This is a genomic window from Brevundimonas sp. (genome assembly GCF_032055285.1).
Lineage (GTDB): Bacteria > Pseudomonadota > Alphaproteobacteria > Caulobacterales > Caulobacteraceae > Brevundimonas.
This window is the reverse complement of sequence record NZ_DAMBRE010000010.1, coordinates 1-55,621: the sequence shown is the minus strand read 5'-3', so window position 1 is coordinate 55,621 and position 55,621 is coordinate 1. Positions and strand designations below refer to the sequence as shown.

The 55,621-nt window shown below is 67.2% G+C and carries 51 protein-coding genes (1 of these 51 cut by a window edge); 29 read left to right on the top strand and 22 right to left on the bottom strand.

Features of this window, described 5'->3' with window-relative positions:
• Positions 1 to 258: the 3' end of an SDR family NAD(P)-dependent oxidoreductase gene (locus tag RTY13_RS16330; RefSeq protein ID WP_312785064.1), read on the top strand. Its footprint begins 411 nt before the window's first position; the window shows 258 of its 669 coding nt (coding positions 412-669); the start codon falls outside the window, past its left edge; it ends in the stop codon at positions 256 to 258.
• Between the two features lie 61 nt (positions 259 to 319).
• Here the strand turns inward: RTY13_RS16330 and RTY13_RS16325 are convergent, their stop codons facing one another.
• From RTY13_RS16325 to RTY13_RS16295, 7 genes are read right to left on the bottom strand one after another with little or no spacing between them, the layout of a single operon-like run.
• A complete protein-coding gene (locus RTY13_RS16325) occupies positions 320 to 1,249 on the bottom strand; it encodes a DMT family transporter (protein WP_312785062.1) in 930 nt (309 codons plus the stop codon).
• Positions 1,246 to 1,767, bottom strand: coding sequence for a carboxymuconolactone decarboxylase family protein (locus tag RTY13_RS16320; RefSeq protein ID WP_312785060.1), 522 nt, complete (start codon positions 1,765 to 1,767; stop codon positions 1,246 to 1,248). Before RTY13_RS16320 ends, RTY13_RS16325 begins: the two co-directional genes overlap by 4 nt.
• Before the next feature lie 3 nt (positions 1,768 to 1,770).
• The gene (locus RTY13_RS16315; protein ID WP_312785059.1) at positions 1,771 to 2,739 is read right to left on the bottom strand and encodes a lactoylglutathione lyase; all 969 of its coding nucleotides are present in this window, start codon (positions 2,737 to 2,739) and stop codon (positions 1,771 to 1,773) included.
• A gap of 49 nt (positions 2,740 to 2,788) precedes the next feature.
• On the bottom strand, positions 2,789 to 3,982 hold the full coding sequence (locus RTY13_RS16310) for a thiolase family protein (protein ID WP_312785058.1): 1,194 nt from the start codon (positions 3,980 to 3,982) through the stop codon (positions 2,789 to 2,791).
• Positions 3,979 to 4,377: an OB-fold domain-containing protein gene (locus tag RTY13_RS16305; RefSeq protein ID WP_312785056.1), complete on the bottom strand. Its 399-nt coding sequence runs from the start codon at positions 4,375 to 4,377 to the stop codon at positions 3,979 to 3,981. The genes RTY13_RS16310 and RTY13_RS16305 overlap by 4 nt, the downstream gene beginning before the upstream one ends.
• A 35-nt stretch (positions 4,378 to 4,412) precedes the next feature.
• Positions 4,413 to 5,207, bottom strand: a complete 795-nt coding sequence (locus RTY13_RS16300) for an enoyl-CoA hydratase/isomerase family protein (protein ID WP_312785054.1) — start codon at positions 5,205 to 5,207, stop codon at positions 4,413 to 4,415.
• 46 nt (positions 5,208 to 5,253) lie between these two features.
• Complete coding sequence (locus tag RTY13_RS16295) at positions 5,254 to 6,534, bottom strand: MFS transporter (protein WP_312785052.1); 1,281 nt, start codon at positions 6,532 to 6,534, stop codon at positions 5,254 to 5,256.
• 241 nt (positions 6,535 to 6,775) lie between these two features.
• On the opposite strand from RTY13_RS16295, the gene RTY13_RS16290 reads away from it, so the two are divergent.
• From RTY13_RS16290 to RTY13_RS16280, 3 genes are all read left to right on the top strand, one after another.
• Positions 6,776 to 7,795, top strand: coding sequence for an NADPH:quinone oxidoreductase family protein (locus RTY13_RS16290; protein ID WP_312785050.1), 1,020 nt, complete (start codon positions 6,776 to 6,778; stop codon positions 7,793 to 7,795).
• 176 nt (positions 7,796 to 7,971) lie between these two features.
• Complete coding sequence (locus RTY13_RS16285) at positions 7,972 to 9,603, top strand: AMP-binding protein (RefSeq protein WP_312785048.1); 1,632 nt, start codon at positions 7,972 to 7,974, stop codon at positions 9,601 to 9,603.
• Between the two features lie 121 nt (positions 9,604 to 9,724).
• Complete coding sequence (locus RTY13_RS16280) at positions 9,725 to 10,621, top strand: fumarylacetoacetate hydrolase family protein (protein WP_312785046.1); 897 nt, start codon at positions 9,725 to 9,727, stop codon at positions 10,619 to 10,621.
• Here the strand turns inward: RTY13_RS16280 and RTY13_RS16275 are convergent.
• On the bottom strand, positions 10,618 to 11,391 hold the full coding sequence (locus RTY13_RS16275) for an SDR family oxidoreductase (RefSeq protein WP_312785044.1): 774 nt from the start codon (positions 11,389 to 11,391) through the stop codon (positions 10,618 to 10,620). The genes RTY13_RS16280 and RTY13_RS16275 overlap by 4 nt on opposite strands.
• Positions 11,392 to 11,640: 249 nt before the next feature.
• Here RTY13_RS16275 and RTY13_RS16270 point away from each other — a divergent pair, with 249 nt between their 5' ends.
• Positions 11,641 to 14,100, top strand: coding sequence for a TonB-dependent receptor domain-containing protein (locus RTY13_RS16270; protein WP_312785042.1), 2,460 nt, complete (start codon positions 11,641 to 11,643; stop codon positions 14,098 to 14,100).
• Between the two features lie 249 nt (positions 14,101 to 14,349).
• Here the strand turns inward: RTY13_RS16270 and RTY13_RS16265 are convergent, their stop codons facing one another.
• Positions 14,350 to 15,627 carry a cytochrome P450 gene (locus RTY13_RS16265; RefSeq protein WP_312785040.1) on the bottom strand — a complete coding sequence of 426 codons (1,278 nt, stop codon included), beginning with the start codon at positions 15,625 to 15,627 and terminating at the stop codon, positions 14,350 to 14,352.
• A gap of 88 nt (positions 15,628 to 15,715) precedes the next feature.
• Complete coding sequence (locus RTY13_RS16260; protein WP_312785038.1) at positions 15,716 to 16,147, bottom strand: limonene-1,2-epoxide hydrolase family protein; 432 nt, start codon at positions 16,145 to 16,147, stop codon at positions 15,716 to 15,718.
• A 119-nt stretch (positions 16,148 to 16,266) separates the two neighbouring features.
• Here RTY13_RS16260 and RTY13_RS16255 point away from each other — a divergent pair, with 119 nt between their 5' ends.
• Positions 16,267 to 16,815: a glutathione peroxidase gene (locus tag RTY13_RS16255; protein WP_312785036.1), complete on the top strand. Its 549-nt coding sequence runs from the start codon at positions 16,267 to 16,269 to the stop codon at positions 16,813 to 16,815.
• Between the two features lie 53 nt (positions 16,816 to 16,868).
• Here the strand turns inward: RTY13_RS16255 and RTY13_RS16250 are convergent, their stop codons facing one another.
• The 3 genes from RTY13_RS16250 to RTY13_RS16240 all read right to left on the bottom strand — a co-directional run bounded on the left by RTY13_RS16250 (position 16,869) and on the right by RTY13_RS16240 (position 19,871).
• Positions 16,869 to 17,795: a zinc-binding alcohol dehydrogenase family protein gene (locus RTY13_RS16250; protein WP_312785034.1), complete on the bottom strand. Its 927-nt coding sequence runs from the start codon at positions 17,793 to 17,795 to the stop codon at positions 16,869 to 16,871.
• 80 nt (positions 17,796 to 17,875) lie between these two features.
• Complete coding sequence (locus tag RTY13_RS16245; RefSeq protein ID WP_312785032.1) at positions 17,876 to 18,457, bottom strand: 3-phenylpropionate/cinnamic acid dioxygenase subunit beta; 582 nt, start codon at positions 18,455 to 18,457, stop codon at positions 17,876 to 17,878.
• 37 nt (positions 18,458 to 18,494) lie between these two features.
• Positions 18,495 to 19,871, bottom strand: coding sequence for an aromatic ring-hydroxylating dioxygenase subunit alpha (locus RTY13_RS16240; protein WP_312785030.1), 1,377 nt, complete (start codon positions 19,869 to 19,871; stop codon positions 18,495 to 18,497).
• Positions 19,872 to 20,019: 148 nt separating this feature from the next.
• On the opposite strand from RTY13_RS16240, the gene RTY13_RS16235 reads away from it, so the two are divergent.
• Genes RTY13_RS16235 through RTY13_RS16205 form a run of 7 tightly spaced genes read left to right on the top strand, consistent with a single transcriptional unit; the run spans position 20,020 to position 25,697 of the window.
• Entirely contained in the window at positions 20,020 to 20,238 is a 219-nt protein-coding gene (locus tag RTY13_RS16235) for a ferredoxin (RefSeq protein WP_312785028.1), read from the top strand.
• The gene (locus RTY13_RS16230; RefSeq protein WP_312785026.1) at positions 20,235 to 21,629 is read left to right on the top strand and encodes an MFS transporter; all 1,395 of its coding nucleotides are present in this window, start codon (positions 20,235 to 20,237) and stop codon (positions 21,627 to 21,629) included. Before RTY13_RS16235 ends, RTY13_RS16230 begins: the two co-directional genes overlap by 4 nt.
• Positions 21,626 to 22,384, top strand: a complete 759-nt coding sequence (locus tag RTY13_RS16225) for an SDR family NAD(P)-dependent oxidoreductase (protein ID WP_312785024.1) — start codon at positions 21,626 to 21,628, stop codon at positions 22,382 to 22,384. The genes RTY13_RS16230 and RTY13_RS16225 overlap by 4 nt, the downstream gene beginning before the upstream one ends.
• A gap of 27 nt (positions 22,385 to 22,411) precedes the next feature.
• A complete protein-coding gene (locus RTY13_RS16220; protein ID WP_312785022.1) occupies positions 22,412 to 23,326 on the top strand; it encodes a VOC family protein in 915 nt (304 codons plus the stop codon).
• Positions 23,326 to 24,138: an SDR family oxidoreductase gene (locus RTY13_RS16215; RefSeq protein ID WP_312785020.1), complete on the top strand. Its 813-nt coding sequence runs from the start codon at positions 23,326 to 23,328 to the stop codon at positions 24,136 to 24,138. The genes RTY13_RS16220 and RTY13_RS16215 overlap by 1 nt, the downstream gene beginning before the upstream one ends.
• 27 nt (positions 24,139 to 24,165) lie before the next feature.
• Entirely contained in the window at positions 24,166 to 24,993 is an 828-nt protein-coding gene (locus tag RTY13_RS16210; protein ID WP_312785018.1) for an SDR family NAD(P)-dependent oxidoreductase, read from the top strand.
• Positions 24,984 to 25,697 (top strand): SDR family oxidoreductase, encoded by a 714-nt coding sequence (locus RTY13_RS16205; RefSeq protein ID WP_312785017.1) that lies wholly within the window; start codon positions 24,984 to 24,986, stop codon positions 25,695 to 25,697. Before RTY13_RS16210 ends, RTY13_RS16205 begins: the two co-directional genes overlap by 10 nt.
• A gap of 1 nt (position 25,698) precedes the next feature.
• Here RTY13_RS16205 and RTY13_RS16200 read toward each other — a convergent pair whose 3' ends face one another.
• On the bottom strand, positions 25,699 to 26,553 hold the full coding sequence (locus tag RTY13_RS16200) for an SDR family oxidoreductase (RefSeq protein WP_312785016.1): 855 nt from the start codon (positions 26,551 to 26,553) through the stop codon (positions 25,699 to 25,701).
• Between the two features lie 162 nt (positions 26,554 to 26,715).
• On the opposite strand from RTY13_RS16200, the gene RTY13_RS16195 reads away from it, so the two are divergent.
• A complete protein-coding gene (locus RTY13_RS16195; protein WP_312785015.1) occupies positions 26,716 to 27,387 on the top strand; it encodes a TetR/AcrR family transcriptional regulator in 672 nt (223 codons plus the stop codon).
• Between the two features lie 37 nt (positions 27,388 to 27,424).
• Here the strand turns inward: RTY13_RS16195 and RTY13_RS16190 are convergent, their stop codons facing one another.
• From RTY13_RS16190 to RTY13_RS16175, 4 genes are all read right to left on the bottom strand, one after another.
• Positions 27,425 to 28,273: a fumarylacetoacetate hydrolase family protein gene (locus tag RTY13_RS16190; protein WP_312785014.1), complete on the bottom strand. Its 849-nt coding sequence runs from the start codon at positions 28,271 to 28,273 to the stop codon at positions 27,425 to 27,427.
• Positions 28,270 to 28,701, bottom strand: a complete 432-nt coding sequence (locus RTY13_RS16185; protein WP_312785013.1) for a hypothetical protein — start codon at positions 28,699 to 28,701, stop codon at positions 28,270 to 28,272. Before RTY13_RS16185 ends, RTY13_RS16190 begins: the two co-directional genes overlap by 4 nt.
• A gap of 84 nt (positions 28,702 to 28,785) precedes the next feature.
• Complete coding sequence (locus tag RTY13_RS16180) at positions 28,786 to 29,862, bottom strand: amidohydrolase family protein (protein ID WP_312785012.1); 1,077 nt, start codon at positions 29,860 to 29,862, stop codon at positions 28,786 to 28,788.
• A 188-nt stretch (positions 29,863 to 30,050) separates the two neighbouring features.
• Complete coding sequence (locus RTY13_RS16175) at positions 30,051 to 31,079, bottom strand: amidohydrolase family protein (RefSeq protein ID WP_312785011.1); 1,029 nt, start codon at positions 31,077 to 31,079, stop codon at positions 30,051 to 30,053.
• A gap of 107 nt (positions 31,080 to 31,186) precedes the next feature.
• Here RTY13_RS16175 and RTY13_RS16170 point away from each other — a divergent pair, with 107 nt between their 5' ends.
• The 3 genes from RTY13_RS16170 to RTY13_RS16160 all read left to right on the top strand — a co-directional run bounded on the left by RTY13_RS16170 (position 31,187) and on the right by RTY13_RS16160 (position 33,579).
• Positions 31,187 to 32,392 (top strand): MFS transporter, encoded by a 1,206-nt coding sequence (locus RTY13_RS16170; protein ID WP_312785010.1) that lies wholly within the window; start codon positions 31,187 to 31,189, stop codon positions 32,390 to 32,392.
• A gap of 13 nt (positions 32,393 to 32,405) precedes the next feature.
• Positions 32,406 to 33,206, top strand: coding sequence for an SDR family NAD(P)-dependent oxidoreductase (locus tag RTY13_RS16165; protein WP_312785008.1), 801 nt, complete (start codon positions 32,406 to 32,408; stop codon positions 33,204 to 33,206).
• Between the two features lie 184 nt (positions 33,207 to 33,390).
• Positions 33,391 to 33,579: a hypothetical protein gene (locus tag RTY13_RS16160; protein ID WP_312785006.1), complete on the top strand. Its 189-nt coding sequence runs from the start codon at positions 33,391 to 33,393 to the stop codon at positions 33,577 to 33,579.
• 64 nt (positions 33,580 to 33,643) lie between these two features.
• Here the strand turns inward: RTY13_RS16160 and RTY13_RS16155 are convergent, their stop codons facing one another.
• Positions 33,644 to 35,299, bottom strand: coding sequence for a tannase/feruloyl esterase family alpha/beta hydrolase (locus RTY13_RS16155; RefSeq protein WP_312785004.1), 1,656 nt, complete (start codon positions 35,297 to 35,299; stop codon positions 33,644 to 33,646).
• 87 nt (positions 35,300 to 35,386) lie between these two features.
• Positions 35,387 to 37,480, bottom strand: coding sequence for a hypothetical protein (locus RTY13_RS16150; protein WP_312785002.1), 2,094 nt, complete (start codon positions 37,478 to 37,480; stop codon positions 35,387 to 35,389).
• Positions 37,481 to 37,657: 177 nt separating this feature from the next.
• Here RTY13_RS16150 and RTY13_RS16145 point away from each other — a divergent pair, with 177 nt between their 5' ends.
• The 3 genes from RTY13_RS16145 (at position 37,658) to RTY13_RS16135 (ending at position 43,257) form a co-directional block, all read left to right on the top strand.
• Positions 37,658 to 40,084 (top strand): TonB-dependent receptor domain-containing protein, encoded by a 2,427-nt coding sequence (locus RTY13_RS16145; RefSeq protein WP_312785000.1) that lies wholly within the window; start codon positions 37,658 to 37,660, stop codon positions 40,082 to 40,084.
• A gap of 183 nt (positions 40,085 to 40,267) precedes the next feature.
• Positions 40,268 to 41,602, top strand: a complete 1,335-nt coding sequence (locus RTY13_RS16140; protein WP_312784998.1) for a GntR family transcriptional regulator — start codon at positions 40,268 to 40,270, stop codon at positions 41,600 to 41,602.
• Positions 41,599 to 43,257 (top strand): MFS transporter, encoded by a 1,659-nt coding sequence (locus tag RTY13_RS16135; protein WP_312784996.1) that lies wholly within the window; start codon positions 41,599 to 41,601, stop codon positions 43,255 to 43,257. The genes RTY13_RS16140 and RTY13_RS16135 overlap by 4 nt, the downstream gene beginning before the upstream one ends.
• Before the next feature lie 69 nt (positions 43,258 to 43,326).
• Here the strand turns inward: RTY13_RS16135 and RTY13_RS16130 are convergent, their stop codons facing one another.
• Positions 43,327 to 43,797: an Lrp/AsnC family transcriptional regulator gene (locus tag RTY13_RS16130; RefSeq protein WP_312784994.1), complete on the bottom strand. Its 471-nt coding sequence runs from the start codon at positions 43,795 to 43,797 to the stop codon at positions 43,327 to 43,329.
• 120 nt (positions 43,798 to 43,917) lie between these two features.
• Between RTY13_RS16130 and RTY13_RS16125 the strand changes: the two genes are divergently transcribed.
• Genes RTY13_RS16125 through RTY13_RS16090 form a run of 8 tightly spaced genes read left to right on the top strand, consistent with a single transcriptional unit; the run spans position 43,918 to position 53,791 of the window.
• Complete coding sequence (locus tag RTY13_RS16125; RefSeq protein ID WP_312784992.1) at positions 43,918 to 45,183, top strand: thiamine pyrophosphate-dependent enzyme; 1,266 nt, start codon at positions 43,918 to 43,920, stop codon at positions 45,181 to 45,183.
• 3 nt (positions 45,184 to 45,186) lie between these two features.
• Entirely contained in the window at positions 45,187 to 46,200 is a 1,014-nt protein-coding gene (locus RTY13_RS16120; RefSeq protein ID WP_178828596.1) for an alpha-ketoacid dehydrogenase subunit beta, read from the top strand.
• 3 nt (positions 46,201 to 46,203) lie between these two features.
• Positions 46,204 to 47,478 (top strand): dihydrolipoamide acetyltransferase family protein, encoded by a 1,275-nt coding sequence (locus tag RTY13_RS16115; RefSeq protein ID WP_312784988.1) that lies wholly within the window; start codon positions 46,204 to 46,206, stop codon positions 47,476 to 47,478.
• A gap of 4 nt (positions 47,479 to 47,482) precedes the next feature.
• Positions 47,483 to 48,886 (top strand): dihydrolipoyl dehydrogenase, encoded by a 1,404-nt coding sequence (gene lpdA / locus RTY13_RS16110; RefSeq protein WP_312784986.1) that lies wholly within the window; start codon positions 47,483 to 47,485, stop codon positions 48,884 to 48,886.
• Positions 48,887 to 48,901: 15 nt separating this feature from the next.
• Entirely contained in the window at positions 48,902 to 50,071 is a 1,170-nt protein-coding gene (locus RTY13_RS16105; protein ID WP_312784984.1) for an isovaleryl-CoA dehydrogenase, read from the top strand.
• On the top strand, positions 50,068 to 51,681 hold the full coding sequence (locus RTY13_RS16100) for a carboxyl transferase domain-containing protein (RefSeq protein ID WP_312784982.1): 1,614 nt from the start codon (positions 50,068 to 50,070) through the stop codon (positions 51,679 to 51,681). The genes RTY13_RS16105 and RTY13_RS16100 overlap by 4 nt, the downstream gene beginning before the upstream one ends.
• An 8-nt stretch (positions 51,682 to 51,689) precedes the next feature.
• A complete protein-coding gene (locus RTY13_RS16095) occupies positions 51,690 to 51,923 on the top strand; it encodes a hypothetical protein (RefSeq protein WP_312784980.1) in 234 nt (77 codons plus the stop codon).
• Positions 51,923 to 53,791 carry an acetyl/propionyl/methylcrotonyl-CoA carboxylase subunit alpha gene (locus tag RTY13_RS16090; RefSeq protein WP_312784978.1) on the top strand — a complete coding sequence of 623 codons (1,869 nt, stop codon included), beginning with the start codon at positions 51,923 to 51,925 and terminating at the stop codon, positions 53,789 to 53,791. Before RTY13_RS16095 ends, RTY13_RS16090 begins: the two co-directional genes overlap by 1 nt.
• Positions 53,792 to 53,849: 58 nt before the next feature.
• Here the strand turns inward: RTY13_RS16090 and RTY13_RS16085 are convergent, their stop codons facing one another.
• Positions 53,850 to 54,302, bottom strand: coding sequence for a PaaI family thioesterase (locus RTY13_RS16085; RefSeq protein WP_312784976.1), 453 nt, complete (start codon positions 54,300 to 54,302; stop codon positions 53,850 to 53,852).
• 164 nt (positions 54,303 to 54,466) lie between these two features.
• Here RTY13_RS16085 and RTY13_RS16080 point away from each other — a divergent pair, with 164 nt between their 5' ends.
• Positions 54,467 to 55,300: an IclR family transcriptional regulator gene (locus RTY13_RS16080; protein WP_312784974.1), complete on the top strand. Its 834-nt coding sequence runs from the start codon at positions 54,467 to 54,469 to the stop codon at positions 55,298 to 55,300.
• Positions 55,301 to 55,621: the final 321 nt, after the last annotated feature.

Below are 55,621 nucleotides of genomic sequence, written 5' to 3'. Positions count from 1 at the left end.
ATGGCGCCCTATGCGGCCTCCAAGGCAGGCGTGATGGCGTTGACCCGCAGTCTCGCGAATGAACTGTGCGGGCAAGGGGTGCGCGTCAACGCGGTCCTTCCGACCATCCTGGATACGCCGGCGAACCGTCGGGACATGCCTGACGTCAATCCCGCCGGCTGGGTCCGGCCGGAGCACGCCGCCGAGACCATCGCCTTCCTGTTGTCGGACGCCGCCATGGCGGTCAACGGCGCAGGCCTCACGCTCGCAGCCTCCTGAGGCGATTCAGCGCCTCGCCGTCCGGTCGCGTGTCCGCGCCTTCCGCTTTCACCTGCGAGGGCTAGGCGGCTTCTGGCGGAGAGGCTTCGACGGCGCGCATCCTGGCGCGCCTGATCTGGATCTCCCGGTTCGTGATGTAGAGGGTCGAGGCCACGATCACGCCCGCCCCCAGATAGGTGTAGGCGTCCGGCAGTTCGCCGAACACGACCAATCCCGCGATGATCGACAAGACCAGCCTGGCATAGTCGATGGGGGCCAGGACGGCCGCCTCGCCGACGGCCATGCCCTTGATGAACAAGACCTGGTTGGCGGCGCTGAGCAGGCCTATCAGGAAGAGGGGAATCAGGTCGCCGACACTGGGCCAGCGCCAGTCGGCCAGGGCGAACGGCAGGCATAGGATCTCCCCTATGATGCTCGACCAGACCAGGATGGAGCTCGCCGACAGATCCTTGGTGAGGGACTTCACGCCTGTGATCGTGCCGGCCAGGCAAAGGGCCGAGACGAGGGCCGCGACATGCGGCCAGCCAAGCGCGACGCCCGCGCCCCAGGGACGCATGATGATCAGGACGCCGACAAAGCCGACCGCCACCGCCGCGATGCGGCTGGGGCCGATGCTTTCACGAAGGAAGACCGCAGCCAGCAGCACGACCCAGAGCGGGCGCGTGAAGGATAGGGCGTTCGCCTCGGCCATGGGCACGGCCTCGTAGGTGTAGAGCAACAGGATCATGCCGGCGGTCGCGAGCAAGGCGCGTACGAACAAGGGCGGCATCGTCGCCAGCGGCACCAACAGCACCTGCCGCGGGCTGCGCAGCATGAAGGGGATCGCGACGATCAAGGAGCCGGTCTGGCGATAGAAGTTCTGGACGTGGGAGGGATAGTCGCCGGCAAGGTGCTTCACCAGGACGGTCATGGTGACGAAGGTTGCGCCGGACAGCAGCACCCAGATCGCGCCCTGGGCGTTGGGCGGCAGCCGTGAGAACAGGGTCTTCAAGCCGAAGCGTCCTCATAGCCCTTGAGGACATAGGTCATGCGGCCGCCAGCCAGCATCAGGCCGCTGAACAGGTGAAGCTCGACGATCTGTTCTTCGGTGAAATGCGTCCGCAGGTGCTCGTAGACCTCGTCTCCGAGCGAGAAGTAATCCCCGGCGAACAGTTCCGCAAAGCGCAGGGCGGCCTGTTCGGGCGGGCTGAACCGGGGATCCGACCAGTCGCTGCAGGCGACGATGTCAGCCTCGCTGACGTCGTCTGACTTGCGGGCGATCTGACACACGGGGCAGGTGGTGATTGAGGCGATCTTGAGCCGCACCAGTTCGCGCAACCGCTCGGGCAGCACCCCCCGTTCGTGGATTTCAGCCATCACGCCCAACCAGGCGGCGGCCGCCGCCGGTCGTCTCGCCCAGATCTGGACCGGCAGGGTGTTGGACAGCATCCGCGTCGCCGTCCCCTGGGCGATCGCAGCGCGCAAGGGATCGGGCAGGCTGTCGAGCGGCAGAGGGGCGACGCGGGCCATCGGTCAGCCCCGGTCTTCGCAGAACTCGAAGATCGCGCCGTCGAACTCGGCGGGGTCGACGCGAAGCAGGGCGCCGTCGACCGCCTCGCTGTGCTCGATCCTTTCGAACTTCACGCCCAGGGCGCGCAGGCGCTCCGCCTTGGCGTCCAGACCGTTGACCGAGATGCGGATGTAGTGCGGGCCCGGCCCCCAGTTGTGCAGATAGCGTCCTGAAGGGCTGTCCCACTGGGTCGGCTGGATGACGTCCAGCGTCGCGCTGGTCCCCAGGTTGAAGCCGATGCGGGCGACCTTGTAGCCTTCGCCCTTCAGTTGTTCGACGGCGCCGGCGGGCCGGAGGTCCAGGTTGTGGTCGAGACGGCGAAGGACGTCGTCCAGGTCGCGGACGAGGAAGCCGCGGCCGACCACCCGGACCATGTCGCCAGGCTGGGGGTCGCGCGGGCGGGGCGGGGGCGTGGTGAAGGCTTCGGCCGGCATCTGGATCGCGGCCAGGGGAATGACCTCGATGCACAGCCCGCCGTCGACCGAGGGCTCATAGACCGGATTTTCGGGGGTGCAGCCGACCCACAACCGGTCAAACGGCATCTCGGGGGTTAATTGGGCCAGACGGAAGGGCTGACCCTTGCTGAGCAAATGCTCGACGACGCCGCCGATGTTGTCCGACACCAGGACGGTGGCGTGGGTCTTGATGGGGCGGAACGGACCCTGGAAGTCCTCGAGGCTCTTGAGGAAACCCGGGAACATGGGGTCGCCATGGTTGGGGAAGTCCAGGTGGCCCTGGGGCTCGACGCGGGTCGGCGAGACCGCGAGGGATTTGTGCACCCTCAGGAAGTGGGCGACATAGGGGTGGCCCGGAAAGGCCTGGCGCCAGTTGGCGTGGCCGTGGATGTCCAGCTTGCTGACAATCTGTTCGGCGGTGTGGTCAGCGTCGTGGACCATCAGGTCGCCGCTCAGCAGCAGGTCGTACAGGCTCATGTCTTTCTCCTTGCGTCGGCGGCGCGCGGGCGCTCGCGGGTCGTGATCTTCAGTCTTTGACGAGAAGCAGGCTGCCGGCGAGAGGGCCGCCGCCGGAGGCGCAGACCGCGACGCGAGGGTCGCGAATCTGGCGGTCGCCGCCGCGTCCCCACAACTGGCTGCAGGCCTCGTGAACATAGCCCATGCCATGGGTGCGTCCGCCGGACAGCTGGCCGCCGTTGGTGTTGAGCGGCAGTTCGCCGTCCAGGGCGATCCGGCGGCCGCCCTCGACGAAGGCGCCGCTCTCTCCTCTGGGGCAGAGGCCCAGGCCCTCGAGCCACATCATCGTCAGGATGCTGAAGCCGTCGTACAACTGGGCGGTGTCCACATCGGACGGCGTGAAGTCGGTGCGCGCCCACATGGCGTTTCCGGCGTCCGCGGTGGCGTTGGCGGTCAGGTCGATCTGGTCCCACAGATAGGGCTGGTTCATCGCCGCGCCGATGGCTTCGATACGGACCGGCGGATTGCGCAGGTCCCTGGCCCGGTCACGGCGTGTCAGCACGATGGCGGTGGAGGCGTCGCAATGGACGTCGCAGTCGAACATGCGCAGCGGCGTCGAGATCATCTTCGAGTTGAAATAGTCGTCCATCGTCATGGGCTTGCGCATGACGGCCTTGGGATTGAGCAGGGCGTTGCGACGCGCATTGAGCGCGATCTGCGCCAGCTGCTCCGGCGTCGTGCCGTACCTGTCCATGTGGGCCGCGGCGTACATGGCGGTGATGTTGACCACCGACAGGACATTAAACGGGGTGCACCACTGCCACATGAAATTCCCGTCGCGCGGACCGGACTTGGCGGCGAGGCTCTGATCCTTGCTGCCGCTCGTGCGGTTGCTGGATTCCGTGATCGTGCGGAAGACCAGGACATTGTTCGCCATACCCGAGGCGATGGCCATGGCCCCGTTCATCACGCCCGCCAGCGGCCCGGCCGCCTCATAGCCTCCGCTGAACCAGTTGCAGTCGAGGCCGAACATGCTCAGCACCGCCAGGGGACCGACGGGAGAGAAGCTGCTTCCGTTGGAATTGTCCCCCGGCCAGGAGCAGACGCCGTCGATATCCTTGGGCTGAAGGCCGGCGTCGGCGATGGCTTCCAGCGCCGCGTCCACGGTGAGCTGCATCGCCGAGCGGGAGGAGGGGCGGCCGACCTCGGACTGGCCGATGCCGACGATGGCGACGTTCTTTTCGAGGAACCGCGCTCCGGTCATGACGTCGCCCTTTCGAACAGAGGGATCCAGACGTCCTCGACCCTTTCGAAGACCACGCTCACGGGCATGCCGATCGCCACGGCCTCGGCCGGGCAGTTCACGATGTTGGTCAGGAAGCGCAGGCCTTCCTGCTCCTCCAGTTCGACGATCGCGACGACATAGGGATCCGCGAGTTCGGGCGTCCAGGCCTGGCGGTTGATGGTGAAGGTCAGTACGCGGCCGCGTCCGGAAACGGGGACTGGGCCGACTTTCAGGCTGGTGCAGTCGCGGCAGACCGGGGCGGGCGGATGGAAGTAGCGGCGGCAATCGTCGCACCGATGCATGCGAAGCTCGCCGACCTCTCCGCCGGTCCAGAACGGTCGCGTCTCCGCGTTGAGCAGGGGGAGCTTTCTCACAGACAGGCCTCCGCAGCGGGGTGTTGAGAATCCATCTAGCGCCCCGTGAAGGCGGGCGGACGCTTTTCCCGGAAGGCGGCGGCGGCCTCCCGGCGATCCTCGGTCGACATCAGCAGGACGAAAAGGTCCTTTTCGAGCTTGAGGCCTGCGCGCAGATCCATCTCCAACCCGTCACGCGCGGCCTCCTTGACATAGGCGCTGGCCGCGGCCGGCCTGGCGGCGATGCGTTCCGCCAGGGCCTGGGCCTCATCGATCAGGCTGTCGCCCGAAGCGGACATTCGCGACACCAGGCCGATGCGGAAGGCTTCGGCCGCATCGATCCGGTCGCCGGACAGCAGAAGATCCAGCGCCGGGCCCAGGCCGACGATCCGCGGCAGGCGCTGCGTGCCGCCGCCGCCCGGAATGAGCCCCAGTCCGGTCTCGGGCAGGCCGAAGACGGCGTCGGGCGCAGCCATCCGGATATCGCAGGCCATGGCGACCTCGAGGCCGCCGCCGAGGCAATAGCCGTGGATGGCGGCGATCACCGGCTTGCGGACCTGGTCCAGGACCTCGATCCAGCCCGGCGTCAAGTCTGCGCGAAGCGCGGGAAGGGAGGCGGCGTCGTTCTGGGACTTGATGTCGGCGCCGGCGCAGAAGCCGCGCTCGCCAGCCCCGCGGATGACGATGGCGCCGACATCGGGATTCTTGTCCAGGCGCACGAGCGCTTCGGCCGCCTCGCGACGGAGCGCCGGGTTGATCGCGTTGATCTGACCCGGCCGATTGAGGATGATCCAGCCCACACGATTGACGTGTTCGATCTGGACGGCGGGGGCGTAGGCCTCGTCTGCCATGGTCGTCATGCTCCGACGAAAATGTGGGGCGCGCGGGAGCGGCCGATCATGCCGCCGCCTCGCCCGCGAAACGTTGCGAGCGCCGCGCGGCGAACCAGGCGGCGAGGAAGTGAAGGCCGGACCACAGGCTGAAGATCATCACAGCGGCGATGCCGAACTTGAGGGAATGGGGCCCGCCGACCCGGTCGCTGACCACGCCGACGACCAGGGGGCCGACGCCGTAGCCGATGAGATTGGTCACAGCCTGGACCGAGGAGACGACCACGCCGCGCATGCGGGGTTCTACGCCCGTGACAAGAATGGCGTAAGCTGGAGCGGTGAAGGCGCGCGAGACGATTTCGAACACGATGAAGGCCAGAGCCACGACCAGCAGCGAGCCGCTCAGGGCGAAGACCAGGCCGGAGGCGCAAGCGAGGACGCAGGCCGTCATCGGCACCGCCGGCAGGGTCTGGACCCCCCAGCGCCTGACGACGCGGTCGCCGATCGGTCCGCCCAGGAGCGATCCCAGTGCGCCGAACAGGCCGACGCCGAGGCCGGCCATCAGACCCGCCTGCGGCAGGGTGAAGCCCTGGGTCCGCACCAGGAAGGACGCCGCCCAGACCGGGACGCCCGACATGGCCAGTGAGGCCAGGCCGACGCCGATGAAGGCGTGAAACACAGTGGGATTGGCGCAGACGAAGCGCAGCGTCTGCAAGGGGGAGGGGGCGGGCTCATCGGCCCGTCCGCCGAGGTCTCGCTCGCGGGCCGGCTCGCGCACGGTCAAGAAGATCAGCACCGCCAGGATCAGGCCCGGCACGCCGGCGACGAAGAAGGCGGCCCTCCAGCCGTAGTTGGCGGCGATGACGCCGCCGAGCAGGAGACTGGTGGCCGTGCCAAAGGCCGTGCTGGTCCAGAAGATCCCCATGGCGGTCGATCGACGCTCCTTGGGAAACAGGTCGGCGATCATCGACATGGCCGTCGGCGCGGCCGCAGACTCCGAGGCTCCGACCGCCAGGCGCGCCATGACGAGCGCCGGGTAGCTCTGGGCGAAACCGCAGATCGAGGTGCAGACGCTCCAGATCGTCACGACGGCGGCCAGCAGCTTCGTCCGATTGACCCTGTCGATCAGCCAACCCATGGGCAGGCCGGCCAGGGCGTAGGTCAGGCCGAAAGCCAGTCCTGTCAGCACGCCGAGCTGGCTGTCGGAGAGCTGGAACTCGGCCTTGACCGGTTCGATCAGGATCGACATCACCGTGCGGTCGATGGAGTTCGACACATAGACCAGCGTCAGGATGATCAGCGTATACCAGGCGCCCTTGGCGAGCGGCGCGGGCTTGGCGTTCGACATGGTCAGGTCCCGACCTGGCGGGCGGAATGCGATGTCGCCCAAAGGCTGAAGATGACGGACACCAGATATCCTCCGCGCGCCTGAAACGGCGTCTCTTTCGGCGAAGCTAGATCAGCGTTTGTAATTCGGCAAGCGGAACAGATTTCTCGTATCAGAATTTATTCATTGTCAGCCACGTGGGGGTTGCTTAGGGGGGAATGGCGGGCCGGCCGGCGCCCGCGGATTTTTCCCGGAGCGTGTCGTGCGAACCCTTCAGAGCCTCAAGCCGGGCGGTCCGGACACGCTGGAGATTTGCGACGTCGACGCCCCGGTTCCGGGGCCGGGCCAGGTCGCGGTCGCCGTCCACACCTGCGGCGTCAACTTCCCCGACAGCCTGGTGATCGAGGACCGCTACCAGCTGCGGCCGACGCGGCCCTTTTCGCCCGGCAGCGAACTGGCGGGCGTGGTGAGCGCGACGGGGGAGGGGGTGACCTCTCCGGCGATCGGCCAGAGGGTCTCGGCCTCCCTGCCGTTCGGCGCCATGGCCGAGACAGTGGTGGTGTCGGCGGATCGTTGCATCGTCATTCCCGATTCCATGCCGTTTGACGAGGCGGCCGCGCTCCAGGTCACCTACGGCACCGTCTATTACGCCCTGCGCGGTCGCGCGGCCCTGCGTCCCGGGGAGACTCTGCTCGTTCTCGGCGCGGGCGGCGGCATTGGCCTTGCGGCGGTCGAACTGGGCAAGGCCCTGGGCGCGCGGGTCGTCGCGGCGGCGTCCTCGGCGGAAAAGCTTGAGGCGGCGACCGCCCTGGGGGCGGACGTCGGCCTGGTCTATCCGCGCGAGATGGGCGCGACGGACTCCCGGGCCTTCGCCGAGGCGATCCGGGCGGCTTGCGGCGGGACCGGTCCTGACGTCGTCGTTGATCCGGTCGGCGGCGCCTACGCCGAGCCGGCCTTCCGCTCCATCGCATGGGAGGGCCGCTATCTGGTGGTCGGCTTTGCGGCCGGCATACCCTCCATGCCCTTGAACCTGACCCTGCTGAAGGGTGCGCAGATCATCGGCGTCTTCTGGGGGGCCTATATGGCGCGCGATCCCCAGGCCGGAGCGGCCGACATGCGCGCATTGATGGATCTGTACGTCGCTGGCAGGATCAGGCCGCAGGTCTGGGAGCGCTTTCCCCTCGAAGAGGGTGGTCGGGCGATTTCGCGCCTGGCGTCGCGTCAGGCGCGCGGGAAGATCGTGGTTGAGGTGGTTTGTTCTGGAAATAGAATGAAGGCCTGATATCAGAATTCTTCTGGACCGAGCCGAACGGCGCGGCTAGTTTCCGCCCTGGTCCGGCGATGCCCGGTCAGGGCCTCTGCGAGGCGCCGCGGCTGCTGGAACGGAACAGGCGGACTGTCGTCGAGAGGCAGGCTCCGCAGGCGGCGGCCAAGCGCGTCTGCATCGAGGATGAACGGATGAATGCGATGATCGGCACGATGGAACAGGGATGGCGAACCGGCCTCCGCGACACCCCGATCGCGGCCCTGAGGCGGGCGGTCGCCGCGCACCCCGACAAGGTCTTCCTGGACTTCAGCGGCGAGACCCATACCTATGCGGCGTTCGACCGGACGAGCAACCGCTTCGCTCACGTGCTCGAGGATCTGGGCCTGACGGCGGGGATGCCGATCGTGTCCATGCTCGACAACAATGTCGATGCGGTCACGACCTGGATCGCCGCCAACAAGATCTCCCTGATCAGCGTGCCGCTGAACACCGCCCTGATCGGCCAGTTCCTGCGTCACCAGATCGAGGACGCCGGGGCCAGTCTGATGGTGTGCGAAGCCCGCTATCTGCCCCGCCTCCTCGAGATCGAAAGCCAGCTCACGACCTTGAAGACGGTGCTGGTCCGCGGGACCTGGGAGGCTGCGCCGGATTCAGGCCTGAACATCCAGCCTCTGGACGCCTATCGTGGAACCGACGACAGCGCCTTCGAGGTCCTGCCTGACCCCGGCGCCCTGAACGCCCTGATCTACACCTCGGGCACGACGGGTCCGTCCAAGGGCTGCATGATCACCGGCAACCAGATGTGCCATTTCGCGCGGATGCTGACGCGGTCTGCGCCCTTCGGTCCGGACGATATCTACTGGACGCCTCTGCCGCTCTTTCACATGAACGCCATCGCCACAGGCGTCGTCTCGGTGATGCTGGTCGGCGCGACCATCTCCTTTGCGCCCAAGTTCTCCGTGTCCGGCTTCTGGCCGGCGATTGAAAAATCCGGGGCTACGGTGGTGTCGATCCTGGGCTCGCTGGGCACGCTGCTGGCGCGCGCTGACGATCATGAAGCCATGGCGCGCTGCTTCGGGCAGGTCCACACGGTCAAGGGCAATCCCTTCCCTGAGGAGATCAAGGCGATCTGGCGCACCCGTTTCGGCGCCCGAAAGATCGGTTCGAACGTCTATGGGCTCACCGAAGGCCTGCTGACCTCCATGCCCGCTGACGGCGCCTATGCCGAGGGCTCCTCGGGCAAGGCGGCGCCCGAGCTCGACGTCCGCATCTTCGACGACCAGGACAATGAGGTGCCCATCGGCGTCGCCGGAGAAGTCGTGTGCCGGCCGTTGATGCCGGACATCATTTTCAAGGGCTACTGGCGGCGCCCCGAAGACACCCTGAAGGTCATGGGGAACCTGTGGTTCCACACGGGCGATATCGGCAAGTTCGACGAGAACGGCTTCTTCTACTTCGTCGACCGCAAGAAGGACTACCTGCGCCGGCGGGGCGAGAACATCTCCAGCTTCGAGATGGAGAGCTCGATCCTGACCCATCCGGCGATCGAACAGGTCGCGGTTCACGCGGTGCCGTCGAATCTGCAGGAGGACGACCTCAAGGTGACGGCCAAGCTGAAGCCGGGCGCCGCGCTCTCCGAAGCGGAGCTGTGTCGCTGGTTGATCGAGCGGGTGCCCTATTATGCCGTTCCTCGCTACATCGAGTTCCGACCGGAACTACCGGTCAACCCGCAAGGGCGGGTGCTCAAGTTCCAGCTCCGCGACGAGGGCGCGACCGCGACGACCTGGGATATCGAAACGACGGACATCAAGCCGGCCCGCTAGCGGCCGGCGAATGGCCACGCGCCATGCGGCGCGCGACCGGAGAGATGCTGCGGGCGCTCCGCGGGCATGCGTTCCAAATCCCCGGCGCGTCCTGGCGGCGGCCGGTCCTCAGGAGGCTGAGATGCGGCTCTTGTCGTTTGAACTGAATGGTGAAGCGACCGTGGGCGTGCGGGTCGGCGAAGAGGTGGTGGACCTGTCGATCGCCGCGCCGCAACTTCCGCGGGACATCCGTTCTCTGCTGGCCGCCGGGCCGGAGGCGCTCGCCGTCGCCGAGGCGGCGGCCGCGTCGGCGAATGCGACGGCGCGCCGCCCTCTCGAGGGTCTGCGCCATCTGACGCCGATCCCTCGCCCGGACAAGATCATCGGCCTGGGCAAGAACTACATGAAGCATGTCGAGGAGATGGGGGCGGAGGTCCCATCCTTCCCCGGGATGTTTCTTCGCACGCCGGATTCACTGGTCGCCCACAACCAGGCTCTCTGGCGGCCCGAGGCGTCCGACACCCTCGACTACGAGGGAGAGCTGATGGTCGTCATCGGCCGGGGAGGGCGGATGATCTCGCGCGAGGAGGCCCTCTCCCATGTCGCCGGCTACGCCTGCCACAACGACGGCAGCGTCCGGGCCTACAACTACATTCCCTCCGCCGTAACCGCCGGCAAGAACTTCCTCAGGACCGGAGGGTTCGGACCCGAGATCGTCACGGCGGATGAACTGCCGCCGGGCTGCAAGGGGCTGCGGCTGTCAACTTCCGTCAACGGCGAACTGCGCCAGAGCGCCGACATCGCCGAGATGCGCTGGGATGTAGCCCATCTCGTCCATCTGATGTCGACGATCTTCACTCTTTATCCCGGCGACCTGATCGCCACCGGGACGCCGTCGGGCTGCGCCGCCGGCTCGCCGGATCCGCAGTGGCTGACGCCCGGCGATGTCGTCAGGGTCGAGATCGAGGGGGTCGGCGCCCTGATCAATCCCATCGAGGACGCCCCCAGGGTCAGGACCGACCTCGACGTGCGGCTCTAGCGCACCATCATCAGGCCGCCGTCCACCGCCAGGGTCTGGCCGGTGATGAAGCGCGAGGCGTCGCTGGCGAGGAAGACCAGGACGGGCGCCATGTCTGCGTCAGGATCGCCGAGCCGCCCGCCGAGGGGGATCATCATCGCCATGCCCCGGTCGTGCGCCTCCAGCTGTTCGGGCGTCATTCCCGCCCGGGTGGCGTCGTACATGGGGGTCCACATGCCGGGGGCGATCGCATTGACAGAGATTCCGTAGGGGCCCCACTCCTGGGCGATCGTGCGGGTCCAGGCCAGGACAGCGCCCTTCGAGGCGGCGTAGTGGGCGCAGCCGCGAAGGCCGAGCGCGCCGGCGGCCGAGGCGAAGTTGAGGATGCGGCCGCCCCGGTCCTTCAGGTGAGGAAAGACCGCCTGGTTGGCGATCATGGTGCCCCGGGCGTTGACCCCGACGACCAGCTCCCATTCCTCGTCGGTGATCGCCTCTGCGGGGGTGTAGCGCTGCACGCCCGCCGCGTGGATCAGGACGTCCAGCCCCCCCATGGCCGCGACCGCACGGTCGACCGCCGCGCGCGTCGACACGCGTGAGGACACGTCGCAGGTCTCGTAGGCGAAGACGCTTGAGGGCGGGCTTTGGGCGGTATCCGCCGGCGGCCCCGAGAGGTCGAGGCCCGTGACCATGGCGCCGGCCGCCGCCAGGGCGCGGGTTGCACTGGCGCCTATGCCGCGTGCAGCGCCGGTGACGATGATTTTCTTGTTCGCCAGGGTGGAGGTCTCGTCCATGGTTCTCTTCCTGCGGGCGGCGCCCGATAAGTATTTAAAGTCAGATAGCTGAGGCGGTTACTTCCGCCGGTTCAGGCTTCGAGGCTCTGCGCTCGGCCCTCCGGTCCGTTCTGGATTGTGAAGGCGCCATTCTTATCTGAGACATTTATTCTTGCGACAGATTTTAAATTCTGTTTAGTTTTTCCTCAACGCGACGCCTTCAGGCAGTCGTGAAACACGGGGCGATAGACCCCACCGGGGAGGTTAAAGATGTCGATCACCAACGGCCGACGTGTGTCCAGATCTCTACACCGCAGCGCTCTGGGGCTGCTGGCCTGTACGGCCCTTACCGCGCCTGCCTATGCGCAAGACGCCGCGCCCCAATCCGGCGCCACCCAGCTTGACGAAATCGTGGTCACGGCGCGCCGCACGGAAGAGAATCTGCAATCCACCCCCGTGGCGGTCACCGCCGTCGGCGCGGAAGCGCTGGAGCGGAACCAGGTGGCAGACGTCACCGACCTGCAGCGCACCGCGCCAAGCCTGAGCGTGGCGACCGGCGCTCCAAGCGCCTCCGGGTTCGCCTTTGTCGCCGTGCGCGGGCAGGGCAACCTGCAGGCCCTCGTCTCCAACGATCCGGCCGTGGCCATCTATGTGGACGGGGTCTATATCCCCCGCCCTTCGCAGGGACTGACCGATCTGCTCGACCTGCAGCGCGTTGAAGTCCTGCGCGGACCCCAGGGCACGCTTTTCGGCCGGAACACCGTCGGCGGAGCGCTGAACATCATCAGCGCCGATCCGACCGGCGAGCTCGGCGGAATGATCCGCATCGAAGCCGGAAGCTATGACCAGATGGGCGCGAGCCTGGTGCTCAACGCTCCCATCACCGAGCGCCTGTCGGGACGGTTCGTGGCCAGCACCAGGGAGCGCGACGGATACGGCAAGAGCATCCCCCTCGGCCGGGACGTCTGGGATCAGAGCAGCAGCTTCTTCAGGGGCAAGCTCAAGTATGAGGATGATCGCGCCCGGGTGGTGTTGTCGGGCGACTACAACAAGATCGAGGACAATGGCCAGTTCACGGCCCTTCTCGCCTATGCGCCCCAGGTCTTCGGGCCGACCGGATCCTTTGGTCCGTTCGGACTGGCGCCGCTCCTTGACGCCTCTCTTCACCGCGACGGCAGCTTCTACACCAGCTACGCCACCGGCTATTTCAAGCCTGTGAACAACCCGAACTTCGCAACCCTGCCTGCTGAGGTGCGAGCCCTGTACGACAAGCCGCTGGGCAACCAGGTCGAGGCCTACGGGTTCGGGCTGGATGCGTCGATCGACATCGGCCCGGTGACGCTGAAATCGATCACCGGCTACAGGTTCAGCGACTCGGACGGGGTCATCGACACCGACGGAACGCCGGCTCCGATCCTGACCACCTGGGCCGGCTATTCCTCGGAGCAGTGGTCGCAGGAATTCCAGATCAGCGGCGCGCTGGGCGAACGCTTCAACTATATCGCGGGCGTCTACTATTCCGACGAGACGGGCGCCGAATTCAGCCGGTCGCAGAACTTCGGCTTCCTGCCCTACAACGCCGCGACGCGTCCCTATGCCGGACTGGCCGGCCAGAACTACGCAGATGTCACCAACACCTCCCTCGGGGTCTTCGGCCAGGGCTACTACCAACTGACCGATACCCTGCGCATGGCCGCCGGCCTGCGCTGGACCTGGGACAGCCGCGACACCGTCCTCCACAACTACAGCACCTGGGGCGTGCCGGGCACCTGCAGCGTGGCCAAGCCCGACGTCGCCGGCGTCTGCGCCCAGACCCAGGAAGTCGAGTTCGACTATCCCGCCTGGACCCTGGGTCTCGACTGGCAGATGACCCCCGATGTCTTCGCCTATATCCAGACGCGCGGCGCCTCGAAGTCGGGAGGATGGAACACCCGGGCCGGCAGTCTGCCGGCGTTCGAGCCCGAAAACGTGCGCGACGTGGAAGGGGGACTCAAGGCGACCTGGTTTGATCGACGCCTTCGCACCAACCTGGCCGTCTTCCATGCATGGCAGTCGGATGTGCAACGCCAGGCTGCGGCCCTGACTCCGGCGGGGGCGAGCACCCAGTATGTCGTCAACGCGGGCGACGCGCGCGTCTACGGGGTGGAGCTGGAAGGCGCCTATCGTCCCTGGGCGGGCATGGAGCTGGCCGGCAATATCAGCCTGATGGACGGCGAGTACGAAAGCGGCACCTTTGTGGAGCAGCAGTCCGTGCCTGGCGCCAACCAGCCGGGCTGCGTCACGGCGCCGAGCGGCGCCTCGTCGATCTGCCCTGTTGATCGGAGCGGCGAAGAACTGCCGCAGTTGCCGAAGCTTCAGTTCAGCGTGGGGGCCACCCAGGTCCTTCCCACGACGTTCGGCAGCGTGACCCTGCACATGGGCTACGCCTACCTCGGCGAGCAATACTACGGGCCGGTCACCGCCTCGCCGCTGCAGCCTGCGGCGACGCAGGCCCTCTACGCCGAGACGAACAAGCTGAATCGCACGCCTGGATACGGACTGTTGAACGCCCGCTTCTCCATGCAGTTCGACGCGCAGGACGTCGAGTTCGCGATCTACGGGAAGAACATCCTGGGCGAGCAGTACAACGTGCGCCAGCTGTCTGACCTCTACTCGTCCGGCCTCGGCTTCGCCACAAGCTTCATCGGCGAGCCGACCACCTACGGCGCCTCCCTGACCAAGCGCTTCTAGCTCTCTCTCTCTCGAAACTGTCGCCGCCGACCGGAAGCCCGGTCGGCGGTTTTTTCATGAACGGGCTGAGGGAGGGGCTCTTTGCACCGGCCGGGCAGGGATCGGGCGGGGACCGCGGCGGGCTGGGGCCCGCGCCGCGCCCGTGCCCGGAGGCGGCCCTGTCGGCGAACCCCAGCGCAAGAAAAGGGGCCTTCACCCTGAGGTGAAGGCCCCTGCGGAGCGGTTCGCGGTGTCGCGGGTCTGGAGGCCCTAGGGGGCGTCCCAGACCACATGGACCGCGTCGGGTCCGCGCAGCGATACGCCGCGGACGACCGGACGGGGGAAGGCGGGGTCCAGCCTCAGGTTCGGCAGCAGGTCGAGCAGGAGGCCCACGGCCTCCTCGATCTCCACCTTGGCCAGCCACATGCCCACGCACATATGGGCGCCGAAGCCGAAGCCGAAGGCCGCCATCTGCTTGCGGTCGATGTCGAAGACGTCGGGGTTTTCGAACACCGTCTCGTCCCGATTGGCCGAGCCGACGCAGGCGGAGATGATGGAGCCCTTGGGAATGACTACGTCCTGCAGCGTCACGTCGGCCTGGCATTCACGCACCTTGAAGGTGGCGACGGCGTCGTGGCGGACGCTCTCGTCCAACACCTTGCGCATCAGGGTCCGGTCGGCGCGAAGACGTTCGAGCACCTCGGGATGGTCGAAGAGGTGGGTCATCATGATCGCGAAGGTGCGCGAGGTGGTCTCGGAGGCTGCGGGCAGCATCATGCGGACGAAGTTGGTGATCTGATGATCGTCGAGCGTGCGGCCCTCGAATTCAGCCCGGATCAGGCGGCTGATGAGATCCGGACCTTCGGCGCCCGAGGCCCGCCGCGCCTGGACGGCCAGGAGGGTGGGGTCGTACAATTCCTGGAAGGCTTGGAAGGCTGCGCGCTTCGCTTCGGGATCATTGGCCATGCCGCCCAGCACCTTGAGGGCCTTGGTGGCGAAGGTCTCGAGGGCGGCCGGGTCGTTGTCCGGGAAGCCCAGGACGGCGTAGACGACGTGAATCGGGAACATGACGCCGACCGTGCTCACGAGCTCGGCCTTGCCGAGCGGGATGAGCGGCTCGATGAAGGAGCGCTGGATCAGGGGGCGGATATAGGTTTCGCGCCACTCCTCCATCACCGCGGGGGTGAAGGAGGGCTGCAGAATGCCGCGCAGCTGGCGGTGCTCGTCGCCGTCCAGGCCCGTGATCATCAGGCCGTCGAGGAAGGGGCCGAGGCCTGTTTCCATCAGGATGCCGCTGGTGAAGGTCTTGGTGTCGCGCAGCACCTTCATGACGTCGGCGTGCTTGAAGATGGTGTAGATCGGCCGGCCCGTATGGCCCGCGAAGGAGGCGGACCCGAGTTCGGCGCAGATGTCGCCTTGCATGACGGGCTTGTTGGCGCGGTGGTCGCGATAGATTTTGTCGAGATCGCCGTCGTCTCCGGCGAACAGGGCGCCGACCTGGGCGAAGCCTTCGGCGAGGGAGGCGTTGGGTGCAGGCTGGGTGTTCATCGATAGTCCTTCCCGGGGTTCGGCCCGCCTCGCGAATGCGAGCGCGCTCTGTTTTGGATAGAGAATAATATTCTGAGGGACTTGTCCATCAGGCGATCGGCGTTCTTCGGTCCTTGTCGGGCTCGTGGCCGTGAATGGCGGCGATCGCGGATGGGTCCGTGTAGTCGCGCCAGCGAACAAGCTTGCCGTCGTCGTCCAGTTCAAAGACGCCCGCGATGGAAAAGGCGGCGATCTCCCGACCGTCCGCGGCGACGAGGCGGTCGATCCGCTCGGTCAGGACGATGTTGCCGCAGGCGGCGATATGGACGGTGTCGACCAGGATCTTCGCATAGCCCATGGCCGCTTCGAAGCGCGCGCCCAGGGCGAGGGCCTCTTCGACGCCTATGGTTTCGGACAGACCCATATTGGTCCATCGCGTGTCGGGCCGGAACAGGGCGCGCAAGGCCTTTTCGAGGGGCTCCGGACCTTCGGACCAGGCGTCGAGGAAGGCGCTGACGATATCGACGGGCGTGCGGTTCACGGGGCGGTCGCTCCTTGTTTTCGGCCAGTGGAACGGCGTTTGCGGCAGCGGCGTCCGGAGGAATGGGCTAGGCTTGCCGGTGCGAGCCATGATCCTCGCGCGACAAGGATTGCCCCCCGATGAGCCCTGCGATCTCCGCCATTCCCCTGACCCGCATCGATGGACAGACCGACAGCCTGGCGGACCACGCCGGCCGGGTCCTGCTGATCGTCAACGTCGCCTCGAAGTGCGGCCTGACGCCTCAATATGAAGGCCTGGAAGACCTCTACCGCGTCCATCAGGCGGCCGGTTTCGAGGTGCTGGCCTTTCCCGCCAACAACTTCAACGGCCAGGAGCCGGGCGCTGACGACGAGATCGCCGGCTTCTGCCGGACCAGCTACGACGTCACCTTTCCCCTCTATTCCAAGATCAGCGTGAAGGGCGACGACATCCATCCGCTCTACGCCGCGCTGACGGCGCTGCGACCCGAGACGGTGGGCGACGGCCCGATGCGCGAACGCCTGGCCGGATATGGCGTCCCCGTCGGCGGACCGGGCGAGGTCGTGTGGAATTTCGAAAAATTCCTGATCGGCCGCGACGGTCAGGTCCTCGCGCGGTTCGCGCCGGACGTCGAGGCCGCCGATCCGCGGCTGACCGCGGCTGTCGAGGGCGCGCTGGCGGCCGGCTGAGGCCGCAGGGGCTTGCGGGTCGCGGAGGCGTTCACTGTCCTCCGCGACCCGCATCAACCCACCCGGGCCGTGATCTTGGCGTGCGGGCCGCGGACCTGGGCGGCCCAGGCCTCGGCGAGGTCGGCGAACTCATGATCGGCGTAGTCGACCTCGATCGCCTGCGCCTTCTGCATCGCCAGCAGCCTGCGCCATATGGCTTCGCGGTCGGCGGGCGGCCGCTGGCCCGTGCCGATGCAGGTGAGGGTGCGAAACAGGAGGTCGCCGATGTTCAGTTCGACGACACGTCCCGCCCCGGTGCCTATGGTGATCAGACGCGCCCCCCATTTCGTCGCCTTGACGGCGGACAGGAAGGGCTGGCCGAAGACCAGATCCAGCACGACGTCGAACCCTTCGCCGCCGGAAGCGGTCTTCAGTTTTTCGACGTCGTCGCTTCCGCCCATGGCGACGGCGGCGTCGGCCAGGCCGCGTTCCATCAGCCTGTCGAGGCCGGCCTGGCTGCGCGCAGCGGCTACGACACGGCCGGCGCCGAGATTTCGGGCCAGCTGGAGGCCGATCTGGCCCAGAACCCCGGTGGCGCCGAGGATCAGCACGCGCTCGCCGGGCTGGATGTTCGCCGCTTCCAGAGGCACAAGGACGCCGGTGCCGGCTATGCCCATGGTGATGGCGGTGCGGTCGTCGACGTCGTCGGGAACATCCCAGACCTCGGCGGCCGGAACGAGCGTCTTTTCGGCCCAGGCGCCCCAGGGCGCGACGGACCGCTCGCCGAAATAGACCCGTCGTCCGTCTTCGGCGCGGCCGACGCCTTCCCCGCGGATCACGCAGGGATACTGGACCCCGAGGCGATAGGCCCCGAGGACGTCCCAGCCGCCGAGGCCGGCGGTGTCCACGGTGATCAGGACGCAGCCGTCCTGCGGGGCGGGTTCGGGAAAGTCCTGGAGGACCGGGGCGGCTCCGTCGCCGGATATGACGCCTGCGCGCATGGAAGAGCTCCTGGTTCGGCGGGGGAGGCGCGCGCCGGCCGGCGCCGAGGGATCGACGCCGGCGGCCCGTCGCTGTCGGTTCAGAGGAAGATGGCGAGGTTGGGGAAGCCCAGCACCGTCTGGTCGACGATGATCTCGCGGCGGGCCAGCTTGATGCCGTCGTCGTAGCGGCGCAGCAGATCGTGGCGGACGCAGCTGAGGAACAGCAGGTTGGTTTCCTCGAACCGGCTGCGGCTGCAGAGCAGATAGCTCTTCACCTCGAACTCGTCGGGATCGTCGGTGGCGTCCACGAGGATGTTGGTCACCAGCCTGCGGGTGCGCGACGGGGGGTCTTCGGCCCAGGCGCTGCGGGTGTCGGTGATGCGGCCGACGCGGCCCCGGATCGAGGCGTAGGTTTCGTCGAAATGCATCACCGTGCGCACGATTGACTGGGCCTGCTGGTGCAGGGGGCGGGTCTGGCGCACCGGGCAGGTGTAGCGCAGGTCGACATCGAGCCGGGCCACCCATTCGGCCAGGCGGATCTCGTCCAGGAGCCAGGCTTCCTCATAGAGGAACTCGGTGATCTCATTATAGGCGGGCGAGCCTACCGGCACGCGCTTGGGGCGGAAGGGGGCGTCCGAGGCGACGCTTACGTCGGTCGGGATGACGGCGTTCATGGTCATGGTGTTGTGATCCTGATGATGGCGGCGATGATGATGATCAAGCGGGGGCGTTCATCAGTTCGCGATAGGCCAGCCACCAGTTCCACTGGGTGTCGTCCTTGGTGAAGCCTTCGTAGACCAGGGCCGGGCCGGGCCAGTCGGGCCGTGGCGGCGTGGTGCAGACGGCCTGGTATTTCATGGTTACGTGGCGCGCGGCGGCGCCCTTGGCGGTCTGGGTGATGTGCGGCCAGGTGTCGGAATCGTCCTGTTCGACCATGCCGGAGGTGCCCAGCATGCGCACAGCGAACTGCAGCGCCTTCTGCTTGTGTTCTTCGGGCGCGTCCTTTTCGGCCAGGATGTAGTTGCAGAACTCCAACTCGTCCGGACCCTTGGGAATATAGGTGTGCAGCGAGGTCAGGCCGATGATCTCGCCGTCGGGTTGCGGCACGTAGATGAAGGCGATCAGGACGTTGGGGAACATGCCTCCGACCTGGGGCGGGCTGTCGACCAGAAGGCCCAGCTGTTCCGGAGACAGGTTCCGGATCAGCTCGGGAAGCATCTCCTTGGTGATGCCGGGCGGCGGCACGATGGCCAGCTTCTCCTCCAGCGTCAGATTGCCGTCGCGGAAGCCCGCCGCCTGCTTGAACTTGTTGGCCACGGGCATGCAACGCAGGGAGTGGCCCTGGAGCGAACTGACTTCCGTGCCGTACATGGAGGTGGTCAGGTCGCCGTCGCCGAACTTGGCGAACTCGCCGAGCCAGCGGTGCAGGGTCAGGGTGTGGAAGCCGTCGGAGGCGGACTGCTCGCAGGCCGTCTTCCAATTGGCCTTGATCGTGAAGCGCTGCGGCGGGCCGAGGGCCTCCAGGCCCTTGTCCGTCCGGCAGAACAGCATGTCGTAATACCACTTCATCTCGCCGAGGAACTCGTCGAACGAAGGGCCTTCCAGGTTCCAGGTGGCGAAGATCAGGCCGCCGTAGAGATGGCTCCGCGCCTGGGTCAGGCCGAGCTTTTCCTTGGGCAGGATGTCGCCGTGCATCTTCTCGCCGGCCACGGGGGCGCCGATGAAGTCGCCGTCATTCTTGAAGGCCCAGCCGTGATAGATGCAGGTGTGGACCTTGGCGTTGCCGGCGTCGGCCGTGCAGACGCGCATGCCGCGGTGGGGGCAGACGTTCAGCATCACCCGGATCGAGCCGTCCTTCTGGCGCGTGATCAGAACCGGATCAGACCCCATCAGGCGAGTGATGAAGTCGCCGGGATTGGGAATCTCGCTTTCGTGGCCCAGCAGCAGCCAGGTCTTGCCGAAGACCTTGCGCATCTCGATGTCGTAGAGCTCGGGGTCCGAGATCGCCCTGAGCTGAACTTCCCGCGTCTCGATGTTGATCAGGTCGTCGATGGTCGTCCCATCTGAAAGGGTCGCCCGTGTCCGGTCCAGCATGTCTTTCCTCCTGGGCGCTGAGCACCACATAATTTTGAACAGAGGTGGCATTTCTGTATAGAAAATGCAACTCATCGATTTGTTGAGGAACGACGGGCCGCTGGCCCCCGGAGAAGTCCCAAAGGGACGCCCGGCACGGAGGAATAAGATGAGTGCAAATGCGATCGCGCATCGCGTCGTCGCCGACCGTAGCGCCTGCTGCGGCTACGGGACGTGCGTGGAAATCTGCCCCGAGATCTATCAGCTCGAGGGCGGGCTGGTGGTTCTGACCACCGGACTGGTGCCGCCCGAGCTGCTCGAGCGGGCCATTGAAGGCGCCGAATCCTGTCCGCAGGCGGCCATTGTCGTGGAACCTGTCGAAGGATGACCGCCCCGTCAGTCGCGGCGAGCCCGACGGCGCGCGCCCGCAGTGATCGCAGGCCGCCAGGCCTGCTGTCGCTGTCGCTGATGGGCATTCCTCTGACCGCCCTGTCCCTGCCGCTGGTGGTGATGATTCCTGAGCATTACGCCACGGTTCTGGGGCTGCCCCTGGCCGTCATCGGCGTCATTTTCACCTGCGTGCGCGTCTTCGACATCGTGGTCGATCCCCTGCTGGGGGCGGCGATGGACCGTACGCGAAGCCGCTGGGGCCGCTACCGGCCCTGGCTCATCTTTGGCGCGCCAGCGCTGATGCTGGCGGTCTATCTGCTCTTCATGGCCCAGCCGGGCGTGGGGCCGCTGTATCTTCTCGCGACCCTGACGGCCGCCTTCCTCGGCTGGTCGATCTTGTCGCTGGCCCAGCTGGCTTTGGCCTCCGGCCTTGCGACGAGCTATGATGAGCGGTCGCGGGTCTACGCCTGGCTGCAGTTTGCTTCATTGCTGGGCATCCTGACGGTCATGGGCTTTCCCATCCTCCTGTCGAAGCTAGGCGAAACCGGCCTGGAGCCGACGCGGCTCATGGGCTGGATCATCATCCTGTTGATGGCGCCCGCCGTGGCCCTGGCCGCATGGCGGGTGCCCGAGGCGGCGGCCGTCACCCAGCGTCACATCGTCGGCCTCAAGGATTATCTGGCCGTGGTGGGCCGCAAGGCGGTGTTTCGCATCGCCGCCATCGACCTGTTGTTCGGCCTGGGTTTCGGCACGGCCTCGGCGATGCTGGTCTTCTTCATCACGGCGGCCAAGGGGCTGGATCGAAGCGCGGTCGGCGTCGTCCTCATCGCCCAGGTCGTCACCGCCATGATCACCGTGCCGGCCGTCGCCTGGCTGGCGCGTCGGCTCGACAAGCATTTCGTACTCGGGATTTCGGGCGTCCTCGCCGCAGTCGTCAGCGTGGTCTTTGTCTTTCTGCCTGACGGAAACCTCCTGGCCGCCTCCCTGGGCATGATGGGCTGGGGGCTGTCGTTCGGCGCCTTCAACCTCCTGCCGCGGGCGATGATGGCGGACGCAGGCGACGAGCTTCGTCTGGACTCGGGCTCGGACCAGACCGGCGTCCTCTATGCGCTTCTGATCAGCAGCTGGAAGCTGGGCGGGGCGCTGGCCGTCGGCCTGTCCTTCGCGGCCCTCGCCCTGGTCGGTTACAAGCCCGCGCTGATGGCGGCCAATACGCCGGAGGCCATATCCGGTCTGGAGATGGTGTTCGCCGGTCCGTCGGCGGTCCTGTTCCTGCTCGGCGCCTGGCTGGCCTTCACCTATCCCCTGACCCGCGACAAGCACGCCGCCATCCGCACGGCGCTGGACGCCCGAGACGCGCGGGCGGCTCAGGAAGGGGCCCCCCTGTGACGCGCCGGCTGGAGGGGCGGGTCGCCCTGATTTCCGGCACAGGCGGCGGCCAGGGGCGGGCGGCGGCCTTGAGGTTCGCCGCCGACGGCGCCGTCATCGTCGGATGCGACGTCAACGCCGAGGCCGACGCCGAGACCCTGCGGCTGGTCGCCGAGGCCGGCGGCCTCATGACGACCATGGTCTGCGATCTCGGCCAGCCCGAGGGCGCGGCGGCCTGGATCGCCAAGGCCGTCGCCGAGCACGACCGTATCGACATCCTCTACAATAACGCCTCGGCGGCGCGGTTCGGCTCTATCGCCGAACTCTCCGTCGAGGACTGGCGCTTCACCATCCGCAACGAACTGGACCTGGTCTTCCTGAGCATGAAGTTCGCCTGGCCCCATCTGGCCAGGCAGGGTGGAGCGATCATCAATGTCGCCTCGACCGCCGGATGGCAGGGGTCGCGCGGCAACGGCACCGCGGCCCACAACGCCACCAAGGGCGGGATCATCGCCCTGACGCGCCAGGCGGCGCTGGAGGGGGCCGTCCACGGCGTGCGCGCCAACAGCATCAGCCCGGGCTTCATCATCACCCCCGGCACGCGCGCCTTTGTCGAGAATCCGGCGGTGCGCGCCCAGCTGACCAGCGGAATTCCGCTCGGCCGGCCCGGTGAACCGGAAGACGTCGTCGGCATGGCCGCCTTCCTGGCCAGCGACGAGGCCGCCTTCATCACCGGCGCCGACTTCATCATCGACGGCGGCACCACCGCCTGCTGAAAAACCTGCAAGACAAGGATCAGGACAATGGATATCCGCGGCATCGGCTATCTCGGCTTTGAAAGCCCCAATATCAGCGCCTGGCGCACCTATGGCCCCGAGGTGCTCGGCCTCGCTGTCGCCCCGTCGCCCGAGGACGAGCCGGAGTCCCTCTATCTGCGTATGGACGACCGCCGCTATCGGTTCGCCTTCCAGCCGGGCCCCATCGACAAGTTGGCCTATATCGGCTGGGAATGCGTCAACCGGATCGCCTTCGAGAAGGCCGTCAAGAAGCTCGAGGACGCCGGCATAGCTGTGGAGTACGGGACGGACGATCTTCGGACGCGCCGTGCTGTGCGCGACGTGGTCCGGTTCAAGGACCCCGTGGGCTACCAGTACGAACTCTTCTACGGCCAGAAGGGCGAGCCCGACTCCTTCATTCCCGGACGCCGCCACGGCGGCTTCAACACCCATGGCCGCGGCTTCGGCCATGTCGTGGTGATCACCCCGGAATACGGACCGGAGCTGGATGATTTCCTGATCAACATCATGGGCTTCCAGTGGTACGGCTCGGGCGCGGGCAAGGGCAAGACGGGCTTCTACCGCGCCGGGCTCAACAACCTGACCAGTCATGACATCGGCTACGGACATGCGCCGGGTCGGATGGGGGTCCAGCACATGGGCCTGCTGACGGGCGATCTGCGCGATGTCGGCGAGACCTGGGACATCGTCAACAAGCGCGGCATCCCGGTGCAGATGACCCTCGGTCAGCACACCCAGGATCCCCATTTCTCCTTCTATCACTTCTCGCCGTCCGGCTTCGCCGTCGAGGTGATCGCCGAAACCCATCCCTGGCCCGGCGATCCGTTCGAACTCAACGCCGAGCGTCTCAGCTACTGGGGGCATGAACTGGTCGGTCCGATTCTCGGAACCACGGTCCGCACCCCCGAGGAACTGCTCTGATGGGATTGCTTGACGGCAAGGTCGCCCTGGTCACCGGCGGGGGCGGCGGCATCGGCAGAGGCATTGCTCGCAAATTCATCCGCGAGGGCGCCTCGGTCATGGTGGCGGAGTACAATGACGACTACTGCGCGACGATTCGCCAGGAGCTGGTCGAGGAGCTGGGCGGTCAGGCCGAGGTGCTCAAGGCCGATGTCAGGGTGAAGGAACAGATCCAGGGCGCGGTCGAGGCGACCGTCGAACGGTTCGGCGGCATCGACATCCTGATCAACAACGCCTTCACCCTGAGCCCCAAGGTCCTTCTCGAGCACAAGACAGACGAAATGCTCGACGCGACCCTGCACTCCGGCCTGTGGGCCGGCTGGTGGGCGATGCAGGCTGCACGGCCGCACATGATCGCCAGGGGCGGCGGCTCGATCGTCAACTTCTACTCGATCGACGTCGAAACCGGGGCGTGGCTGAACTCGGACTACAGCATCACCAAGTCCGCCCTTCGCGGCCTGACCCGCAGCGCGGCGCACGAGTGGGGCCGGTTCAACATCCGGGTCAACCTGCTGTCGCCGGCGGCCATGGGGACGGTGTTCCAGAAGATGGCGGCGGATTCGCCGGGGTTCGCCGAGCGGGTCGCAGCGATGAAGCCGCTTCAGCGCAACGGGGATCCCGAAGAAGATATCGCGCCGGTGGCGGTCTTCCTGGCGTCGGACATGTCCCGCTTCGTCACAGGCGAACTGATCAATGTCGACGGCGGCCTGCATATGCCGGGATATCAGTCGCGGCCTGCGAACGTGGCTGAAATGGAACAACAGGGCGGCTGAAGCCGACGACGAGAGGGAGGCGAGGGTATGGCGTTATTGGATGGGAAGGTCGCGCTGGTCACCGGCGCGGCGGGGTCTATAGGGTCGGAGACGGCCCTGGCCCTGGCCGAACAGGGGGCGCGGGTCCTGCTGACCGATCTGCGGGCGGCCGAACTTGAAGCGGTGACCGAGCGGCTGAAGGGGCAGGGACACGACGTCGCCTGCAAGGCCGGGGACATCACTCGCGAGGATGACATCCGTGGGGCGGTCGAGGCGTGCGTCGCCGCGTTCGGCGGCGTCGATATTCTCGACAACAACGCGGGGGCGACGGGTTTCTCCTCGCGCGACCTCGACATACCGGACATGCCGGTCGAGCTGTGGGACCAGGTCCAGTCGATCAACGCCCGCGCCCCGATGCTTTTCTGTAAATACGCCATTCCCTCCATGCTGGAGCGGGGCGGCGGATCGATCGTCAACATCTCGTCCGGCCAGTCCCTGTCCGGCGACGTGAGCAACTTCGCCTACGCCGCCAGCAAGGCGGCGATCAACGCCCTGACCCGGCACATGGCCACGGCCTATAGTCCGAGGGGGGTGAGGGTGAACGCCATAGCCGCGGGGCTGATCATCCAGCCCGGTATGGAGCAGCGGCTGCCGGCCCATATCCAGGACATCTTCCTCAGCCATTGCCTGGTGCCGCGACTGGGCGTGCCGCGCGACATCGCCAATATGGTGGTCTTCCTGGCCTCCGACCTGAGCAGCTATGTCACCGGCCAGATCCTCTCGGTCGATGGCGGCTTCACCGCCCATCTGCCCAGTGTCGCCGACATGCGTCCCACCATCGAGAGCATGAAGAAGGCGCCGGGCCAATGGACCTGAAGGGAAAGACGGTCGTCCTTACCGGCGCCTCGACCGGCATCGGCGCGGCGACGGCGCTGGAACTCAGCCGGGCCGGTTGCAATCTGGTCCTGACCAGCCGCCGCCTGGAGAAGCTTGAGGCCCTGGCGGCGACCTTGCCGGGGCCCAGCGTCCTGCTGGCCGCCGACATCGCTGAGGCCGGGACGCCGGAGCAGTTGCTGGGCCTGGCCAAGGAAGGGTTCGGACGCGCCGATGTGGTCGTCAACAATGCCGGCGTCATGGCGGTCGGGACGATGGACTCCATCGACCTGGACGCGGTCAGTTACATGATCCGTGTGAACTTCGAGGCGGTGGTGCGCAGTTCCTACGTCTTCGCCCGCGAATTCCGCAGCCAGTCGTCGGGTGCGATCATCAATGTCTCCAGCATCAGCGCCTATCTCATCTCGCGGGCGGGCGGGGTCTACGGCGGGCTCAAGCACGGGCTGGAGGCCTTCACGCAGTCGCTTCGCATCGAACTGGCGGGAACCGGCGTCAAGGTCGGCACCATCGCGCCGGGTTCGACCTCGAGCGAAATGTTCGACAAGATGATGGCCGCAGCCAAGGTCGAGAACCCGGTTGCGCTCGACCCCGAAGACATCGCTCGCGCCATCCGCTTCATGCTGGAGCAGCCGGACCGGGCGAACATCGCCCGGCTGGCGCTCTATCCCCAGGGCGAGGCCTACTAGGTCACTCGGCGGCGAGCGTGGCCTCGCGCGCTCGCCCCAGATCCTGCATCTCGCGTTTCAGCGTGGGGTAGTAGGCGATCGCGCCCTGGAGCCCGCCCGACACGTCGATCGACGCCGCGCTGAGGAAGCTGGCCAGGTCGCTGGCCAGGAAGAGGCAGACATGGGCCACCTCTTCTGGCCGGCCGAAGCGCCCCAGCGGCACGATCTTGACCACCATCTCGAGGAATTCCTCGCGGCTGATGGTCGAGGGCATCTCCTTGTAGTGCCGGTCCCACTGTCCGGTGTCGATCCAGCCCATGTTCAGGCTGTTCACGAGAATATTGTCCTTGGCCAGCTGCTGTCCCAGCAGCTTGGACAGGGCGATGCCGGCCGCGCGGTTGGTCACCGAGGGAATGCCGTCGGGCGTCGGCAGGGCCCCGGCCAGGGCGTTGATGTTGATGATGCGGCCCCACTTCTGCTTGCGCATGTGCGGAACCACCGCCTGCGCGAAGCGGAAATGGGCGACCTGGATATTGTCGGCGTGGTCGAGGATGTCCTCGGGCTCCAGGGTTTCCAGGCTTCCACCCTTGCCCTGGCCGGCGTTGTTGACCAGCACGTCGACCCCGCCCCAGGCCTCGGCGACCTGAGCCGTAAAGGCACGCACTGCAGCGGTGTCGCGCACGTCCAGGGGAACCGCGATCACGTCGGCGGCGCCGAGGGCCCGCAGGTCCGCGGCGACAGCCTCCAGGGTGTCGGCGCTGCGCGAACAGATCGCCAGGCGCACGCCTTCCTGGGCGAAGGCCGTTGCGACCGCCCGACCGATTCCGCGGCTGGCGCCGGTTACGATCACCCGTTTGGCGCTAAGATCGATATGCATGTGCGACGGTCCTCCAAGGCGTGAAACAGGCGGATTTTCCTGTAATTTTCTATACAGAAATGACTATTATGTATCGAAATATCGTCCAGACAGGCGGGCGCGGTTTGCGTGATCGGTCCCGACCGGATACGGTCCCGCCTGAACTCCCGGAGCAAGATACGTATGACCGTCAACGCCAGAAGGGCTCGCCCGGAGGCTCCGGTCGAGCGTTCGGCCCTCACAGACGCCGCGCCGCCGGATGCGCCTGCCCGCAAGCGCCGTGCGGATCCCCGCGCCGCCAGAACGATCGAGAACATCATCACGGCAGCCCAGAACGTGATGATGAATCACGGAACGCCGCGGATCACCGCCCAGGAGGTCTGTGACGCCGCCGAGATTTCCCGCGGGACCCTCTATCGCTACTTCCCCTCGATGGAGGCGGTGCTCGAAGCCGTGGTCCTGCGTCTTCGCACCGAGACCGACGAAGAGCTCAGCCACGCCATGGCGGGCTGCAAGACGCCGGCGGAGCGGTTCGCCGCCTTTCTGAAGTACAGCGTCTCCAACAATGAAACCCACCGCGGGGCCCAGTTCCTGCATGTCGAGCCAGCCTTCGTGCTGCAGTATTTCGAGTCGAACTTCGACCATTTCATTGCGCGGGTTCTGACGGCGCTGGAATCGGTGTTCGACGCTTGGGAGCGCGACATCGGCGTGGTGGTGGACCGGAACGCCATTGCCGAAATGATGGTGCGGCTGGCGCTGAGCGAGACCATTGTGTCGGCGCGCGACGGCAAGCCCCTGGCGCTGCGCCTTCAGGCGACGATCGACGCCGTCCTCAGGGCCCTCAAGCCGGCCTAGGCCCGCCTCGGCGCCTTCGTCGGCCCCGGTCCGTCGTTCAGGCCAGGGTCTTGGGGCCGACGACATTGCGCAGGGCGCCGACGCCCTCCAGCACGACCTCGACGAGGTCGCCCGGGTTCAGATATCGCCCGGAGCCCTGACCGACGCCTTCGGGCGTGCCGGTGAACAAGAGGTCGCCGACGCCGAAGCTCACCCGGGCCTGGACGAAGCGGATCAGCGCTGAAACATCCCAGGTCATGTCTGCTGTGGTTCCATCCTGACGGACTTCGCCGTTGATCGTGGTGGACAGGCGCAGGGCGGGGCTGCCGACCGGGAACTCATCGCGCGTGACGATCCAGGGGCCGACCGGGGTGGCCCGGTCCTGGCTCTTGGCGGCGTAGAGATCCATGCCTATGCCCGGCGGGCCGCTGCGTTGCAGGTCGCGGGCGCTGACGTCATTGCCGGCGGTGTAGCCGAGGACGCAGGCGAGGGGGTCGTCCAGGTCGATCTCGTCCGTGCCGATCACCACGACCAGTTCGCACTCATAGTCGAGCTGTTCGGTGAGGGGCGGGTACCGGATGGGATCGTTCGCGCCGATCAGGGCGCCGAAGGCCTTGAGAAAGGCGATCGGCTGGGTCGGCGCAGCGACGCCGAATTCGACAAGATGCTTGCTGTAGTTAGCCCCGGAGATGACGACCTTGCTGGTCCGCTCGCACGGCGCGAGCAGCCTCAGCGTCGACAGGGCGCGGGCAGGGCCCTCGAACCTCAGGGCGGCTTCGCCCTCGCCGCGTGTGACGCGGGGACCCCAGTCGGCGATCCCGCCGGAGATCGGACGGGCGGCGTCAGCCTCGGGGTCGACGACGGCCCAGAAGGGGGCGCCGCCGTCGCTGCATAGGGCGAGTTTCATGCGGTCAGTCCTGAGTTCTTGAGCCCGTCGCGCAGGCGCCCGGCGACGGCGCGGGCGCGCTCGCCCTCCTTGCAGGCGAGACGGGCCATCAGCGGCGTATTGTCGAAGATGGGCGCGTCCGCCGGCTTGCGGCCCACGAGCATGAAGTGGGTATGGACGGCGTTGTCGCCGAGCGAGATGACCGAGGTCTTTTCAAATCCGGAGGCGGAGAGGCCGGCCGAAAGGGTCTTGATCAGCGGCCCGAAGCTGGCGGCGGCGGCGTCCGAGATCGAGCCGACGCCCTGGTCGTGGTCGCGGGTGAAGACCATCAGCACGCCGGCCGCCTCGCGCATGGCGACCACGCCCCAGTGTTCGCCGTCGAGCACCAGGTTCTCGGGCGGAGCCGTCTCCAGCATCGTGCAGATCTTGCAATCGCCATGGCGAGGCATCGGGGGTCCTGTTGTTTGCAGGCAGCGGCGAAGGGGGCGGGGGCGGCTGACGACGGCGCGGGCGCCGCCGTCAGCCTGACGGGGTCAGGCGGCGACGAGCGTCTTGGCGCGTCCCATCTTGTCGAGGTCGATGTGGAGCAGGTCGACGGCGTTCTTCCAGCGCACCTTCTCGAGGTCTTCGGCCGACATCCGAAGGCCGGTCGTCAGGTCGCCGCGGATCGCGTCGGAGCCTCCGAAATTGGTGCCGTATACCAGACGGTCTGCGCCAATCACCTCCACCAGGGCCTGGCGCATCGGCAGTTCATGCAGTTCGGGGTCGAACCAGAAGTTCGGCAGGTATTCCTCGAGATCCTTCTTGTTGTGGACCACGTCGAGGTTCTTGATGGTCTGCGCCAGACGGCCCAGCTGATAGGGCACGAAGCCGCCAGCGTGGGTGATATAGACCTTCAGGTTGGGGAAGCGGTCCAGGACCCCGCCGCAGATCAGGTACCAGAAGCACTTGGTCTCATCGTAGTTCATGCCGACGATGGCCGTGGTCTCGTACTTGTCGGTGTTGGCCTTGGCCCCCCAGGTCACGGACTGGTTGTAGCCGTGCACGAACATCGGCAGGTCCAGGTCGCACAGAACCTCCCAGATCGGGTCCATGCGCGGGTCGTCGAACTCCATGCCGCCAAAGTTGGAGCCGCCGGCGCTGAGGCCCTTGGCGCCCAGTTCCGTGCAGGCGCGACGGATCTCCTTGGCGGCGTTGACCGGGTCTTGCAGGGCGGCGGTGGCCCACATCATCAGCCGGCCGTCCGAACGGTCGCAGTAGTCGGCGAGGGTGTCGTTGACCTTGGTCGAGAAGCGGTTGGCGAAGGCGGGATCAGCCCAATACATGTAGCAGTGCGAGGGCACCGACAGGACCTGTGCGTCCTGGCCGAGGGCGTCCATCCCGGCCAGGCGGTGCTTCGGATCATTCCACTTGGACATGAACTCGGCGACTTCCATCGTCTCGCCGCGATTGACGGCGGCGCGTCGTTCCGGAGAGCCGAGGGACAGAATCCATTCCCCCACGCGCAGGCGGATATGGCCGTCGTCGTGTTTCTCGAAGAAGGGGCCCCAGTGGGGATCCTGATTGTAATAGCCGGGCAGCGGGGCGTGGGCGTGAAGATCGATCAGCATGTGATTTCCTCCTGTCGAGGTCCTCTGGGGCCTCGTTGAACCATTGTGCGCGTCGCAGGCGGCGCGGTATTTTTTGAACGGATCTATAGAAGTTGTTCAGTTATTCTCTATCGCGAATGGCGTTTGGCCGTCAAAGCAAACCCTGAGCGCCGTCGGGCGCGAAAATTCGGGCCGTGAGCTTTTGAAAATCATGGACTTGAAGGCGGTAGGCTCATGTCGAGCTTGAGAAGGCGGATGGCGTTGCCGCTGCGAATTTTCTCTCTATCGCTGTCGGACAGATCGATCCCCTCGGTCAGGTCGCCATAGTCGTAGGCTCCGCCGAAATTGGTCCCGTAGACCAATTGGTCGGCCCCGACGACCTCGGCGACCGCGCGACGCAGGGCCGGGTGGTGGAGGTCCAGGTCGAAGTAGAAATTCTTCATGTAGTCCATCAACGGACGCTGGTTGCGGGCGTCCGGCGCCATGACGCCGTTCAGCTCCGAAAGGCGGCCCAGCTGGAACACGGCCATGCCTCCCGCATGGGTGATGTAGGTCTTCAGGCTCGGGAAGGCGTCCAGCGCTCCGCCGCAGATCAGGTACCAGAAGAACAGGGTCTCATCGACGCAGTCGCCGACGATGGAGGTGGTTTCGAACCGATCCTCGTGATGGCGCTCGCCCAGATAGATCGACTGATTGAAGCCGTGGACCATGATGGGCACGTCGAGTTCGACCAGCTTGGCCCAGACCGGAAACAGTCTTTCATCATAGGTCTGGATACCGTCGAAATTGGTGCCGCCCACGCACAACCCCTTGGCCCCCAGCACCCGAACGGCGCGGTCGATCTCTTCCACCGCGGCTTCCGGATCGGCCAGGTTGGCATGGGCCCAGAAATCAAACTTGTCCGGCATGACGCGGCAGAAGGCGGAGAGTTCGTCGTTGCAGATCCGGGCGTATTCGGTCCCGAATTCCCCGGCCCAGTACATGAAGGCGTGGGAGGGGGTGGACAGGACCAGCTTGTCGACGCCGCGCTGCTCCATCACGGCCAGACGCGCCTCGTGGGTCATCCGCGCCAGGAGGTTGGCCTCGGCCTCCGCATCGGTCGTCGCCTTGGCGGGCTGCTTGGTGCCGAGGGAGAAATGCCCGACCGTCAGGCCTTGCGGCTTCATGAAGGGGCCCCAGAACGGATGCCGGTTCAGCATGCCGGGGGTGAAGAGGTGCGCATGGACGTCGATCAGCATGGCCTGCCTTGCGTGTCTGTCATTGAAATCATATTCTCACTGTCGAATGATAACTTGCAAGTCACGAGGTGAAGTTCTTTCGCGTCGTTGGAGGGGGCGGAGCCTGAATGATGTCCCTGCGCCTGGCCGGAGGGCCCGATCGACGCCTCCTGGCGGTTGGAATCGTCGGATCCGCATTCTGTCTGAGGCTGGTGTTCGCCAGTCTTTCCGTGCGCCTGCCCGAGGTCGCCCTCGCGACAGGTCTGGCGCCTTGGCAGGTCGGCCTGCTCACGACCCTGCCGGTTCTGTGTCTTGGCGTTTTCGCCCCCCTGGCGCCGCAGCTGGCGCGGCTCTGGGGTGCGGAGCGCAGCCTGTTGGGCGCCCTCGTGCTGATCGCGTTGGGAACGGCGTGTCGCGCGTTAGGGCCGGTCTGGGCCCTGTTCTCGTTTTCGATCCTGACTGGCGCCGCCATAGCCACGGCCAATGTGCTGTTGCCGGCGCTCGTGAAGCGCGATTTTCAGGCCCGTTCCGCCTGGCTGACGGGCGCCTATGTCACGGCCATCTCCGGCGGCGCGGCCCTGGCGGCTGCGGTCACCATTCCGGTCGAGACCGCGCTTGGCGGCGGTTGGCGCCTGGGCTTGGCGATATGGGCCGCGCCAGTCGTCGTCATCTGCCTGATCTGGCTGCCTCTGGCGGGGAGCGGCGCGCAGGGGGCTAGGGCGGGCGCCGCGCCGGTTCCGGGGCTTTGGCGTCACCCCCTGGCCTGGAGCGTGGCGCTCTTCATGGGGTTTCAGTCGGCCCTGGCCTTCTGTGTCCTGGGGTGGTTGCCGCCCATCCTGCGCGAGCGGGGCCTCGACGCCGAGACCGCCGGCCTGGTCCTGTCCGTTCTGATCCTGGTCCAGCTGGCCACCTCCCTGACCATACCGGCGGCGGCGGCGCGGCGGCCGGACCAGCGGGGCCTGGCCCTGCTCCTGTCGCTGGCTGCGACGGGAGGGCTATTGGGCTTGTTGCTGGCGCCCCTGTCGGGCGTCTGGGTCTGGGCGGTCGTCCAGGGACTGGCCCAGGGCGGCCTGTTCTCTCTCGCCCTGACCCTGGTGCTCCTGCGCTCGGCCGACAGCCAGACGGCGTCGCAGTTGTCCGGCATGGCCCAGGGCGTAGGCTATGTCCCGGCGGCCTTGTCGCCGCTCGGCGTCGGCCTGCTGCACCAGTGGACCGGCGGGTTCGAGGCCGTGGCCGGATTGGCGGCCGTGATCGGCCTCGGTCTTGTCTTGTCCGGCCTGATCGCGGGCCAGGATCGGGTCGTCGCGCCCGCCGCCATGAAATCACCTCGCTAGACACGGAGCTTGCATGACCCCGTCGCTTTCACCGGACCCGGCGTCCGACAGGTTCAAGGGCAGGGTGGCTGTCGTCACCGGCGCGGGCGGGGGGATAGGCCGGGCCGCGGCCTTCCTGCTGGCGCGACAGGGCGCGTTCGTGGCGCTCAACGATCTGAACCCGGAACTGGCGGCGGCGGCCGTCTCCGGGATCGAGGCCGCAGGCGGCCGGGCTCTGGCTTTGCCGGGCGACGCCGCCGACGAGACCTTCGCCGCCGAGGCGGTCGCCGAGGTCATGCGGGGCTGCGGTCGCATCGATGTCCTGGTGAACAATGTCGGGATTTCGGTCGTGGCTCCCGCGGAGGACTTCATCGCCTGGGACCGGGTGGTGCGCACCAACCTCTATTCCCAGTTCTACTGGTCTCGGGAAGTCGCCAAGGCGGCGATGATCCCGGCCGGACGCGGGGCGATCGTCAACGTGGCCTCCATCGCCGGCCTGGCGGCCGTGCCGAACCAGATCGGCTATGTCGTGTCCAAGCATGGCGTGGTCGGCCTGACCCGGTCGCTGGCCGTCGAGTGGGGGCGTCACGGGATCCGCGTCAACTGCGTCTGTCCCGGCATCACGGCCACGGATTTGACGACCGGGGCGAACGGCATGGACCCTGAAAGGCTTAGGGCCCGTATCGCGCGCGTGCCCCTGGGACGGATGGGCGAAGCCGAGGAGCAGGCCCAGGCCATCGCCTACCTGGCGTCGGACGACGCCGCCTATGTCTCGGGCTTGATCATGAATGCGGACGGGGGGCAGCTGGCGCTGCATTCCGGGGTGATGACCTGACCGCGCCCCCGCGAGCGAGGTAGTCGAGGACCCGCCGGGAGACCAGTCGGCCCGGACCGCCCGAAACGCCTCCGCCGGGATGAATGCCGGCGCCGCCCAGAAAGAACCCGGGGGCCAGGGGCTCAGGGCCGCCGAGACCGAAAGCAGGACGTTTGACGCCCGCGCGCTGGGCGCCGAAATCGACATGGGTGACGCAGCCGCGGGTCAGGCCGGTGCGGGCCGCACGGTCCGGGCAGGTCTCGAACCAGCGGCCCAGTTCTGCGTCGAAGCCATCGTAATAGTCGGCGGCGCGCGCGACGACGGCCTGGGCGGCGGGAGCCTGTCCCCGCCGAGGCGGGGCCAAGGCCCTGCGGGGCTCGTCGGCGACGCCTGAAGAGAACGGAAAACGCCGCCTCGCCGGAGCGAAGCGGCGTTTTCGCCTCAGAGGCCGGTCGCGGTCAGGTCTGCGGGGCCGCCTTGCAGCGCCAGTTCGCTGCGTCGTAGACGGCGCCCGGCGCGCCCGCCTTGGCGGAATCGAACACCGCGACCTCGGGGTAACGGCAGAGCAGGAAGTCGCGCGAGGATCCGGTCGGCGGCGGCACGAGTACGCCCGACACCGTCTTGGTCGCCGGATCGGCGAACAGAAGCTGCAGGCGCTCGGCGCCACGGTGCGCGACGACCGGACCGGGGGCTTCGCCCTTTTCCACCCAGTTGATCAGTTCGGTCATCAGGACGTCCGGCGCATCGCCAGGGCCGGTGCCCGAACCGCAGTGGCCCATGCCGGGGATGCGGTAGAAGCTGGCGAACTGGCGCAGATCATCCATGCCGCCGACCGATCGGGCGGCGTCGGCGTAGTACTGCTCCATCTCGGTGTCGATGCAGCAGGGATCGCTGACCCCGTTCCACATCAGCACCTTGCCGCCGCGGTCGCGGTAGGGGGCGAGGTTGGCGCTGTAGGGGGCGCCGAAGTCCAGCTTGCGGGTCGCTTCCCACCAGGCGTCGATGGTCGCCTGGTCGTTCAGGTCCATGGTCATCACGTCGAAGTCGGGGCCGAAGAGCACCTTGGCCAGGGAACTGCCGATCACATAGCCAGGCGAAGAGCGGGCCATGTTCTCCACCGTGGCCGCGTCGGACCAGGGCGGGGGGACCTGACCCATGAAGCCGGCCCAGACGCTCATGTTGGAGATCGGGAAGCCGACCTTGATGAGGCCGGAGGGGCTGCGCGGACCGGCGACGATGGCCTTGATGCTCTTGAGCTCAGGCTGGGTCAGGCAGTCGGGACGATCACCGTCCTTGCAGGCCAGGGCGTCGAAGTCGAAGCTGCACTTGGTGTGGTCCTGGATGATGTCGTCCTTGGCGCCGTCGATTTCGTCGCAGGCGGCGGTGACCTTGGCGTCGAGCATGACGAACTTGGCGGGGGAGACCCAGGAGCCCGGCTCGCGCGCCATCTGCTGCGCGGCGTTGATGAAGGCGAGCATGGTCGCCGAGCTGCGGCCGCCAGGGGCGCCGAGCAGGACGCCGTCATAGTCTTCGGGGTGGCGTTCGATGGCTTCGGTGGACATGCGCCCGCCGCCGGAGCAGCCCGAGGTGTAGCGATAGAACAGCGCGCCGCCGTAGTAGGCGCGCGTGATCTGCTGGGTCGCCACCGCAGTGACGTGGGCGCCCCGGTCGATATGGTCGCGCGCCTGGGCGGGATCGGACAGGAAGCTCCAGTCGAGGATGTGGCCGGTATGGCCGGTGTCGGTCCCGGCGACGGCGAAGCCCTGCACGAGCGGATTGCCGGCGGGAATCTGGGAGTCCGACGGGACGTAGCCCGCCGCGCCGCCCATGCCGATGAAGTAGTAGCGGTTGCGCCAGTTCTCATCCGGCAGCTGGAGCCGGAAATTGACCTTGTTGGGGCCCGGGTTGGTGGTGACGACATAGCCCTCGACGCGGCAGTGCGGCACGGGGGCCGCTGTCGGGGTCGCCGAGGTGATCACAGTATCGGCCGGCGCTGCGGCCTGGATGGCCGCGGTTTCGCAGGTCCCCGCCGAGGCGGCGGAGCCATGAAACAGGATGGCGGCTCCCGCGGCGGCGCCGCAGACGAGAAGCCTGGATTTCACAGATAAGGTCACGCTAGTCCTCCCTTGGGTGTTGTGGTTCGGGCCGTCCCGGCGGTTGGGGCGGATGCGGCGGCGGGTCGATGACGCGCCGGCCTGGGATCAGGCGACGACGACCCGGGCCGACGCCAGATTCTCAAGCTGACGCCGCGCCGTCGGATCGCCCTCCCGGTTCAGGCGCACGCGGCAGGTGACGAAATAGACGCCCGGCCGGTCGAAGCGGGTCGTGGTCCTGAGGATCAGTTCGGTCTGTCCGGGCGGGACCTCCGCCTCGACGGCGAAGGCGCCTGAGGCGTCCAGGTCCCATTGAGCCTGGGTGAAGGTTCCGGCGCCTTCAGGCGCTTCGGCCTGTGCGGTGAAGGTCACCGGCTGGCCGACCTTGGCGTCGAAGCGGACGGCGCCGTCGACGGTGACCGCAACGACCGGTTGGACGCCGCCGCGCGCCTTGGCCGACGACGGCAGGCTGACCTTGCCGTCGGCGAACTCATAGGCGGTCTCGGCCGGCGGGACGCCTTGTTCGACCCAGGCTGCGAGATCGACCAGGCCCTGTTCGATGATCGGCATGTAGTTGATCAGCCAGGTCGAGGTGGCGCGTTCGGCGCAGCTGGGCAGGAGCATGGGCGGGACATGTTCGGCGTTCTGCGTCCATTGCAGGCGGAACTTCTCCCGGGCCGCCTCCGGTCCCAGGGCGTCCTCGACCGCGCGCTTGTAGATCACGCCCTGGGGCGGCCACAGCGAGGCGTCGTGGGTGTGGTGGATCCAGAGCAGCCTGCCCGAATACTGGCCGGAGTAGGGCACGCCCATGAGAGGCGACTGGGCCGGCACGCCGTGTTGCGGATAGACGGGACGGCCGTCGACGCGAAGGAAGTCGTTCAGCGGGTCGTCCGAAATATGGTGCCGGTAGGCATAGCAGAAGGCCAGGAAGGCGTGGTTGTCGAGGCGGACCCTGTCGCCGACCTCGACCCCGCGAAAGCGCAGGATATTGGCGTCGGCGCGGCCGTCGCAGAACCAGATGTCGCCGACGGCGCGGGTGCAGAACAGTTGCCGGCCCGCCGCGTCTCCGCTCTGGATCAGGACGCCGCTGCCGGTGCTGTAGCCGCCCTCGAGACCCTTGACCTCGATCGCCACCGGCAGGTCCCAGGCCCCTGAACTCGACGCCATCAGCAGGATCATTGCCTTTGCATCGGCGTACTCGGGCGCACTGAATTCCTCGCCCATCAGGTCCTGGGCGGTGATGATCCGGCTGATCGGCAATTCGATGTCGATGAGGTCGTCCGCCACCACCTCTGGGCGGTCGTGCCCCACATAGCCGGGCGTGTCCCAGAAGCGCGCGAAATAGTCGGCGTCCTCTTCCAGGAGCATGCCGGCGATCGAGCACCAGAGCCAGATCTGGCCCATGGGCTTGGCGATCATGAACTCGTCGCCGCGCGGGTAGCCGAGGCGGTACAGGTTGGCCAGTTCCTCGCGCTCGTGCTGGGAGAGGCCGACAAAGGGGTCGCCGCCTCCGCCGGGCGCCATGGCGTCGATGACCCGGTCCAGCTTGTCGCCGCGCAAGAGGCGCTGGACGTTGAACATGCTGCCGAACGAGAAGGGCTGTTCACTGCGGACGCGCGCATTGGTGCCGTGCGGCTCCACATTGCCGCCGCCCATGAAGGGCAGGGCGCCGTCGTAGACGCCGTCGCCGTACTCGAGGCAGAGGGGCGAGCGCCGCCCTCCGCCGCTGCCGCCCCAGACATAGCTGTAGTCGGGCTCGCGGCCGAAAACCTGGCGGCAGACGAATTTGGAAAAGCGCGCGCTCTCGACGCTGGCGCGATAGCCGTAGAGCCCGGGATCGATCCCGGCGCGCGGATCGACGTCGTCGCCGATATGGCCCGAGTTGGATTCGACCATGTAGCCGCCGAGCTTGACCATCATGTCGAGGCCGCCGAGCAGGGCGCCCATCGCGCCGGCGAAGGCTTCTTCATGGCCGGCGTGGGCGCCTTCGAGCGGATGATACATCCGGCCGCCCCATTCCTCCTCGGCGGGGAAGTAGAAGGTGAAACGGGTGTCTGTGTTCTCGAAGCCGCCGTGGATGTTGCGATGGGGGTAGGGGGCCTCGCGCCATTCGTCGCGGTCGATGTAGGGCGCGCCGAAATAGGGGTCCCGGACGGCGTAGCCGCGGGTGTCCAGGGCGGGGGTTTCAGCCGGGTCCGACATGGGCGCTCATCCTAATGTGTGACTGGTTTTGGGTTCTGGCTCTCCGGCCGATCGCCTCATCTATCCGCGTGTTCTGAAATCAGTCAATCATTCTCTAATCCGAATTCGCGTCAATGCGTGACCTCAAGGTGAAGGCAGCGGCTTTCGCGGAGAAACGAGAATTCTGACCTCAGACGAATGTTCTTGCCGATATTCTGCACATGTGAGACTGATTTGTTCAATGCACGGCAGGGGGACCTTCTCACCAGCGCCCAAAAATGGGCGCGGCCGGCATTGGAGGGAACGATGACGCACCACGCTTCTGGCGCTAATTCCGCGCGCCCAATTCGCAGGATCGGCCTGTCCGGCCTGCTGTTCGCCACCTGTATGACCGCGCCTACTTTCGGATTCGCGCAGTCGCCGACGCCTTCAACCAGTGACCCTAATCAGGTTTCCGCCATCGACGACGTCGTCGTCACGGCGCGTCGACGCCAGGAGCGGCTGCAGGAGGTGCCTCTCGCCGTGACCGCGCTGAGCCAGGAGGTCCTGGAGGAGAAGGGGGTTCGCGACGCCAACGATCTCGGCCAGGTCGCGCCCGGTCTCAGCGTTCAGAACACCACCGCCAACCGCAACAACATCACCTATTCGATCCGGGGGCAGGGCCAGGCGTTCGGCCAGAATTCTCCGGGCGTCGTTCCCTATTTCGCGGAGGTGCCGTCCTTCGGCGACGCAATTTTCGATCTTCAGGGCATCCAGGTCCTGAAGGGGCCGCAAGGGACCCTGTTCGGACGCAACACCACCGGCGGCGCCGTCCTCTTCGCGCCTCGCGCGCCCAGCGAGGCTTTCAACGGCTATGTCCTGGGCCGCTTCGGAGACTATGAGCGTCGCGACCTCGAGTTCGGTCTCGGCGGCCCGATCCTGGGCGACAAGCTGATGTTCCGCGTGGCCGGCCAGGTGCTGCGCCGCGAGGGCTATACCGACAATGTCACGAACGGCGACAAGCTGGACGACGAGCATCGTGAGGCCTGGAGGATCAGCCTGACCGCGCGTCCGTTCGAGGGTTTCGAGAACACCCTCCTGTATCAGGACGTCAATGTGGACGAGGCCGGGTCCGGCCTCTCTCTGGCGGTCATCGCGCCCTCCTATTCGAACCAGCCCATCTACGGCCAGCTCCAGGCCGCGCTTGCGGCCCAGAAGGCGCGCGGCCCTCGTGCGATCGCCACCAACTACGAGCCCGACTACATGAAGCTGGACAGTCAGGGATGGATCAACACCACGACCTGGGCCCTGAATGACCATCTGACGTTCAAGAACATCTACAGCCAGCGACGCTCCACCGCAGGCCAGTCCTACGACCTCGACGGCAGCCCGGTGACGGTCCTGCATGTGACCAATCCCCTCGGCAACAAGTCCAAATACACCAGCGAGGAGTTCCAGGCCCAGTTCAACGTCTGGAACATCGACGGGGTGGTCGGCTACTTCACCGAGGACGCAAAAACGCCTCTCAACTACGGCTTCGACACGCGCCAGTTCGTTCGCATTCCAGGGCTGTTGCCGAACGGCGGCGTCATCCAGGCCGTCAATATCGCCCAGTCCTCGTCGGGCAGCGAAGCCGTCTACGGCCAGATCGACTGGGCCGTCACCGACAGGCTGACCCTGACCGGCGGGCTGCGCAAGACGACGGATGAGAGGTCCAGCGGACCGTCCCAGACCTTTGTCCTCTTCTCGCCGCTCCAACCCTATCCGACCGAGCTGGGCGCGGGCGCGGGCGCCAGGATGTACGTTTCCTTTGACGCCACGACCTGGAACCTGGCCGCCAACTATCAGTTTAGCCGCGACCTCAATGTCTATGCGACTGTTCGCAAGGGCTTCAAGAGCGGGGGGTTCAACGGCACCGCGATCAATCCCGCCGACCGGTTCTTCCAGCCCGAGGAGGTGACCGACTACGAGGCCGGAGTGAAGGGGCTGTCCACCCTGGGCGGCTGGCAGGTGCGCTACGCCGTCGACGTCTTCTACGACGACTACACCAATATCCAGAGGTTTGTGAATCTGGCCACGGTGCCGGCCTCGACGGTGACCCGCAACGCCGCCGCCGGCTCCATCGCCGGGCTGGACCTTGATCTCACCGTCGCACCGTCCGACTGGTTCAGCGCCTCGCTCCAGTACACCTATCTGGACGCCAAGTACGACAGCTACACGGACGCCCTGCTCGGCGATCTGTCGAATAGCAAATTCCCCAATACCCCTGAACACCAGCTGAACTTCACGCCGCGGATCGAGATCCCGCTGCCGCAGGGCATGGGCGAGCTTTCGGCCCTGGCCAGCATCTACCACCAGAGCGGCATCGCCACCGATCCCGCCAATGTGCCCAACGGCAATCCTCTGGTCGCGCTGTCCAGCCTGGGCACCAATCTGGAGGGTTATACCCGCATCGACCTGCGGGCGGACTGGCGCAACATCAGGGGGACGGGCGTCAGCGCGGCCGCCTATATCCGCAACGCCACCGACGAGACCTACGTCACGGGCACCAATAATCAGCTCACAAGCGAGTTCGGCGTCGCCACCTATCTGTACGGGCAGCCCCGCTTCTTCGGGGTGGAGCTGAGGTACGCCTTCGGCTCCTGACCGCCGGCCGGTCGCCCGGCCGAGCGTCGCCGATCGACATTCCCTTCCCGCTGGCCCAGGGATCGGATATCGGTCGGCGGCGCTTGCGTCGTTTCGATCGCCCGGGGGCTCCGAAGGGACGGCGTCGTCTCCCACATGTCCGCCGACCGAGACGCCGGAACGGCGGACGGAAGTAGAGCAGGAATGGCCACCGATCCCGTCGCAGTTCAGCTTGCGGACACCCTTGCGGACATGATCCGGGGCGCCGGATTGAGGTCCGGCGCCCTGGTCGCGTCCGAGCAGGACCTGCGCGCCCGCCACGAGGTCGGGCGTTCGGTGCTGCGTCAGGCCGCCCGCATCCTCGAGGCGCGCGGCGTGGCCTTCATGAAGCGGGGAATCGGCGGAGGGCTCATCGTCGCCCCGCCGGATCCGGAGCCCGCCGGGCGGGCCCTCGCCATCCTGCTGGAAAGCCGGATGCAGGGGCCCTATGCCGCCGACCGGCTCCTGAAGGCCGTCGACACCCATGTCTTTCTGACCTCGACGCCCCGTCTCGACCCTGACGAGTGCGAACAGGTGCGCCAGCTCGCCTGGCGACTGAAGCGCGACTCGGAAACCAACCTGCCGCGCATGGGCGAGATCCGCCAGTTGCTGAGCGCCATTCGCGGCCTCGTGAAGGACCCGCTGGCCGGCCTCGCCTACCAGACAATCGCCGAGTACGGGCAGGACATGGCGCCCTATAGCGTCCTGGCGGGCGGCCTGGCCTACCGCGGCGCCTGGTGGGACTCCCTTCTCGAGATGATCGAGGCGCAGATCGCCGGCGACGTCGGAGCCCTGTTCGAACTCCGGGAACGCCAGTTGGCGCTGGTTCGTGACAGCCAGGCGGCCTGGAGCGCCATCGACCGCGACCAACGGCAGGTGCCCGTGATCGAGGGCGAACTGCCGGACGGGAGCGGCCATCCGGCCGAGCGCCTGGCGAGGGAGCTGCTGCGCGACGTGCGACTTCTGGGCTGGTCGGCCGGAGCCCGGATCGGCGGCGCCGGAGATCTTGTGGCGCGATACGGCGTCACGGTGAGCACCCTGCGCCAGGCCGTCCGCATGCTGGAGCAGCATTCCGTTGTCCGCATGGAGCGCGGTCGCGCCGGCGGCCTGGTCGTGGCCGTCCCCGAGCCCGCCGCAGCGATGGGACGCGCTCTCGACTATCTGGGCCGGACGGAGATCGATCCCCAGGATGCGACCTCCCTGCGGCGCCAGCTGGGCCTCAAGGCGCTCAGCGCCATCGCCGAAATGCCGAGGGAGCGTCGCGCCCTGGCGCTGGCAGGGGATGGGCCCGGCCTGTCGCTCGCCCGGTTCGGCGCGCTTTCGGGCGACGCCGCCATCGAGATCTTCAGCGCTGTCGTCGATGCGATTGCGCCGGTCGCCGACCACGACCGCCACGGTCTCGGCCCGTTGATCGCCGGAGCCCTCGCCGCCGGTGATGCGGCGCGCGCGCGGCGTCTCTTCCTGTCCCACGAGCAGCGCGTCTCGCGGAGGCGACCATGACCGCCGCCGTCCGCGAAGAGGGCCTGCTCGCGCCCCTGCGCGTCCCTGTGTTCCGACGCATCTGGTCGGCGAGCCTGCTGTCCAACTTCGGCATCCTGATACAGGGGGTCGGCGCGGCCTGGAGCATGAGTCGGCTGACCGACGACGCCATGATGGTGGCCCTGGTCCAGACCGCCCTGATGGCGCCCATCATGCTCTTCGCCCTGCCGGCCGGAGCAATCTCGGACATGTTCGACCGACGCCTGGTCTGCATCGGGGCGCTGAGCTTCGCGCTCGCCGGGGCGGTCGGTCTGTGCGTGGTGACGCTTCTGGGGCTCCTGACGCCGCCGATCCTGCTGGCCTTCTGTTTCGTCGTCGGCAGCGGGATGGCCGTCTTCGGCCCGGCCTGGCAGGCCTCGGTCTCCGAACAGGTGCCGGGCCAGGCCCTGCCGTCGGCCATCGCGCTCAACGGGATCAGCTATAATGTCGCTCGAAGCTTCGGGCCCGCCATCGGCGGCGTCATCGTCGCAGCGGTGGGGGCGATCGGCGCCTTCGCCGCAAACGCCGTCTTCTATCTGCCGCTGCTGACGGTTCTGCTGTTGTGGAAGCGCAAGCAGGAGCCGGCGCGACTGGCCCCTGAGACCTTCTGGCGCGCCCTCGTGTCTGGCGTTCGCTTCATCCGCTACGCCCCGTCCCATCGGGCCTTCATTGTCCGAACCCTCCTGTTCGGCCTGATCGGCGGCGTCGTTCCCGCCCTGATGCCGCTGATCGCCCGCGAGCTCCTGCAGGGCGATGCCCCGGTCTATGGTCTGCTTCTGGGCGCCTTCGGACTGGGGGCGGTGATCGGCGCCGTCATCCTGCCGTCGATCCGCCGCCGTCTTACGACTGAAACCTCTAGCCGCCTTTCAGCCGTCGTCATGGGGGCGGCGATCATCGTCGTCGCCGCGAGCCGTCATGAGGCCGCGACCCTGATGGCGCTCCTGGTCGCCGGCGTGGCCTGGACCAGCGTGCTGACGCTCTACAGCATCTCCATCCAGGTCTCGGCTCCGCGTTGGGTCGCCGGGCGGGCCCTGGCCATCTTCCAGGCGACGATCGCTGGAGGCGTGGCCCTGGGCGCCTGGGGATGGGGCCGCTGCGCCGACCAGATCGGCGTGGGCGACACGCTGCTTGTCGCGGGACTGCTGATGGCGACGTCGGCCCTGGCGGGCCTGTGGCTGCGGCTGCCGAACATGTCCCTGCCGCCCGAGGAACGGCAGCTCGATCGGGCCGGACCCGCCGTCGGACTCGACATCACGCCCCGTAGCGGTCCGATCGTCATCGAGATCGACTATGTCGTGCCGGCGCGCAATGCGCGCGCCTTCTACGCCGTGATGCAGAAGGTGCGCCGCTATCGCCTGCGCACCGGCGGCTACGGATGGTCCATCGCCCGGGATATCTCCGACGCCACGCGTTGGACCGAGCGGTTCCACGCCCCGACCTGGAACGACTACCAGCATCTGGTCCATCGGGGCGAGGGCTCGGGACGGGAGGGGCTGGACGAGAGCCGGGCGCTTCTGGATCCCGAGGCGCCGGTCCAGGTTCGTCGGCTGCTGGAGCGACCGGCCGGTTCGGTGCGGTGGCGGGACGAAACCCCGGATCTCGACGTCGGGCCGGAGCCCGCCGGGACGACGCCCTGACCCTGGCCAGACCAGGCGAAGGCGGCCGCCGGGCTAACGCCGGGGCCCGGCGAAGGGGGCAGGCGAGCGTCAACGCAAGGGCAGGGCGGTCGTCATCTTGGCGGCGCCCAGGGACATGGTCGAGTTGATCTCCTGCACGGTGGGCAGGGTGAGCAGGCGGCCGAAGGCGAGCTCGCGATAATCCTCAACCGTGCCGGTGATGATCCGGAGCAGGAAGTCGAACGGTCCCATGGTGGGGTGGATCTCGATGACCTCCGGCAGCCGGGAGACGGCGTCGATGAATTCCGTGAGATTGGTCCGTCCGTGGGCCGAAAGCTTGACGTTGGCGAAGATCGTGGTGTGGAGGCCGAGCTTTTCAGCGACCAGGCGCGGTCTGGCGTCCACGACATAGCCCTCGGCTTTCAATCGGTTGAGGCGACGCCAGCATGGAGATTGAGACAGTCCGACGCGGTCGGCGAGTTCAGCTGTCGTCAGGGGGAAGACGCGCTGGACCACGTCGAGGATGCGGCGGTCGATTTCGTCAGGTTCAAAGGTCGACATGGGGCGCGCTCTCGAAAACAGCCAGCGAGGATTTCTAATCCAGAAACTATTTCAGTAATAGATTTTCATTTCGATCTTAGAACTTTTTGGCGTGATTTCGAGAGCGGGGCGCCCGACGGGATGGGCCAGTATCGTGGCTCAACCTCGGTCGAGATCATGCAAAACCGTCCTCCTCTGCGCCTTCACATTCCCGAGCCGGTCGCCCGTCCCGGCGACGCGCCCGCCTTTGACCGCTCGCTCATTCCCGAGCCGGGCGACACCCGTCGCCCCGAGACGACCTCGGCGGAGGCGGACATGCGCGACCTGCCGTTCGGCCTCGTGCGGGTGCTCGATGACAACGGGGAGGCGTCGGGCCCCTGGAATCCCAAGCTTCCGACGGAGACGCTTCTGGCGGGCCTTCGCGCCATGCTGCTGACCCGCGCCTTCGACGAGCGCCTGTTCAGGGCGCACCGCCAGGGCAAGACCAGCTTCTACATGAAGTCGACGGGGGAGGAGGCGATCGGCGCCGCCCAATCCCTCTTCCTCGACCGCGACGACATGTGCTTCCCCACCTATCGGGTGCTGAGCTGGCTGATGGCGCGGAATTATCCGCTGATTGACCTGTGCAACCAGATATTCTCCAACGAGAAGGACCCTCTCAAGGGGCGCCAGCTCCCCATTCTCTATTCGGCGCGGGACTACGGCTTCTATTCGCTTTCGGGCAATGTCGGCAGCCGGTTCGGCCACGCCGTCGGCTGGGCCATGGCCTCGGCCTTCAAGGGCGGGCAATCCATCGCCCTGGCCTATATCGGCGAAGGCACGACCGCGGAGGGCGACTTCCACGAGGCCCTGACCTTCGCCAGCGTCTACCGGGCGCCGGTGATCCTGTGCGTCACCAACAACCAGTGGGCCATCTCCAGCTTCTCGGGCATCGCCGGCGCTGATGAGACGACCTTCGCAGCCAAGGCCCTAGCCTACGGCTTGCCGGGCCTGCGCGTCGACGGCAACGACTTCCTGGCTGTCTGGGCGGCTACGGAATGGGCGGCGGAGCGGGCGCGGATGAACCTCGGCGCCACCCTGATCGAACTTTACACCTATCGGGCGTCCGGACACTCCACCTCCGACGACCCGACCAAGTACCGGCCGGCCGACGAGGCCGAGGCCTGGCCCCTGGGCGATCCGGTGGAGCGGCTCAAGGCCCACATGATCGGCCTGGACCTCTGGGACGAGGACCGCCACGCCGCCCTGCAGGCCGAGCTCGACGCCGAGGTGCGCGCCGCCGTCAAGGAGGCGGAGGCCGTGGGCACCCTCGGCAAGTCCAAGCCCAGCGTGAAGGAGATGTTCGAGGGCGTCTTCAAGGACCCCGACTGGCGGGTCGTCGAACAACGCCGCGAACTGGGAATCTGAACCATGCCGACGATGAACATGATCCAGGCGCTGAATTCGGCGCTCGACGTGATGCTGACCGAGGATCCCGACACGCTGATCTTTGGCGAGGACGTCGGCTATTTCGGCGGCGTCTTCCGCGTCACCGACGGCCTGCAGAAGAAACACGGCCTGACCCGCTGTTTCGACGCGCCGATCTCCGAGGGCGGGATCGTCGCCACGGCCATCGGCATGGGGGCCTTCGGGCTGCGGCCCATCCCTGAAATCCAGTTCGCCGACTATATTCTACCGGCCTTCGACCAACTGGTGTCGGAGGCGGCGCGCCTGCGCTATCGCTCCAACGGCGAGTTCTGGGCCCCGATCACAGTGCGCTCGCCCTATGGCGGCGGCATCTTCGGCGGCCAGACGCACAGCCAGAGCCCCGAAGCCATCTTCGCCCACATCACCGGGCTGAAGACGGTCATCCCGTCCAATCCCTATGACGCCAAGGGCCTGCTGATCGCCTCGATCGAGGACGACGATCCGGTCATCTTCCTGGAGCCCAAGCGCCTCTACAACGGTCCCTTCGACGGGCGTCACGAACAGGCGCTCAAGACCTGGGCGGGCGATCCCATGGCCGAGGTGCCGGCCGGTCGCTACACCGTGCCGCTCGGCAAGGCCGCCATCGTGCGCGAGGGGACCGAGGCGACCGTGCTGGCCTATGGCACCATGGTCCATGTCGCCCTGGCGGGGATCGAGGACAGCGGCGTGGACGCCGAACTGATCGATCTTCGCTCCATCGTGCCCCTGGACGTCGACGCCATCGTCGCCTCGGTCAAGAAGACCGGACGATGCGTCATCCTGCATGAAGCATCGCGCTTCGGGGGCTTTGGCGGAGAGCTTTCCGCCCTGGTCCAGGAACGCTGCTTCTATCACCTTAAGAGCGCCGTCCAGCGGGTCGCCGGTTGGGACACGCCTTATCCGCACGCCTTCGAGTGGGACTATTTCCCCGGGCCCGCCCGGCTTGCGGCGGCCCTCAAGCGCACGATGGAGGACTAGGCCATGGGGCGGTATCTGTTCCGATTGCCCGATGTCGGCGAAGGCGTCGCCGAGGCCGAGGTCGTGGCCTGGCTGGTCAAGGTCGGCGACGTCGTCGAGGAAGACCAGAACCTGGTCGAGGTCATGACCGACAAGGCGACGGTCGAGATCAGCTCGCCGGTCGCAGGGGTGGTTGTCGCCGTCCACGGCGAGGTAGGCGGCATGCTGCCCGTAGGCGCCGTCCTGGTCGAATTCGAAAGCGAGGCGGGCGTGGAGACGCCTGCCGCGACGGCGCCCGTTCCGGCTGAAGCGACGATGGGCGCCGCCCCGTCGCCAGGCCCGGTTCCGGCTCCTGCGCCGGCCCTTTCGGAAAGGACGGCCGCGCCGTCCGGCGCCTTGCGTCGCAGTGCTTCATCGGGTCGTTCTGCGGGGGAGGCGCCGCTGGCTTCGCCTTCGACCCGTCGGCGCGCCCTGGATCTCGGCGTGTCCCTGATCCAGGTCCCCGGCACCGGGCCGGCGGGCCGGATCACGCCCGACGACCTCGAGGCCTATCTGGTGGCGGACAGCGAGGGCGGCGCCCGCTCGTCCCTGGTCGCTCGCACCGGAGTGAACGACACCCGTATCGTCGGCCTGAGGCGCAAGATCGCCGAGAAGATGCAGGAGGCCAAGCGCCGCATCCCGCACATCAACTATGTCGAGGAGTGCGACCTGACCGAGCTGGAGGCCCTGCGTCTCGACCTCAACCAGCACCGGACCGAGGATCAGCCCAAGCTGACCCTGCTGCCCTTCATCATGCGCGCCATAGTCAAGGCCCTGCCGGACTACCCGCAGATCAACGCCCTCTATGACGACGACGCGGGGGTGCTGCACGCCCACGAAGGCGTGCACATCGGCATCGCCACGCAGACGCCCAACGGGCTGATCGTGCCGGTCGTGCGTCACGCCGAGGCGCGCGACCTCTGGGACTGCGCCCGAGAGGTCGCGCGGCTGGCCAAGGCCGTGCGCGACGGAACGGCCGCGCGCGAGGAACTGTCCGGCTCGACCATCACCCTGACCAGCATGGGACCGCTCGGCGGGATCTCCTCCTCGCCGGTGATCAATCATCCCGAGGTGGCCATCCTCAACCCCAACAAGCTGGTGGACCGGCCGATGGTGCAGGGGGCCTTCGTCACGGTGCGCAAGATGATGAACCTGTCCTCCGCCTTCGATCACCGGATCGTCGACGGCTACGACGGCGCCCTGTTCGTCCAGCGGGTCAAACGCCTGCTCGAACACCCCGCCCTGATCTTCATGGACTGAAGCGATGACCAAGACCCTCAGACCCAAGGTCCTCGTCGTCGGCGGTGGACCGGGCGGCTATGTGGCCGCCATTCGCGCCGGACAGCTTGGGCTCGACACGGTTCTGGTCGAGACCGGGCGTCTGGGCGGCACCTGCCTGACGCGCGGCTGCATTCCCTCCAAGGCCCTGATCCACGCCGCCGGCCTCTATGAGGAGGCGACGGCGGCCTCGGGGGAGGCGGGGCGCTTCGGCATCCGCCTGAGCCAACCTCCGAGCCTGCGCTTTGACGAGACCATGAGCTGGAAGGACGGGATCGTCGATCGGCTGAGCGGCGGCGTGAGCGGCCTACTGCGCAAGGCCAAGGTTCGGGTCGTCACGGGATGGGCGACCTTTTCCGACGCCAAGACCTGTACGGTCGAGACCGCCGCCGGAAGGATGTCTATCCAGGCGGAACATGTCATTCTGGCGACGGGATCGACCCCGGTCGAGCTTGCCTTCCTCCCCTTCGGAGGCCGGGTGATTTCCTCAACCGACGCCCTTTCCCTGACGGAGGTGCCGGCGGCCCTCGCGGTGGTCGGCGGCGGCTATATCGGGCTGGAGCTCGGGATCGCCTTCGCCAAGCTGGGGTCGAAGGTGACCATCGTCGAGGCCCAGGATCGCATTCTGCCGCTGTACGACAGCCGGCTGACTGAGCCGGTGTCGCGATGGCTGGCGAAGCACGACGTCGACGTCCACCTCGGGGCCAGGGCCCTGGGGCAGGATGATGCGGGCCTGTTGATCCAGACGGCTGATGGATCTGAACCGGTCATTGTTCCCGCCGATCGCATCCTGGTCACTGTGGGCCGCAAGCCGCTGACGGAAGGCTGGGGCCTGGAGCAGATGGGCCTGGCGATGGAGGGCCGGTTCGTGAAGATCGACGACCGCTGCGCGACGTCGACGACCCAGGTCTGGGCCATCGGCGATCTGGTGGGGGAGCCCATGCTCGCCCACAAGGCGTCCGCCCAGGGCGAGATGGTCGCCGAAATCATCGCCGGTCACAGACGCCGGTTTGATCCGGTCGCCATCGCCGCCGTCTGCTTCACCGAACCCGAGATCGTCAGCGTCGGCCTGACGCCCGACCAGGCGCCCGAGGGCGTCGAGACCATCGTCGGCCAGTTCCCCTTCCAGGCCAATGGCCGGGCGCTGTCGATGGAGGCGGGCGACGACGGCGGCTTCGTGCGCGTCCTGGCGCGCAAGTCTGACCACCGGATCCTGAGTCTCCAGGCGGTGGGCCGCCACGTCTCGGAACTGGCGGGAGAGTTTTCGACCCTGATGGAGATGGGGGCTGTTCTGGAAGACGTCGCCGGCGTCATCCACGTCCATCCCACCCTGGGCGAGGCCGTCCACGAGAGCGCCCTGAAGGCGCTCGGCCACGCCCTTCACATCTGATTCCGAGCAGGCTTCATGAGCATTCCCTTCGCGCCCCAATCCATGGAATTCGGCCTCGGCGAGAACGCCGACGCCATTCGTGAAACCACCGCCCGCTGGGCCGCCGATCGGCTGGCCCCCCTCGCCGCCGAAATCGACGAGAAGAACGAGTTCAAACGCGAACTCTGGCCCGAGATGGGCGAGTTGGGCCTGCACGGCATCACCGTCGAGGAAGAGTTCGGCGGCCTCGGCATGGGCTACCTCGAACACGTCGTGGCGATGGAAGAAGTCAGCCGCGCCTCGGCCTCTATCGGCCTGAGCTACGGCGCCCACTCCAACCTGTGCGTCAACCAGATCCGCCGCTGGGGCACGCCCGAGCAGAAGCACAAATACCTGCCCAAGCTGATCTCGGGCGAACACGTCGGCTCCCTGGCCATGTCGGAAGCCGGTTCGGGCTCGGACGTCATGTCGATGCGCACCCGCGCCGACAAGAAGGGCGACCGCTACGTCCTGAACGGCACCAAGTTCTGGATCACCAACGCCCCCTCCGCCGACACCCTGGTGGTCTACGCCAAGACCGACCCCGAGGCCGGCTCCAAGGGCTGCACCGCCTTCCTGGTCGAGCGCGGCATGAAGGGCTTCTCGGTCTCCAAGAAGCTGGACAAGATGGGCATGCGCGGCTCCGACACCGCCGAGCTGGTGTTCGAGGATTGCGAGATCCCGGAAGAGAACGTCATGGGCCCGATCGGCGGCGGCGCCGGCGTGCTGATGAGCGGCCTGGACTATGAACGTGCGGTCCTGTCGGGCGGTCCCCTGGGCATCATGCAGGCGGCGCTGGACGTAGTCCTGCCCTACGTCCGCGAGCGCAAGCAGTTCGGCAAGCCCATCGGCAGCTTCCAGCTGATGCAGGCCAAGGTCGCCGACATGTACGTCGCCCTGAACAGCGCCCGCGCCTATGTCTATGCCGTGGCCCGCGCCTGCGACCAGGGCAAGACCACTCGCTACGACGCGGCCGGCGCCATCCTGCTGGCCTCGGAAAACGCCGTAAAGGTGTCGCTGGAGGCCGTTCAGGCCCTGGGCGGCGCCGGCTACACCAGGGAGTGGCCGGTCGAGCGTCTGGTCCGCGACGCCAAGCTCTATGACATCGGCGCCGGCACCAATGAAATCCGCCGCTTCCTGATCGGACGCGAGCTTCTGGGCTCATGAGCGCTCCGGTCCTCGTTTCGAAACTGCTCACGAACAGCGATCAGTTCAAGAGCAATGCAGCCCACAACCGCGAGCTCGCCGAGACCCTCCGCCGCGCTGTGGCCAAGGCCGGCCTGGGCGGAGGGCAGCGCGCGCGCGACCGCCATGTGGCGCGGGGCAAGCTGCTGCCGCGCGACCGGGTCGAACGCCTGCTGGATCCCGGGTCGCCCTTCCTCGAGGTCGGCCAGTTGGCCGCCAACGGCATGTACGGCGACGCTCTGGATCCGGATGGCGCGCCCGGCGCGGGCATGATCTGCGGCGTCGGTCGGGTGTCGGGCCGCGAGGTCATGATCGTCGCCAACGACCCGACGGTGAAGGGCGGCGCCTACTTCCCGCTGACGGTGAAGAAGCACCTGCGGGCGCAGGAAATCGCCGAGCAGAACAACCTGCCTTGCGTCTATCTGGTCGATTCGGGCGGGGCCAACCTGCCGCACCAGGCCGAGGTCTTCCCCGACCGCGACCACTTCGGCCGCATCTTCTTCAACCAGGCGCGGATGTCGGCCAAGTCGATCCCGCAGATCGCCTGCGTCATGGGCTCCTGCACGGCCGGCGGCGCCTATGTCCCGGCCATGTCCGACGAGACGGTGATCGTGCGCAATCAGGGCACCATCTTCCTGGCTGGCCCGCCGCTGGTGAAGGCCGCGACCGGCGAGGTCATCTCGGCCGAGGAACTGGGCGGCGCCGAGACCCACGGCCGCAAGTCCGGCGTGGTCGACCATGTGGCCGAGAACGACGAACATGCCCTGACCATCGTGCGGGACATCGTCTCGCACCTGCCGCGGCAGGGCGGGGCGGACCTCGACCTGGCGCCCGTTCGAGCGCCGCTCTATCCGGCGGAAGATCTCTACGGGGTTGTTCCCCAGGACGTGCGCGCCCCCTACGACGTGCGCGAGATCATCGCCCGCATCGTCGACGGGTCGGAGTTCCATGAGTTCAAGGCCCTGTACGGCGCAACCCTGGTCTGCGGCTTCGCCCACATCTGGGGACAGCCGGTGGCCATCCTGGCCAACAACGGCGTCCTGTTCTCGGAGAGCGCCCAGAAGGGCGCGCACTTCATCGAACTGGCCTGCAAGCGCAAGATTCCGCTGCTCTTCCTGCAGAACATCTCGGGCTTCATGGTCGGCGGCAAGTACGAGGCCGAGGGCATCGCCAAGCACGGCGCCAAGCTGGTGACGGCCGTCGCCAGCGCCGAAGTGCCCAAGTTCACCGTTCTGATCGGCGGCAGCTTCGGCGCCGGCAACTATGGCATGTGCGGCCGGGCCTACAGCCCGCGCTTCCTCTTCACCTGGCCCAACAGCCGCATCAGCGTGATGGGCGGCGAGCAGGCGGCCAGCGTCCTGGCCACCGTCCACCGCGACGCGGATGCCTGGACGCCCGAGGAGGCCGAGACCTTCAAGGCCCCGATCCGCCAGAAATACGAGGACGAGGGCAATCCCTATTACGCCACCGCCCGCCTGTGGGACGACGGCGTCATCGATCCGGCCCAGACCCGCGACGTCCTGGGCCTGGCCATCAGCGCCAGCCTGAACGCCCCCATCCCCGAGACGCGCTTCGGCGTGTTCCGGATGTGATGGAGGGGGTGCAGGCAGCGGGTCTGTCGGGACTGGCCGATGCGGAGCTTGAGCTGGCGCGTCGACACCTGGGCAAGCTGATCGCGGACACCAACCAGGCCATGGCCCGCTGCGGCCCTGGGGCGGGGTGGGATTCCGTCCTGGAACGTCTGGACGCGGCCATGGCCGACTATGTGGGCGAAACACACCGCCGGGCCGGGGCGGCGTCGTACGCCGCTGCCGCAGCGGGATTGAGGTTCTGATGTTCAAATCCCTTCTGGTCGCCAATCGCGGCGAAATCGCCTGCCGGGTCTTCCGCACCGCCCGGCGCATGGGCGTCCGAACCATAGCCGTCTATTCCGAGGCCGACGCCGGCGCCCTGCATGTCCGCGAGGCGGACCAGGCGGAGCCGATCGGCCCTGCTGCGGCGCGCGAATCCTATCTCGATGTCGCCCGGGTCCTGGCGGCCGCAAAGGCCGCGGGCGCTGAGGCCGTTCATCCCGGCTACGGCTTCCTGTCGGAGAACGCCGACTTCGCCGAGGCCGTGATCGCCGCCGGCCTGGTCTGGGTCGGGGCTCCGCCGTCGGCCATCCGCGCCATGGGTCTGAAGGACGCCGCCAAGGCCTTGATGATCGCCGCAGGGGTCCCGGTCACGCCCGGCTACATGGGAGAGGACCAGCGGCCCGAACGGCTCAGGGCCGAGGCTGACGCCATTGGCTATCCGGTCCTGATCAAGGCGGTGGCCGGCGGGGGCGGCAAGGGCATGCGCCGGGTCGACGCCGCCGAGGACTTCCTGGACGGGTTGCAGTCCTGTCGCCGCGAGGCCGCGGCCGCTTTCGGCGACGATCGGGTCCTGATCGAGAAGTACATCCTGTCGCCCCGCCATATCGAGGTGCAGGTCTTCGGCGACCTACACGGCAATGTCGTGCATCTTTTCGAACGCGACTGTTCGCTGCAGAGGCGGCATCAGAAGGTGATCGAGGAGGCGCCGGCGCCCGGCATGACGCCCGAGGTGCGCGAGGCGGTCTGTGCGGCGGCCGTGAAGGCGGCGCGGGCCGTAGGCTATGTGGGGGCCGGAACCATCGAGTTCATAGCCGATGCGTCCGAGGGCCTGAGGGCCGACCGGATCTGGTTCATGGAGATGAACACCCGGCTTCAGGTCGAGCATCCGGTCACCGAAGCGATCACCGGCCAGGACCTGGTGGAGTGGCAGTTGCGCGCGGCCGCCGGCGAAGTCTTGCCGAAGCGACAGGAGGAGCTGGCTATCGACGGCTGGGCCATGGAGGCGCGGCTCTATGCGGAAAACCCGAGCGCCGGCTTCCTGCCTTCGATCGGCCGCCTGGAGCACCTGCGCCTGCCCGAAGGGGTGCGGGTCGATACCGGCGTGCAGGAAGGCGACGAGGTCACGGCCTTTTATGACCCCATGATCGCCAAGCTGATCGTCCACGCCCCGACGCGCCAGGCCGCCGCCGCCAAGCTGGCCGAGGCGGCCGGACGCGTGGAGGTCTGGCCCGTCCGCACCAATGCGGCCTTCCTGGCGCGCGCCGCCGCCGACGAAGGCTTCGCCGCCGGACGCGTGGATACCGGCTTTATCGAGCGCGGCGTCGACGCCCTTGTCCCCGGCGTCGAGCCTTCGATCACGGTCCAGGCGGCGGCGGCGGCGGCCCTTATCCCAGGGCCCGACGCCGGGGCCTGGACGGACCTGGCCGGTTTTCGAGCCAATGCTCCCGCCCAGGGCCTGGTTTCGGTCTCCATCGCCGGGCAGGCCTATCGGATCGAGGCGGCGCGGACATTGCAGGGACGGGTTGCAGCGGTTGGGGGACGCGAGATTCTCTTCATTCACGGCGAGGCCTGGCCGTTTGGGCCGGGTCGTGTCGAGGCGAGGGGGGAGGGCGAGGGCCTCTCGGACGGGGTCGTCCTCAGCCCGATGCCGGGCAAGGTCATTGCGATCGAGGTCGAGGAGGGCCAGAGGGTCAGCCGCGGTCAGAAGCTCCTGACCCTGGAGGCCATGAAGATGGAGCATGGCATGGCGGCGCCCTTCGACGGGCGGGTGGCCGACCTGGCGGCCGTCGCCGGCGAGCAGGTCGCCGAGGGCGTCGCCCTGGTGCGCATCGAGGCGGACCCGGATTGATCCCTAGCCTTCAATGCCGCCCTTGTGGCTCGGGCCGCACGGAGCGGCGGGCGCTTCTCTAGGTCTCGAGTTCGGCCATGCGCGCCTGATGGCGTTCGAAATGGCCCGGACGAAGCTCCACCCAGACGCCCCGCGCTACGGCCAGGTCGCGGTCGCTTCCCTGCAGGCGCAGGACGCCGGTCAGATGGTTGCGGCGTCCTTCCCGCGCGGCGATTTCCAGGTGGATCTCGAGCGGCTGTTCGATGGGCACGGGCAATAGATAATCCACGGCGAGGGTGGCCGTGACCGACTTGACGCCCGTATGAACCAGGAAGCGGCCCAGGACGTCGTCGAACACGGCGGCCGTCCACCCGCCATGCGCCACGCGCGGACCGCCTTCGAAGGCGGCGGGACAGGCGAGGCGGACGCGTGCGGCGGTTTCGCTCAGGGCGACGAAGTCGTCCGCGCCGAAGCGGCAGGGCGTCCGGCTCATCTGGCAGCCGCGGCAGGGCGAAACGAGGTCAGCGGTCATCAGGGGGTCCAGCGCAAGCTTTGATTGAGTTTACTCTATTGAGACTATTCTTCTGTCACTAGAAGAATGTGGCAAGGAAGGGTTGGTGGATTCTCGTCGTTTCGACGCGGCGCGGGTCGGGCGACGACGCTCTTCAGCGTGCATGAGGGCTTTCAGGAGAGACTATGGCGGAATCGACAACAGCAGGGGCGTTGGACGCTGACGACGAGGTCGAGACGAACCTGACGGGGGAGGCTGTGGATGCGAACGAGCGCATGGTGCTGGTCAAGCCCGTCTCGAACGCCATCCGGATTCTGAAGTATCTGGTGGAGGCTGGCGGGCCGACCCGCTCCGTCACCATCTCGCGCGCGCTCGGCATCAACGCCAGCACCTGTTTCAATATTCTTCGCACCCTCGTGGTCGAGGAGATCGTCGAATTCGATCCCGTGGCCAAGACCTATACGGTCGGCATGGGCCTCACCGCCCTGGTCGGCGAACTGCTGACCGAGGGCCAGAGGGTCGCCGCCGCCGCGCCGCTCATGGCGGAGATCGCCGCGCGCTTCAATATCACGGTGACGCTGTGGAAGCGGCTGGGCGTTGACAAGATCGTCCTGGTGAAGAGCGTCGCCAGCCCTGCGGACGTGCGCATTGAAATGGCTGAGGGGCAGCGCCTGCCCATCCTGATGGCCGCTACCGGACGCGCCATGGCGCCCTATCTCGGCTGGACCCTCAAGGCGCTGAAGGAGTCGTTCAAGTCGCTGCGCTGGCAGGCGCCGCTGACGTTCGAGGAATACTGGGCCCAGGTCGAAGCGGCCCAGGCGCGGGGGTGGGCGGTCGACCGCGGCTATTTCACGCGCGGGGTCCAGACCGTGGCCGCGCCCGTGTTCGACCGTGCGGGCGAGGTGACCTTCACCATCGTCGGGGTCATGCTCTCCGAACAGTATGAAGACGCCGCCCTCGGCGAGATCGGCGAAGCCCTGCGGGACGTGTCGCACCGTTTGACGCGCGCTCTGACCTGATCCTCTTCGCCGATCGCAACCGGATCGCCTGAGGAAGCCCTTCCATCCTGGGAGTCACAAGCTTGCACGCTCCGGGCAGGGCAGGGCAGGGGCGCCCGCTGTTGCGCCGGCATCTCCAGTGGTCTGATCGCGCCAAGGCCAGGTCAGGCGCAATCAGGCGTGGACGTGAAGATTGTTCTTCATATAGAATGTCATTCTGAAAATAGCGTCGCTGGCGGCCGGGCTCCCCGGAGCGGTCGGCAGCGTCGAAAACGCGGAGGAGTGCGCATGACTGTCGATGACCTGATCCTTGTGAGCGTGGACGATCACGTGATTGAACCT

Bases quoted from the DNA above. Each gene is read 5' to 3' on its own strand.
- RTY13_RS16315 (WP_312785059.1), bottom strand. From the start codon at position 2,739: ATGAGCCTGTACGACCTGCTGCTGAGCGGCGACCTGATGGTCCACGAC.
- RTY13_RS16085 (WP_312784976.1), bottom strand. From the start codon at position 54,302: ATGACCGCTGACCTCGTTTCGCCCTGCCGCGGCTGCCAGATGAGCCGG.
- RTY13_RS16220 (WP_312785022.1), top strand. From the start codon at position 22,412: ATGGATATCCGCGGCATCGGCTATCTCGGCTTTGAAAGCCCCAATATC.
- RTY13_RS16165 (WP_312785008.1), top strand. From the start codon at position 32,406: ATGACCCCGTCGCTTTCACCGGACCCGGCGTCCGACAGGTTCAAGGGC.
- RTY13_RS16300 (WP_312785054.1), bottom strand. From the start codon at position 5,207: ATGGCAGACGAGGCCTACGCCCCCGCCGTCCAGATCGAACACGTCAAT.
- RTY13_RS16185 (WP_312785013.1), bottom strand. From the start codon at position 28,701: ATGCCTCGCCATGGCGATTGCAAGATCTGCACGATGCTGGAGACGGCT.
- RTY13_RS16145 (WP_312785000.1), top strand. From the start codon at position 37,658: ATGTTCTTGCCGATATTCTGCACATGTGAGACTGATTTGTTCAATGCA.
- RTY13_RS16170 (WP_312785010.1), top strand. From the start codon at position 31,187: ATGATGTCCCTGCGCCTGGCCGGAGGGCCCGATCGACGCCTCCTGGCG.
- RTY13_RS16115 (WP_312784988.1), top strand. From the start codon at position 46,204: ATGGGGCGGTATCTGTTCCGATTGCCCGATGTCGGCGAAGGCGTCGCC.
- RTY13_RS16320 (WP_312785060.1), bottom strand. From the start codon at position 1,767: ATGGCCCGCGTCGCCCCTCTGCCGCTCGACAGCCTGCCCGATCCCTTG.
- RTY13_RS16265 (WP_312785040.1), bottom strand. From the start codon at position 15,627: ATGAACACCCAGCCTGCACCCAACGCCTCCCTCGCCGAAGGCTTCGCC.
- RTY13_RS16275 (WP_312785044.1), bottom strand. From the start codon at position 11,391: ATGGACGAGACCTCCACCCTGGCGAACAAGAAAATCATCGTCACCGGC.
- RTY13_RS16280 (WP_312785046.1), top strand. From the start codon at position 9,725: ATGCGGCTCTTGTCGTTTGAACTGAATGGTGAAGCGACCGTGGGCGTG.
- RTY13_RS16215 (WP_312785020.1), top strand. From the start codon at position 23,326: ATGGGATTGCTTGACGGCAAGGTCGCCCTGGTCACCGGCGGGGGCGGC.
- RTY13_RS16125 (WP_312784992.1), top strand. From the start codon at position 43,918: ATGGGCCAGTATCGTGGCTCAACCTCGGTCGAGATCATGCAAAACCGT.
- RTY13_RS16100 (WP_312784982.1), top strand. From the start codon at position 50,068: ATGAGCGCTCCGGTCCTCGTTTCGAAACTGCTCACGAACAGCGATCAG.
- RTY13_RS16105 (WP_312784984.1), top strand. From the start codon at position 48,902: ATGAGCATTCCCTTCGCGCCCCAATCCATGGAATTCGGCCTCGGCGAG.
- RTY13_RS16250 (WP_312785034.1), bottom strand. From the start codon at position 17,795: ATGCGCGCAGGCGTCATATCCGGCGACGGAGCCGCCCCGGTCCTCCAG.
- RTY13_RS16245 (WP_312785032.1), bottom strand. From the start codon at position 18,457: ATGACCATGAACGCCGTCATCCCGACCGACGTAAGCGTCGCCTCGGAC.
- RTY13_RS16195 (WP_312785015.1), top strand. From the start codon at position 26,716: ATGACCGTCAACGCCAGAAGGGCTCGCCCGGAGGCTCCGGTCGAGCGT.
- RTY13_RS16310 (WP_312785058.1), bottom strand. From the start codon at position 3,982: ATGACCGGAGCGCGGTTCCTCGAAAAGAACGTCGCCATCGTCGGCATC.
- RTY13_RS16200 (WP_312785016.1), bottom strand. From the start codon at position 26,553: ATGCATATCGATCTTAGCGCCAAACGGGTGATCGTAACCGGCGCCAGC.
- RTY13_RS16210 (WP_312785018.1), top strand. From the start codon at position 24,166: ATGGCGTTATTGGATGGGAAGGTCGCGCTGGTCACCGGCGCGGCGGGG.
- RTY13_RS16230 (WP_312785026.1), top strand. From the start codon at position 20,235: ATGACCGCCCCGTCAGTCGCGGCGAGCCCGACGGCGCGCGCCCGCAGT.
- RTY13_RS16240 (WP_312785030.1), bottom strand. From the start codon at position 19,871: ATGCTGGACCGGACACGGGCGACCCTTTCAGATGGGACGACCATCGAC.
- RTY13_RS16090 (WP_312784978.1), top strand. From the start codon at position 51,923: ATGTTCAAATCCCTTCTGGTCGCCAATCGCGGCGAAATCGCCTGCCGG.
- RTY13_RS16255 (WP_312785036.1), top strand. From the start codon at position 16,267: ATGAGCCCTGCGATCTCCGCCATTCCCCTGACCCGCATCGATGGACAG.
- RTY13_RS16175 (WP_312785011.1), bottom strand. From the start codon at position 31,079: ATGCTGATCGACGTCCATGCGCACCTCTTCACCCCCGGCATGCTGAAC.
- RTY13_RS16150 (WP_312785002.1), bottom strand. From the start codon at position 37,480: ATGTCGGACCCGGCTGAAACCCCCGCCCTGGACACCCGCGGCTACGCC.
- RTY13_RS16270 (WP_312785042.1), top strand. From the start codon at position 11,641: ATGTCGATCACCAACGGCCGACGTGTGTCCAGATCTCTACACCGCAGC.
- RTY13_RS16180 (WP_312785012.1), bottom strand. From the start codon at position 29,862: ATGCTGATCGATCTTCACGCCCACGCCCCGCTGCCCGGCTATTACAAT.
- RTY13_RS16160 (WP_312785006.1), top strand. From the start codon at position 33,391: ATGGGTGACGCAGCCGCGGGTCAGGCCGGTGCGGGCCGCACGGTCCGG.
- RTY13_RS16205 (WP_312785017.1), top strand. From the start codon at position 24,984: ATGGACCTGAAGGGAAAGACGGTCGTCCTTACCGGCGCCTCGACCGGC.
- RTY13_RS16135 (WP_312784996.1), top strand. From the start codon at position 41,599: ATGACCGCCGCCGTCCGCGAAGAGGGCCTGCTCGCGCCCCTGCGCGTC.
- RTY13_RS16080 (WP_312784974.1), top strand. From the start codon at position 54,467: ATGGCGGAATCGACAACAGCAGGGGCGTTGGACGCTGACGACGAGGTC.
- RTY13_RS16130 (WP_312784994.1), bottom strand. From the start codon at position 43,797: ATGTCGACCTTTGAACCTGACGAAATCGACCGCCGCATCCTCGACGTG.
- RTY13_RS16120 (WP_178828596.1), top strand. From the start codon at position 45,187: ATGCCGACGATGAACATGATCCAGGCGCTGAATTCGGCGCTCGACGTG.
- RTY13_RS16140 (WP_312784998.1), top strand. From the start codon at position 40,268: ATGGCCACCGATCCCGTCGCAGTTCAGCTTGCGGACACCCTTGCGGAC.
- RTY13_RS16295 (WP_312785052.1), bottom strand. From the start codon at position 6,534: ATGTCGAACGCCAAGCCCGCGCCGCTCGCCAAGGGCGCCTGGTATACG.
- lpdA (WP_312784986.1), top strand. From the start codon at position 47,483: ATGACCAAGACCCTCAGACCCAAGGTCCTCGTCGTCGGCGGTGGACCG.
- RTY13_RS16190 (WP_312785014.1), bottom strand. From the start codon at position 28,273: ATGAAACTCGCCCTATGCAGCGACGGCGGCGCCCCCTTCTGGGCCGTC.
- RTY13_RS16235 (WP_312785028.1), top strand. From the start codon at position 20,020: ATGAGTGCAAATGCGATCGCGCATCGCGTCGTCGCCGACCGTAGCGCC.
- RTY13_RS16285 (WP_312785048.1), top strand. From the start codon at position 7,972: ATGAATGCGATGATCGGCACGATGGAACAGGGATGGCGAACCGGCCTC.